Source organism: Streptomyces sp. NPDC101227, assembly GCF_044767545.1.
In the GTDB taxonomy this organism is placed as follows: domain Bacteria; phylum Actinomycetota; class Actinomycetes; order Streptomycetales; family Streptomycetaceae; genus Streptomyces.
The window spans coordinates 169,331-213,114 of sequence record NZ_JBIWOD010000016.1 but is presented as its reverse complement, the minus strand read 5'-3'; the positions used below and the strand labels follow the sequence as shown (position 1 = coordinate 213,114).

Here is a 43,784-nt window from a genome sequence, read left to right as displayed (position 1 = left end):
GTGCGGTGAAGCGTAGACACCTCCACCACACCGGAGGTCTTCGCCATTGATCAAGCCCAGCGACTGTTAACAACGCTCGTGATCAATACACCTAGGGCGCGGTCGAACGCATCCCGTAAGGGTGACGAGCGCCCCCTGCGGGGCCACAACGCGGCGTGTGCCGGGCGGTATTCCCGGGGCGCACCACGTGATCGGCGCCGTGCCGTACGGGGTAACCGCCGGGACCGCGGCCCGCACGGCGCCGCGCAGGAGCGCTGCCAGGCGCCCCGTTCTCAGGCCCCTCCGCTCACTCCCCCAGGTCCTGGCTGACCCACAGGTCCTGGATCTCCTGCCAGCAGCGTCCGGCGACGGTGATCTGCCGGGCGGGGCCGACCGGTACGGCGCGGGTGTCCACATCCGGGTCGTACCAGCGCTTGCACTCGATGTGCAGCCGCACCCGGCTGAGGGTGCCGTTGGGGTTGAAGCAGCGGGCGGTGCCGGTGCTGCCCACGACGGCGGTGCGGCACCGGGCCCGCGGCACCTCCCGGGGATCGTCGCCGGGGGCGGGCGGCACGGCCCGCGCGGCCGATGCGGTGACGCCCAGGAGGGCGGTCAGGGCGACCGTCAGAGCTGCCGTACGGCAGCGGGATGCGGGCACGCCGGGACCTCCCCACGATGCGCCGGGAACGTTGCGCCGGGCGAGCCCCGGCGTTCCTCCAGTGTGTGGCGGAGGCCGCCGCTTCTCGACTCGAAAACGCGTTCTGCCCGCCCCGGCGGACCGGGACGGGCAGTGGAGATGCGCTGCGGGCGTCAGGCGCCCATCATGTGCACGCCGCCGTCGACGTGCACGATCTCACCGGTCGTACGCGGGAAGAAGTCGGACAGCATGCCGACGACACCACGGCCGGCCGGCTCCGGGTCGGCCAGGTCCCAGCCGATCGGGGCGCGGTGGTTCCACACGTCCGCCAGCTCCTCGAAGCCGGGGATGGACTTGGCGGCCATCGACTTGATCGGGCCGGCCGAGACCAGGTTGCAGCGGATGCCCTTGGGGCCCAGGTCGCGCGCCAGGTAGCGGTTGGTGGACTCCAGCGCCGCCTTGGCCACGCCCATCCAGTCGTACTTCGGCCAGGCGATCTGCGCATCGAAGGTGAGGCCGACGACCGCGCCGCCGTGCTCCATCAGCGGCAGCAGGGCCATGGTCAGCGACTTGTAGGAGTACGCCGAGACCTGCACGGCCGTCGACACGTCCTCCCAGCCCGCCTCCAGGAAGTTGAAGGCGCCCTGGGGGCCGAAGGCGATGGAGTGGACGATGCCGTCGATGCGGGCGTCCTCGCCCTGGTGCTCGCGGATCTTGTCGGCGAGGGTGTCCAGGTGCTCCTGGTTGGTGACGTCCAGCTCGATGACCGGCGCCGGCTTCGGCAGCCGCTTGGCGATGCGCTCGACGAGCGAGAGCCGGCCGAAGCCGGTGAGGATGACCTCGGCGCCCTCGTTCTGGGCGACCTTGGCTGCCTGGAACGCGATCGACGACTCGGTCAGCACGCCCGTGACGAGAATGCGCTTGCCTGCAAGGATTCCGCTCATGCTGATCAGTGACCCATGCCCAATCCGCCGTCGACGGGAATGACGGCTCCGGTGATGTACGCGGCCTCGTCGGAGGCCAGGAAGCGGACCGAGGCGGCGATCTCCTCGGGCTGCGCATAGCGCCCGAGCGGCACCTGCTTCATGATGTTGTCCCGCTGGTCGTCGGTGAGCGCGCGGGTCATGTCGGTGTCGACAAAGCCCGGCGCGACGACGTTGACGGTGATGTTGCGGCTGCCCAGCTCCCGGGCGAGCGAGCGGGCGAAGCCCACCAGGCCGGCCTTCGAGGCGGCGTAGTTCGACTGCCCCGGGCCGCCCATCAGGCCCACCACGGAGGAGATCAGCACCACGCGTCCCTTACGGGCCCGCAGCATCGCGCGGTTGGCGCGCTTGACCACGCGGAAGGTGCCGGTGAGGTTGGTCTCGAGGACCGACGTGAAGTCCTCCTCGGACATCCGCATCAGCAGCTGGTCGCGGGTGACGCCGGCGTTGGCCACCAGCACCTCGACCGCGCCCTGCTTCTCCTCGATCTCCTTGTACGCCTGCTCGACCTGCTCGCTGTCCGTGATGTCACACTTCACGGCCAAAAATCCCGCGGGGGGCTCGCCCGAGCGGTAGGTGATGGCGACCTTGTCGCCTGCCTCGGCGAAGGCACGGGCAATGGCGAGGCCAATGCCGCGGTTGCCTCCGGTGACCAGAACCGAGCGGCTCAAAAGATCACCCTTTCCGTTTCCTGATCCGTCCTGAGTTCGCTACGAAACTATCGGTCACAGGGGCATTCCGGGGAATCGAGCCTGTACAGGGCCCCGCGCCGGTCACTGTCGGGTCCCCACAGAACCAGGGCATGATGCAGTCACCGACTACGGGGAGGACGACGTGCCCGCTGCACCCCACACCCTTGATGAGACCTTCCTGGCGCTGCCGCTGCACGCGCTGGCCGACGCCGCGCTGGCACGGGCCCGCGCCCTGGGCGCCGAACACGCCGACTTCCGCCTGGAGCGGGTGCGCAGCGCGGCCTGGCGGCTGCGGGACGCCCGTACGGCCGGGACCTCGGACACCACCGACCTCGGGTACGCGGTACGGGTGGTGCACGGCGGCGCCTGGGGTTTCGCCTCCGGGGTCGATCTGACGATGGACGCGGCGGCGCGGGTGGCCTCGCAGGCGGTGGCGATGGCGAAGCTGTCCGCCAAGGTGATCGAGGCCGCCGGAATCGATACAGCAGCGCGAAGCGCTTCCGGCGAAGGGGGGCGGTGGGCGACGGGCGGGCGGGTCGAGCTGGCGGCCGAGCCCGCGCACCCCGACCGCACCTGGATCTCCTCGTACGAGATCAACCCCTTTGACGTACCGGACGCCGACAAGACGGGGCTGCTGGCGGAGTGGAGCTCCCGGCTGCTGGCGGCGCCCGGGGTGGCGCATGCGGATGCCTCGCTGATGGCCGTCCAGGAGAACAAGTTCTACGCGGACACGGCGGGCACCAGCACGACCCAGCAGCGGGTGCGGCTGCACCCGCAGCTGACGGCGGTCGCGGTGGACGAGGCGAGCGGCGAGTTCGACTCGATGCGCACCCTCGCGCCGCCGGTCGGCCGCGGCTGGGAGTACCTGACCGGCGGCGGCTACGACTGGGACGGCGAGCTGGCGCAGATCCCGGAGCACCTCGCCGGGAAGATGCGCGCGCCGGGCGTCGAGCCGGGTGCGTACGACCTGGTGGTGGACCCGTCGAACCTCTGGCTGACCATCCATGAGTCGATCGGTCACGCGACCGAGCTGGACCGGGCGCTGGGGTACGAGGCGGCCTACGCGGGCACCTCGTTCGCCACCTTCGACCAGCTGGGGAAGCTGGCGTACGGCTCCGAGATCATGAATGTGACGGGCGACCGGACCGCCGAGCACGGCCTGGCGACGATCGGCTACGACGACGAGGGGGTGGCCGCGCAGTCCTGGGATCTGATCAAGGACGGGACCCTGGTCGGCTATCAACTCGACCGCAGAATCGCCAGGTTGACGGGATTCCCGCGCTCCAACGGCTGCGCGTTCGCGGATTCGCCGGGCCATGTGCCGGTGCAGCGGATGGCCAATGTGTCACTCCGGCCGGCGCCGGACGGGCCGTCCACGGAGGAGCTGATCGCGGGCGTGGAGCGCGGCATCTACGTCGTCGGGGACCGGTCGTGGTCGATCGATATGCAGCGGTACAACTTCCAGTTCACCGGCCAGCGTTTCTTCCGTATCGAGAACGGCCGGCTGGCCGGGCAGCTGCGCGATGTCGCCTATCAGGCCACGACCACCGACTTCTGGGGTTCGATGCGGGCGGTCGGCGGTCCCGGGACGTATGTGCTGGGCGGCGCCTTCAACTGCGGCAAGGCACAGCCGGGGCAGATCGCGGCGGTGTCGCACGGCTGCCCGTCGGCGCTGTTCGAGGGCGTGAACATCCTTAACACCACGCAGGAGGCGGGTCGATGAGTCCCCGTACGAACGGCACGAACGGTAAGCGCCGGAGCAACGCACCGCACGAGATCGTCGAGCGGGCCCTGGAGCTCTCCCGCGCGGACGGGTGTGTGGTGATCGCCGATGAGCAGTCCAGCGCCAATCTGCGCTGGGCGGGCAATGCGCTGACCACCAACGGGGTCACCCGGGGCCGGACGCTGACCGTCATCGCGACGGTGGACGGCGGGCAGGGCACCGCGTCCGGTGTGGTGTCGCGGTCGGCGGTCACCGCGGACGAGCTGGAGCCGCTGGTCCGGGCCGCGGAGGCGGCCGCCCGGGACGCGGGGCCGGCCGAGGACGCGCAGCCGCTGGTGGCCGGCCGGAAGGCGTCGGCGCACTTCACGGACGCGCCCGACGAGACTTCATCGGAGGTCTTCGCGCAGTTCGCGCCGGCCCTCGGCGAGGCGTTCCAGCAGGCCCGAGCGGGCGGCCGGGAGCTGTACGGCTTCGCGCACCACGGGGTCGTCTCGTCGTATCTGGGCACCTCGGCCGGGCTGCGGCTGCGGCACGACCAGCCCACCGGGACGCTGGAGCTGAACGCCAAGTCGCCGGACCGCGCCCGGTCGGCCTGGGCGGGGCGCGCCACCCGGGACTTCGGCGATGTCGACCCGCGGGAGATGGATGCGGAGCTGGCCCGGCGGCTGGGCTGGGCCGAGCGGCGGATCGAGCTGCCCGCCGGGCGGTACGAGACGCTGCTGCCGCCGACCGCCGTGGCCGATCTGCTGATCTACCAGCTGTGGTCGTCCTCGGCCCGGGATGCCGCGGAGGGCCGTACGGTCTTTTCCAGGCCGGGCGACGGCGCGGGGGCGGCGCGTACGCGGGTGGGCGAGCGGCTCTCCGGGCTGCCGCTGACGCTGCGCAGCGATCCGGCGGCGGCGGGGCTGGAGTGCGCGCCGTTCGTCCTGGCGCATGCGTCCGGCGACGATGCGTCCGTCTTCGACAACGGGCTGCCGCTGGCCGCCACCGACTGGGTGCGCGACGGTGTGCTGAACCGGCTGCTGACCACCCGGCACAGCGCCGGGCTGACGGGCCTGCCGTTGGCGCCGGGGATCGACAACCTCCTTCTGGAGGGGGGTGGTTCGCGTTCCCTGGAGGAGATGGTGGCGGCGAGCGGGCACGACGGTCCGGCGCTGCTGCTGACCTGCCTGTGGTACATCCGCGAGGTCGATCCGGCCACGCTGCTGCTGACCGGGCTGACCCGGGACGGGGTCTATCTGGTGGAGGGCGGCGAGGTGGTCGGCGAGGTCAACAACTTCCGCTTCAACGAGTCGCCGGTGGATCTGCTGTCGCGGGCGGTGGAGGCGGGCCGCACGGAGCGGACCCTGCCGCGTGAGTGGGGCGACTACTTCACCAGGGCCGCGATGCCCGCGCTGCGGATCCCGGACTTCAACATGAGCTCGGTGAGCCCGGGGGTGTGAGCGCGGCGCGGGCGGGGAGGCGGGGGCGGGTGCACGGGCACCGAATAGACTGGCCTCTTGCCTCCCCCCTTGGGGACCACCCTGGGGGAACCACGATCGATCAGGAACGCCATGACACGCCTCGGCGAATCCGTCGCCCGCGCCAGCACGCTGCTCTCCGCCGACCTCTCCTCGGACGCCACGGTCTCGGAGCTGCTCCAGGAGACGGGCGCCCGGCGCTATCTCGACCTGACGGACCTGTCCGCCAAGGAGCAGGCCGAGCTGATCGCGGCCCGTACGGTCGAGGTCCTGCCGGGCGTGGACAAGCTGGCCGAGCGGATCGAGGAGCGCCGGGCGGCCGGCAAGGGTCTGCACATCAAGCTGGGCATCGACCCGACGGCGACCGATGTGCACCTGGGGCATGCGGTCCCACTGATCATCCTGAGCCGGTTCCAGCGGCTGGGCCACGACGTCACGCTGATCATCGGCGACTTCACCGCCAAGATCGGTGACCCGTCGGGCCGTACGGCCGAGCGCCCGCCGCTGACCGACGAGGACATCGCGCACAACCTCGCCACCTACCGCGAACAGGTGCGCCCCTTCTTCGACTTCGAGAAGGTCAGCTTCCGGCAGAACAGCGAGTGGCTGGCGCCGTACACCTTCCCCGAGCTGCTCGGGCTGCTCGCCCATGTGCCGGCCTCGCAGCTGCTGCAGCGCGAGGACTTCCGCAACCGGCTGGCGGCCGGCTCCGGGCTGACCATGACGGAGCTGCTGTACCCCATCGCGCAGGGCCTGGACTCGGTGGCGCTGAACTGCGATGTGGAGCTGGGCGGCTCGGACCAGCTGCTCAACCTCCAGATGGCCCGGAAGCTGATGGAGCTGCGCGGGCAGACGCCGCAGCTGGTCGTGACGATGCCGCTGATCGAGGGCACGGACGGCACGGGCGCCAAGATGTCCAAGTCCAAGGGCAATTACGTCGGTCTGAGCGCGCCCGCCGACGATGTCTTCGGCAAGATCATGTCGGTGCCGGACCGGCTGATGGAGCCGTACCTCAAGGCCTGGACGGAGTGGACGGACGAGGAGATCGCGCTCGCGCTGGGGCGGATCGGTGACCGTTCGCTGCACCCGATGGACCTCAAGAAGATCCTCGCGGGTGAGGTCGTGGCGGCGCTGTACGGGCTGGAGGCGGCGATGGCGGCGCGGGCCGGGTTCATCGCGCAGTTCTCCAAGAAGTCCTTCGCCGATGTGGAGTCGCTGCCGGTCGTCGATGTCGCCGAGCACGGCGGGGAGACGGTCGCGGCGGTGCTGACGAAGGTCCTGGAGTTCACGCCGAGCGCCTCGGCGGCGCGGCGGCTGGCCAAGCAGAACGCGCTGCGGCTGGTCGTGGAGGGCGAGGGCGGCCAGGAGACGGTGGTGCTCGCCGAGGCGGAGTCGGTGCTCCCGCTGGCCGAGGTGCTGGCCGAGAAGCTGGCCGGTGCGCCGGGCACCGCGTACCTCAAGGCCGGGCGCAAGCTCGCGCAGCTCGAGGGCCGCTGAGTCGCACGCTCACGACGGCGGCCGGTGCGCGGGTGTCGCGCACCGGCCGCCGTTCCCTGTCCGCGGCGCTCAGGTGGGTTGTCTCTTGCGGCCGCGGAGGGAGGCCCACAGCCGGTCGCCCACGGCGACGATGATGACCGCGCCGATCAGCTGGAGCAGATGCCGGGTCCAGTCGATGCCCTTGGTCTCGTTGACGCCGAGGCCGGTGGCCGCCCAGTTGCCCAGGACGCTGCCCAGCATGCCGAAGATCACGGTCAGCCAGAGGGGGATCTGCTGCTTGCCCGGGATGATGGCCTTCGCGATCAGGCCCAGAATCAGGCCGAGGATGATGGCCCACAACCAACTCATGTCGCCTCCTCGTCCGGCGCGGAGCAGGCTGCCGCGCAGGTAACCGTGCCCCGCCAGTGTCGCTCCGCATGACCTACGCCGCACGCCGGAGCCGCGGCTACGGCAGGTGTTCCGGCGGACCCCTGCGTCTGGGGCATGACCCGGTCTCGAAGGCGGCCCAGTCGCGGCGTACCGTGGAATGTGCCCGGAATGCGGGGAGAATCCGGCACAACTGACCAGGTGGTGGAACGTGATGCGGAAGCAGAGCAGTGCCCAGACCTTCCGGATCACGGGGGCGCGGCAGGGACTGTCCGAGGACGTGAAGGGACGGCAGCGCCGCTATGTGATCTCGATGGCGATCCGGACCGTGGCGGTCGTGCTCGCCACCGTGCTGTGGAACGTCGAACGGCCGGTTGCCATTGCGATGCTGGTGCTGGGCATAGGGCTTCCGTACGTCGCGGTGGTCATCGCCAACGCGGGGCGGGAGAACGCTCCTTCGCTTCCCTCGACCTTTGTCGCCCCGCCCGTCCGGCCCATGCTGGGCCCCGGCGGCCAGGCCTCCGGCGGCCAGGACGGGCCGGCGGAATCCGTTCCGGAGTCACCGGAGGCCAACACTCCGGGCCCCGGGCAGCAGCGGGGCTGAGCGCACGCGTCTGCAAAGCTCAAGAAAAGCTCAGATCAATCATGCGGATCCGGTGCACCGCGCACCATTCCCCGTGACATACTGCGTACGCGCTCCGCATCCCCCGTCGGAGCGACGGACCGACGCCGGGCGGCTCCCCCCGTGGCTGCCCGGCGTCGCCATGTCCGCTTCAGGGCGCGGGACGTAGGGTTGAGGCCGTGAACTCCCCGAATCTCCCGAATCTTCTGAACGGCCCCGGCTCCGATGCGGGCGCCGCCATCTGCTCCGCCAAGGGCTGTCGTGCGGCCGCGGTGTGGGTGCTGGCCTGGAACAACCCGAAGCTGCACACCCCGGACCGCCGCAAGACCTGGCTGGCGTGCGAGGAACACCGGGAGCATCTGTCGCAGTTCCTCGGCGTGCGCGGCTTCTTGAAGGACGTGGTGACGCTGGAGGAGTGGGAGGAGGCGTCGGCCGCCGAGGACTGAGGGCGGCGGCGCTCAGCCGCCGATGGCGGACATCGGACGCTCGGGCTGCAGGAAGGACGGGTCGTCCAGACCGGAGCCCGCCTTCTTGCCCCACATCGCCTGCTTCCAGATCCGGGCGATCTCGGCGTCGGGGGCGTCCGAGCGCAGCGTGGCCCGCAGGTCCGTCTCCTCGGTGGCGAACAGACAGGTGCGGACCTGACCGTCGGCCGTCAGGCGGGTCCGGTCGCAGGCGCGGCAGAACGGGCGGGTGACGGAGGCGATGACGCCGACGCGGTGCGGTCCGCCGTCGACGATCCAGCGCTCGGCGGGCGCGGCGCCCCGCTTCTCCTCGCCTTCGGGGGTGAGCTCGAAGCGGGTGCGCAGCGAGGTCAGGATGTCACCGGCGGTGATCATGCCGTCGCGCTTCCAGCCGTGCTGGGCGTCCAGCGGCATCTGCTCGATGAAGCGGAGCTCGTAGTCGTTCTCGATCGCCCAGGCGAGCAGGTCGGGGGCCTCGTCGTCGTTGAGGCCGGGCATCAGGACGGTGTTGACCTTGACCGGGGTCAGGCCGGCCGAGCGGGCCGCGTCCAGGCCGCGCAGGACGTCGTCGTGCCGCTTGCGGCGGGTCAGGGCCTGAAAGACGTCGGGCCGCAGGGTGTCGAGGGAGACGTTGACGCGGTCGAGACCGGCGTCGCGCAGTGCGGTGGCGGTGCGCTGGAGGCCGATGCCGTTGGTGGTCAGGGACATCTGCGGGCGCGGGGTCAGCTGTGCGACGCGCTCGACGATGCCGACCAGGCCGGGGCGGAGCAGCGGCTCACCGCCGGTGAAGCGGACCTCTTCGATGCCGAGGTCGGTGACCGCGATCCTTATGAGGCGGACGATCTCGTCGTCGGTGAGCAGATTCGGCTTGGCGAGCCATTGCAGCCCCTCTTCGGGCATGCAGTACGTGCACCGCAGATTGCAGCGGTCGGTCAGCGAGACGCGCAGGTCGGTGGCCACGCGGCCGTAAGTGTCGATGAGCACAGGGCCCCCTCCCCGACGGTGGTTGATCGGTTGCCTTCGCGGTGGATCAGTACGCCTTCGAGACTACGCGATCGGATCGTCGCTGAGCAGGGCGCAGAAGCACGAGGTGGGCGGGGTGGCGTCGTAGGGATCTACGACGCCACCCCGCCCACTCGCTGTAGGGATGGCTCAGGCGGTCCGTCGGGCGGTCAGTGGGCGCCGGTTCCGGTCAGCGAACGGACCTCCAGTGCGGCGTACTTCTTGACGTCCGGTTCCTCCTTGGACAGGAGCGAGCCGAGCCAGCCGAGCAGGAAGCCCAGGGGGATGGAGATCAGGCCGGGGTTCTCCAGGGGGAAGAAGCCGAAGTCCGCGCCGGGGAACATCGAGGTCTCCTTGCCGGAGACGACCGGGGAGAAGAGGACCAGCAGGACGGAGGAGGCGAGGCCGCCGTAGATGGACCACAGGGCGCCCTGGGTGGTGAAGCGTTTCCAGAAGAGGCTGTAGAGGAGGGTGGGGAGGTTGGCGGAGGCGGCGACCGCGAAGGCGAGCGCCACCAGGCCGGCGACGTTCAGGCCCCGGGCGAAGACGCCGAGCACGATGGCGACGGCGCCGATGCCGACGGTCGCCCAGCGGGCCGCGCCGACCTCTTCCTTCTCGGTGGCCTTGCCCTTGCGGATCACGTTGACGTAGATGTCGTGGGCGAAGGACGAGGACGAGGCGAGGGTGAGGCCGGCGACCACGGCGAGGATGGTTGCGAAGGCGACGGCGGAGATGACGGCGAGCAGCACCGCGCCGCCGGTGGATCCCGCGCCGCCGCCGATGACCTCGGCGAGCTGCGGGGCGGCGGTGTTGCCCGGCTTCTCGATGTCGGCGGGCTTGATCAGGGCCGCGGCGCCGAAGCCGAGCGCGATGGTCATCAGGTAGAAGACGCCGATGATGCCGATCGCCCAGTTCACGGACTTCCGGGCGGCCTTGGCGGTGGGGACCGTGTAGAAGCGGATGAGGATGTGCGGCAGGCCCGCGGTGCCCAGGACGAGGGCGAGGCCCAGCGAGATGAAGTCGATCTTCGAGGTGGCGCTGGCGCCGTACTTGAGGCCGGGCTCCAGGAAGGCGGCGCCCTTGCCGCTGTTCTCCGCGGCGGCGCCGAGCAGGCTGGAGATGTTGAAGTGGAACTTGAGCGCCACCAGGAAGGTGATGAGCAGGGTGCCGGCGATCAGCAGCACCGCCTTGATCATCTGGACCCAGGTGGTGCCCTTCATGCCGCCGATGGTGACGTAAAGGATCATCACGATGCCGACGAGGACGACGACCAGGATCTTGCCCGCCTCGCTGGTGACGCCGAGGAGCAGGGTGACCAGGGCGCCGGCGCCCGCCATCTGGGCGAGCAGGTAGAAGATCGAGACGACGATGGTGGAGGTGCCGGCGGCGGTACGGACCGGGCGCTGGCGCATCCGGTAGGCGAGGACGTCGCCCATGGTGAACCGGCCGGAGTTGCGCAGCGGTTCGGCGACCAGGAGGAGGGCCACGAGCCAGGCGACGAGGAAGCCGATGGAGTAGAGGAAGCCGTCGTAGCCGAAGAGGGCGATGGCGCCGGCGATGCCGAGGAAGGATGCGGCGGACATGTAGTCGCCGGAGATGGCCAGGCCGTTCTGGAAGCCGCTGAACTGGCGGCCGCCGGCGTAGAAGTCCTCCGCGCCCTTGGTCTGCCGGCCGGCCCAGACGGTGATGCCGAGGGTGGCGGCGACGAAGACCGCGAAGAGGGTGATGATCAGGGTGCGGTGCTCGCCCGCGCCGCCGGCCGCGAGCTGGAGGGCGAGCGGCTGCTGAGGGTGCATCATGCGGGGTCCTCCAGGCGGGGCGTGTCCTTGCGGAGGGAGGTGCCCGCCTCGAGGGACGCGCCCTCCAGGCGGGCCTTGATGGCCTCGGCCTTGGGGTCGAGCTTGGCGGTGGCGTGGCGGGAGTACCACCAGGCGATCAGGAAGGTCGTCGCGAACTGGGCGATGCCGAGGACGAAGGCGACGTTGAGGTGCCCGACGACCTTGATGGCCATGAAGTCGCCGGCGTAGCTCGAGAGCAGCACATACGCCAGGTACCAGAGGAGGAAGGCGACGGTGAGCGGGAAGGCGAAGGAGCGGTGGGAGCGGCGCAGTGCGGCGAATTCCGCGCTCGACTGCGCCTCACGGTAGTCGGGCGGTTCCTGCATCCCCGGGTCGATGGTCGGTGCGGCGCTCACGGAGTCTCCTGTTCGTACGGGGGCTGAAGTGGATGACGTGCCTGCCACTGAGTCCGACGATAAGGCCCAGATAAGTGACTTGGATCACGCATCGTAGAGCCGTGGCAATCGATGCGACAGGGGGCTGCGGGCTGCCGTCGCGAGGAAAATCGCAGGAATGCCACCCCCGGCCGCCACCGCCGTGCGGGCACTTCGTTGAGCCGGGTGTGATTCCGCCGCCCGCACAGGCCCCGCAGCCCTCCGGTCCCCGTCGGCGCCCCTACGGCAGCGTCCGGCTGCCCGCCCCTCCCCCACCCGCCACCGCGGCGGTACGGCGGCGGTCCCCCGAGCGGCCGCGCCGCTGGTACGGCCCGCGGGTCGCGCTGCCCCCGCTGAGCATCGGCACGCTGCGGCGCGGCGTCTGACGCTCCCTCGCGTCGGGCGCCGCGCCTCGATATAGCGTGACGCGATGTCAATTCGCCATCGCTGACGGGTTTTTCCCCGGTTCCATTGATGAGCGCCGGTGATCGCCGATAGCTTCACGTCTCATTGCATCCGCCCGTGCGCAAACCCGCGTACGGGCGGTCTCACGGATGATGTGGAGTACCCATGGCTCATCCCCGATCCAGACGCGCGCGGGTCCTGGCCCTGCCGCTCGGACTGGCTCTGACGGCGTCCCTCGGCTTCCTCCCGAACGCGGCCACCGCCGCACCCCAGGACTCCGCCCCCGCCGCTGCGGCCCCGGCGAGCGGCCCGCTGCTGTCGTACGTCGTGAACGCCACGCCGGACCACGCCACGGTCGGCGCGGTGAAGAAGGCGATAGCCAAGGCCGGCGGGAAGGTGATCGTCGCCCATGAGCAGATAGGCGTGATCGTCGTCCACTCGGCCAACCCCGAGTTCGCGGAAACCCTGCGCGCGGTGCCGGGCGTGCAGTCGGCGGGGGCGTCGCGTACCGCCCCGCTCAAGGCGTCCGGCACCACCGACGTCGGCAAGCCGCAGAAGCTCGACCGGCTGCCGAAGTCGCAGCTCAAGGCGGCGGCCGCGGCGGCGAAGGCGAACGGCGAGGAGCCGCTCGAACCGCTCCAGTGGGATCTGCCCGCCATCAAGGCCGACAAGGCCGCGAAGGTGAACCCCGGCAGCAGGAACGTCACCGTCGGCATCATCGACACCGGTGTGGACGACACCCACCCGGACCTGAAGGCCAACTTCTCCGCGAAGCAGTCCGCCAACTGCGTGGGCGGCGTGGCCGATACGTCCAAGGGGGCGTGGCGCCCCTGGGACCCGGACGAGGATTACCACGGCACCCATGTCGCGGGCACCATCGCCGCGGCCCGTAACGGCGTGGGCGTGGCGGGCGTCGCCCCGGGCGTGAAGATCTCCGCCATCAAGGTGAGCGAGCCCAAGACGGCCTTCTTCTACGCCGAGAGCGTGGTGTGTGCCTTTGTCTTCGCGGCCGACCACGGCGTCGAGGTCACCAACAACAGCTATTACGTCGACCCTTGGATGTTCAACTGCAAGGATGACGCCGATCAGGCCGCGATCATTGACGCGGTCGGCCGGGCCGCGAAGTACGCGCAGGGCAAGGGCGTACTCAACGTCGCCGCGGCGGGCAACTCCAATCTGGATCTGGCGGCCGAGAAGCTCACCGACACCGGGAGCCCCAACGACTCGACCCCGGTCGAGCGCACCGTCAGCCCCAAGACCTGCTGGGACGTACCCACCCAGCTGCCGGGCACGGTGACCGTCGCCGCGACCGGAGTGCACAAGGCCAAGTCCTACTACTCCAACTTCGGCCTGGGCCAGATCGATGTGGCGGCCCCGGGCGGCGACTCGAAGCAGGTGCCCGAGCTGCCCGCCAAGAACGGCAACATCCTCTCGACCATGCCGGGCGGCGACTGGGCCTATCTGGCGGGTACGTCCATGGCGACCCCGCATGTCGCGGGCGTGGCGGCGCTGCTGAAGAGCGCCCACCCCAAGTCCAGCCCGCAGGAGATCCAGTGGCTGCTCAAGCAGCAGGCGGACAACCCCGGCTGCCCCACGGGTGAGGCCACCTGCACCGGCACCAAGCACGTCAACAGCCACTACGGCTACGGCATCGTCAACGCGCTGAACGCGGTGAAGAGCTAGGCGCTCGCCGTCTCCGGGGGCCGGGTGGTGCGCCGCCCGGCCCGTTGGGGGTCCCCCGGGCCCGCGGCCGCCCGCAGCACCCCTTCGGCCAGCGCGACCTGCGCCGCCGCATAGGTGAGCATGATCCAGAACTGCGGGGCCGGGAGCTGCGGCCAGTGGGCGATACCGCTCGCGATCAGGGTGTCGGAGAGCAGGAAGAGCAGCCCGCCGGCCGCGGCCCGCGCGCCCGCCCGCAGCGCCCCGAAGGCCATCGCGGTGAGCAGGAGGCTGTAGCCGGCGACCGGGATGCGCAGATCCGCCGGGAGGTCCGGCCACAGGAGCGCGACGGTGGCGGCCAGGACCACGGCGTAGGCGCAGCCGAAGGCCCCCGTACGGGCCCGGCCGCCCACCGGGGCGCCGTGCCGGGCGCACAGCAGCAGGTAGCAGACGTGCCCGGCGGCGAAGGACGCCATCCCGGCGAGGAAGACGGTGTCGCCGCCGACCTGGAGGAGGGTGTCGCCGCCGCAGCCGAACAGCAGCGCACCGGCGAGCAGCGGAGGACCCCCGCGGGCCAGCACGGCCGCGGCGAGCACCGGCATCAGGGCGGGTTTGGTGAGGTGCCCGAGGGTGGTGGCGCCGGCCGCCAGCGCCGCGAGGTGTACGGCGGCGAGCACGGCGAAGGCGACCAGCAGAGGCCGTACGGCGCTCGGCCAACGAGCCGTCACGCGGCGGTCTCCTCGACGGAGGCGGCGGTGCGCGGCTGGGCAGGGGGCGCCTCGGCGGGCCCGGCCGGCTGCCAGCCGGGTCCCCGGAAGATCCGCCCGGCGCGCTCGCGCCAGCTGTCGGCCGCCCGTACATCGCGTGCGATGGCGGCGTACTCGTGGGTGGCCACCCGCAGCGGGTTGTAGGTCCCGATGTTCTTGGTGAGGCCGTAGACGGGCCGCTCGGTCTCGGGGACGAACGAGCCGAACATCCGGTCCCAGATGATCAGGATTCCGCCGAAGTTACGGTCCAGATAGCCGCCCTGGGAGGCGTGGTGGACCCGGTGGTGCGAGGGCGTGTTGAGCACGAACTCGAAGGGCCGCGGCAGCTTGTCGACCCGCTCGGTGTGCACCCAGAACTGGTAGACGAGGTTGGCCCCGGAGGTGAAGGCGATCGCGGCCGGGTGCACGCCGAGGGCGACCATCGGGACGTAGAACGGCCAGACGGTCCAGGTCGTCCAGGGCTGGCGCAGCGCGGTGGTGAGGTTGAACTTCTTGCTGGAGTGGTGCACCACGTGGCAGGCCCACAGGATGCGGATGACGTGGTGGCCGCGGTGCGACCAGTAGTAGAAGAAGTCCTGGGCGAGCAGCATCAGCAGCAGCGTCCACCAGAGCACGGGCACGCGCAGCGGGGTGAGTTCGTAGACCGCCGCGTAGATCGCCACGATCGGGATCTTCCACAGGGTGTCGAACACCAGGCTGCCGAGGCCCATGCCGACGCTGGTGGCCGCGTCCTTGGCCTCATAGCCCCCGGCATCCTCGTCGGGATGCAGGCGGTAGCTCACCATCTCCACGACGGTGAGCAGGACGAAGGCCGGTACGGACCACAACACGACATCGGGCAGGTGCGGCATGCCCGCACCATAAATGTGGTGACGGGGATGCCGCTAGGGGTTGTTACCGAGAAGTATGTAAGACGGGTCGTCAGCTGGCGGGTCCCGGCTCACACGGGATTACCGTCGGTAGCCTGCCGGTCTCACCACACCCGCACCGACCCGCCCGGGGCGAACGCCGGGCTCGTCGCGTCCGGTGGGATCTTCTCGAGCGGCTCCGCGATCTCCGCGACCCGCGGGCCGACGCGGGCGGCCAGCGGGGCGAGACGGGCGAGGTCGAAGCCGTAGACGCGGGCGGCGTTGCCGGCGAGCATGGCGGCGATCTCGTCCGTGGGCAGGCCCGCGTAGGCCAGGCGCAGGGCCTCGCGGGAGTAGGGCGGGGTGCCCTCGTCGTGGGGGTAGTCGCTGCCCCACATGATCTTGTCGACGCCGATGCGGTGGCGGAGCGGGACCTCGTGGGGGCGCATGAAGCTGGCGCCCACGTAGCAGTTCTCGCGCCAGATGGCGGCCGGGGCCCGGCCCATGGTCTCGGCGAGGCCGGCGCCGAACTTGGCCTCGGCGGTGGCCGCCTTGGTCGAGGCCGCCACCAGGCGGTCGTGGTAGTAGTCCAGCATGTCCAGGACGCCGGGGATCCAGCCGGAGCCCTGTTCGGTGAGGACGAGCTTGAGGCCCGGGTGGCGGCGGAAGGCGCCGCCGAAGATGAGGTGCCACAGGGCGCGGTGCGAGAACCAGGTGGTCTCGACCATGAAGACGGCGCGGGCGGCGGGTTCGTCGCCCAGTGGCGGGGAGGCCGAGCCGCCGTGGTGGTTGACCGGGACGCCCAGCTCGGCGCAGGCCGCCCAGAGGGGGTCGTAGGCCTCGGAGTGGAGTTCGGGCAGGCCGGAGCCGGGCGGGGTGCCGGGGAGCATGATGCCGCCGGTCAGGCCCGCCTCCTTGGTGCGGTGGACTTCCCGTACGGCCTCGTCGACGTCGTTGAGGAGGATCTGGGCGACGCCCGCCCGGCGGCCGGGGGCGTCGGCGCAGAAGTCGGCGAGCCAGCGGTTGTGGGCGCGCAGGCCCGCCCAGCGCTGTCGGAATTCCTCGTCGGTGGGGGCCGGGGCCATCAGGGAGGCGGAGGGGAAGAAGGGCGGGATGGTGTTGGGGAAGATGACCTCGGCGACGATGCCGTCGGCCTCGTGCTCGGCCAGCCGCCGGGCGGAGTTCCAGTTGCGGTCGGCGGTGTCGGCGAGCAGGTCCTCGTGCGGGTTGACGTAGCTCGCGGCCCAGGCGTCGAAGGCGTCGTGGTACCGGGACTCCAGGTACGGCTTGTAGTCGAGCAGGTCGGCGCCGGCGTGGCAGTCGGCGGAGATGACGGTGTAGCGGTCCTCGGTCGTGATGTCGTCGGTCGCGATGTCCGCTGTCGTGATGTCCTCGGTCATGAGTCCGCCCCCAATACCGGGAAGTCGTGGTCGGTCAGCCAGTGGCGGCCCACTTCGCGGGAGCGGGCCCAGGAGGATTCGATCGCCAACTGGTCGGCGGGCTGGCCGAGTTCGGCGGGTGTGGGGCCGATACGGCGGGCCAGCGGGGCCAGCTTTGCGGTGTCGAAGCCGAAGGCCTCGGCGGCGGACAGCCCCAGCATGCGGCGGGTCTCGGCGACCGGGATGTCGTGGAAGGTCTTCTTCAGCCAGGCGCGGGTGTCGGGCCAGGTGCCCTCGGGGTGCGGGAAGTCGCTGCCCCACAGGATGTTGTCGACGCCGATCTCGTAGCGCTGGGCCAGTTCTCGGCGTTTGGTGTTGGTGGCGCAGACGAAGACCTGGCGGTCCAGGTACTCGTGCGGGGGGCGCTTGAGGGCGGCGAAGGGCGAGAGTTTCTTGCCGCCGTGGGCGCCCAGGTAGAGGCGGTCCATGAACCACAGCAGGTTGGGCAGCCACCAGCAGCCGGATTCGGCGATGCCGAACTTCAGGCCGGGGTGGCGTTCGAAGACGCCGGACCACAGCAGGAACCAGAGGGGGCGGGCCGGCCACCAGGTGACCTCGGAGACGTAGATGCCGAGGTGGTCGCCGTACTCGTGGCGGGGCGCGGCCCCGGAGTGGGTGAGGACCGGCATCGCGCAGTCGGCGGCCGCGGCCCAGACCGGGTCGTAACGGCGGTCGTGGTAGGGCGCGTTGCCGACCCACATGGACGGGATCATCAGCGCGCCGAGGCCGGACTCCTTGGCGCGGTGGATCTCGGCGACGACCTTGTCCGGGTCGGCCGTGATGGGCAGCAGGGCGACGCCGCAGTGCCGTTCGGGGTGTTCGGAGACGAAGTCGGCGAGCCAGCGGTTGTGCGCCTGGGCGCCCGCCATGCCGAGGTCGGGGTCGTGGTCGCCGGAGAGGCCCAGGCCCACACCGAAGGGGGCGGCGGTGCCGCTGTCGACGGCGTCCGCGTCCGGGAAGACGACCTCCGCCGCCACGCCGTCGCCGTCGAGTTCCTTCAGGCGCTGCGCGGTGTCCCAGCCGCCGCGCAGGCCTTCGGCGTTGTCGGCGAACCATTTGGCGGCGAACGCGTCGTTGCGGACGCCGAGGCGGGTGGCCTCGGCGCGCCGGGCGTCGCGCTCGCCGAGGAAATCGTCGAAGGCGCGGTGGAAGCGGGCATCGAGGTAGGGCCGGTACTCCTCGGTGGGCAGCCCGGCATGGCAGTCGGAGGAGATGATCAGGTACGGGGCCTCCTGGCCCCGGTGGTCGCGTTCCGTCATCGACGGCTCCCTAGTCCAGGATGAAGCTCTCGAGATACGAGGGGGCGGCGCGGTCGAGCATCGACCGCGACCTGGCGCGGATCTGGGCGTCGGTGTGCTCGCTGGGCGGCAGCATCCAGAAGCGGCCGGCCCGGATGCCGTCCACGACCTGCTCGGCGACGTCCTCGACCGGGGTGAAGGTGATCTCCCGGCCGGCGTCCCGCATCGCCGCCTCCCACTGGGCCAGGCTGCGGTACGGCGTACGGCGCGGCCGGGACTTGGCGTACCGCTCGGGCCGGTTGCGGTGCGACTCCCACAGGCCGGTACGGAGCATGTGCGGACCGGGGAAGAGCACCGAGGCGCCGATGGGGACGCCCTCCGCCCTGAGGTGGGCGTAGAGCGATTCGGTCATGGTCACCACGGCCGCCTTGGTGACGGCGTAGACGGAGGCGGTGGGCAGTGGCGCGACGCCGCCGTCCGTCGAGGAGGTGTTGACGACATGGCCGCCCTCGCCCGCCGCCACCATCCGCGGCAGAAAGCACTGCACGCCGTGGAAGACGCCCCAGACGTTGACGGCGAACGCCCATTTCCAGTCGTTGGGCTCGTGTTCCCACATCCGGCCCTCGGCGCCGGAGCCCACGCCCGCGTTGTTGCACAGCACATGGACCGCGCCGAAGGTGTCGTACGCGGCGTCGGCGAGGGCGGCGACCTCCTCCCGTACGCCGACGTCCACGGTGCGCGCCAGGACCTCGGCGCCGTCCGCGATCAGCTCGTCGGCGGCGGCGCGCAGCGGCTCCTCCTCCACGTCCGCGAGGACGACCCGCAGGCCCTCCGCGGCGAAGCGGCGCGCCATGGCCAGGCCGATGCCGCCGGCGGCGCCGGTGACGACCGCGACCTGCCCCGCCCGCAGCCGCATCAGACGCTCCCCTCGGGCGGCCCGTCGAGGATCTGCTGCGGGTCGTCGTAGCGCTGGTGGATGTACGGGAGCAGGGCCTGGGCGCTGACCCGCTCGGCGACCCGGCCCGCCTGGTCGCTGGTCTTCTCGCCGAGGGTGATCTCCACGAGGGTGCGGACGGGCAGGTCCGCGACGGGGTCGTACATCGACTCGCGCAGGACCACGTCCCCGGTGATCCGCTCCAGCTTGCGGACCTTCTCGTTGCGTACGCAGTGCACCAGTACGGGGTCGATGTCGAAGCCCGAACCGTCCACGGCGGGCAGGAACTTGAAGTAGAAGTCCGTCTTCCGCGCCGGTTCGGGGACCGGGAGCGGGGCGCTGACCGCGCCGCGGACCTCGACGAAGGCGATGCCGTGCCGGGCGAGCGCGGCGCGGACGACCGGGCCGTCGCGCTCGACGGTGACCTCACCCAGCTTCTTGGGCTCGCCGAAGACCTCGCGGCCGCCGATCAGGGCCCGCTCGTGGGTCATCGGCATGACGAGCGGATACCAGCCCTCGACGCCGTGGTGCGCGGCCGCGACCGCGACCGAGCCCGCGCCCAGGGGGTAGCCGGGAAGGTCGACGGCGGAGATGGTGACCCGGACCAGGGGGCGGCCGGTGGGCTTGAGAGGTGGCGGCAGAACCGCCGCGACCGCGTCCGGGTCGCTCTCCCAGACGGCCACCACGCCGGTGGACCAGATGTCGGGGAGCTTCGAGCTCGCGGTGCGTGCCGCGGCGATCTCCGTCCCGGTGCGCGCTCCGTAGCGTATGCGTGCCATGTCGTACCGCCCTTCGTCGATGGTGACTCGCGGGGGTCGTGACGTGCGGGGGTCATGCCAGGCGCCTGTGACGCTTTCGCCTGTAACACTGTTACACCGAGCGGGGCGAAGGGTAAAGAGCCTTGTGCGCCAGGGAGTTGTGGGGGTAGGTGAAGGTCATGACACGTACCGCGCTGACCAGCGAAGAGGTTCTGACGACGGCCGCCCGGCTGGTGCGGGCGCACGGCCCCGGGGCGCTGACCATGCGCCGGCTCGCCACGGAGCTGGGCACCGCCGTCACCTCCATCTACTGGCACGTCGGCAACCGCGAATCGCTGCTGGACGCCCTGGTGGAGCGCACCGTCCGGGAGATGGGCGACATCCGGCCCGCCGGGCACACCCCGCACGCCCGGATCGTCTCGGTGGCCCGCGCGCTGCGTACGGCGCTGCGCGAGCGCCCGCATCTGATCGCAATGGTGCACGAACGCGGCCTGACGGAGCGGATGTTCCTGCCCGCGCAGCAGGCCCTGGTCCACGAGGCACACGCCGCCGGGCTGCGCGGAGCGCTCGCGGCCGAGGCGGTACGGGCGGTGCAGTTCCAGGTCGTCGGCTTCGTGCTGATCGAGCGCAACCGGGAGCGGTCACCGCAGCAGCACCCCAGCGAGGGCGAGCTGTGGGACTCCCCCACGGCCGAGCACGATCCCGCGCTGGCCCGCGCGCTGGCCGGACCGGCCGACGCCGAACGGCTCTTCCTGGTCTCACTGAATGCGCTGGTGGCGTCGCTGCTGGCGCCGGGGGACGCGGGGCGGGCGGACCCGGAAAACGGCTGGCCCTCGCGATCACCCGCGTCCTAGACTCGCGGTCGCGGGGGCGGCTCCGCGGCGTGCTTCCTTCTTCATTATTTCAAATGACTCCAGCGCGCCCACTCTCCGCCCCCGCTTCGCTTTGCTCACCGGGGGGTTCGTCCGCATGTCCACGCTGCAGTCCGTGCTGATCCGCCGCGCCGGCATCGTCCATCTGCGCCGGGCGCCCACACCTCGCGCCGACCCGCGCGCCGAGGACGGGCTGCGCCTGCTGGAGTCGGATCTGCTGGACCGCGGACACGCCCTCACCGGCCCGCTGCGCGCCGCCCTCGCGGCCCTGGGGCGCGAGGGGCTGACCGCTGCCGGCACGGCCCTGCTGGCCGCCGTCGACGCCGGGCTGGGCGCCGACCGCACCCACCGCCCCCTCTTCCGCGGCTTCCCCCACCAGGTCCCCACCAACACCCACACCCTCTACGTCGACCGCGTCTTCGCGGTGCTCCTCCAGGAGCCGGCGCAGCCGTGTGTGCTGTGCGGCACGGTCGGCAGCGTCCATCCGGTCGCGCCCTGCGCCCACTTGGTGTGCCGCGCCTGCTGGGACGGCGCCAACTACGACGGCTGCCCGATCTGCCACCGCCGTATCAACGCCGCGGACCCCTTCCTCAAGCCGCACACTCCGGGGACCACCCGCCAGGGCCGGAGCGTCGCCGGGCCGCTGCGCCTCCTCACCCTGGGCACCGACCCGAAGACGGATGCCACCGCGGAACTGGCCGTACTGCTGGCCCGCCGCACTCCGCTCTCCCCGCAGGACCGTACGGACGTCAGGGTGCTCCTGGAGCACGCGCCCGCCCATCTGGAGTGGCTGCCGGACGACATCCCCCTGCGCGAGACCAAGGCCCTGGTGCTGGCCACCCTGCTGCGCGCCGAGCGGACCGCCGAGCGGATCCGGCCGCGACTGCCCGGCATGCTGACCACCGCGACCGATGTGCTGCGCCTGCTGGTCGTCTGGTCGGGCGGCGAGGCCGACCTCACCGAGCCGCCACGGCTGCGCACCCTGCCGCGGCCGCTGCGCCGCCGGCTCCTCGCCGTACTGGACGCACTGGCGCCGCACGCCGTCGCCGAGGACCTGCTGCGGCATCCGCGGCTGTGGCGGCGGGCCGCCGAGATCCTGCATCCGTACGAGCGCCACACGCACCATCCGCGGGCCGCGGTCGCCTTCGCGGTGCTGCGCGGTACGCCGCTGTCCGGCCCGCTGGGCGAGGCGCTGCGCCGCAGCGCCGAAGAGCTGCCGCACTTCACGGTGGCGGGCGACCGGATCCGGCTGTCCACCTGGGGCGAGCGGGTCGAACGGGCCCTGTCGGAGGGGGATCTGCCGCGCGCGGTGGCCGCGCTGGCCGCGCGTCCCGGCGAACTGGTGCGCCGGCTGGACCATGTGCTGCGGCTGCACAAGGAGCCGGAGCCGCTGCCCGAGCTGGTCGCGGCGCTGCGCCGGGGGCTGCCCACGGTGGGCCCCGGCCCGCTGCTGAGCGCCCTGGGCCGGCTGCGGGGCCGTCATCTGCCGGACGCCCGGCGGCGGTTGTTCTTCCCACGCGGCCGTGTCACCCACGCCGTCCCGGAGGCGCACCCCCTGCCGCCGCTGGCGGCGGCCCTCACCCGCCCCGTCGCCGCGCTCCTGGAGGAGGAGGCGCTGCGCCGCCTCGCCGCCGGGCCCCGCTACGACCTCGCGGTCCTGGACCCCGCGCTGGCCGACCTGGCCCTGCCCGCCAACGAACGCGGCAGCTCCGCGACCCTGGTGGACGTCCCGCGCGGCACCACCCTGCGGGTACCCGGCGCTCTCGTGCTGCGGCTGTTCCTGCACTGGATGCAGCCGCCCGGGACACGGGTCGACCTCGACCTGTCGGTGGCGTTCTTCGACGCCGACTGGCAACTGACCGACCTGTGCGACTACACCGCGCTGCGCGCCGAGTCCGCGGGCGCGGTGCACTCCGGAGACCTGACCTCGGCCCCGGGGCCGCACGGCGCGACCGAGTACGTCGACCTCGATCTGACGGCACCGTCGGCCGGGCGGGCGCGCTACGCCGTGGTCATCGTCTTCAGTTACAACGACATCCCGTTCGACGACCTGCCCGACGCGTTCGCCGGATTCATGGAGCTGCCCGCCGACGCCCGGCCCGGCGCCGCCTACGACCCGCGCTCCGTCCGTCAGCGCTTCGACCTGACCGGTGACTCCCGTGTCTGCGTCCCGATGCTGGTCGACCTCCAGAACGGCAGCGCGCTGTGGACCGACGTCCATCTGCCGCCGTCCGGGGGCTACCACAACGTGGACATGCACGCCGGGCCGCTCGGGGTCCTGGGCCGTCACCTCATCGAGCGGTACACCGCCCCCGGCCGGGTCACTCTGTGGGATCTCTCGGTGTGGCACGCCGCGGCCCGCACCGACGAGGTCGCGGTGCTGCACCGCGCGGCCCACGCCGCCCCGGACACCGACCGCAAGGAACCGGACAACGTACGCGAGCCGGACGGGACCGACGAGGTGTGGACGTACCGGCGGTCGGTGCACGAGTCCGACGCCTCGTTCGCGGCGCGGATCCGTACCGGCGCGGCGCCGGACGCCCGTACCCCCACGCAGGACGCGGACGCCCTGGCGGCCGAAACCGCCTCCGGACGGCGGGTACTGCTCGCCCTGGTGGACGGCACGGTCGCGCCCGACGAGGCGACCGGGACGCTCTACCGGCTCTATCCGGGGCCCGCTGACGGTGTCTCGGGGCTGCGCCGGACCGCCGCGGGTGACCTCGTCGCCGCGCTGGAAACGGGCGTGGGGACCGGCGGGGGGAAGGCGCCGGATGCACCCGTTCCGGACGACGGCGGTGCGGTGGCTGTCAGTGGCGGCCCGTATCCTCAGTGACCATGCTCGAAGACCGCATGGCAGCAGCTCACTCGATCGCGCCGAAGACCGCGCCGAAGATCGGGCAGCAGCCGGGCCCTCAGACGCCGCCGGCTGCCTGGCCGGACGGGTATCCCCAGGGGTACGCGGTGGTCGACGTGGAGACCACCGGCCTGGCCCGCGACGACCGGATCATCTCCGCCGCGGTGTATCAACTCGACGCGCAGGGCGAGGTCCAGGATCACTGGTACACCCTCGTCAATCCGCAGCGGGACCCGGGCCCGGTCTGGATCCACGGCCTCACCAGTGACGTGCTGGCCGACGCGCCGCTCTTCCCGGACATCGTCCCGGAGCTGTCCCGGCGCCTCGCGGACCGCGTGCTGGTCGCGCACAACGCCATGTTCGACTGGTCGATGATCGCCCGGGAGTACGCCCGCGCCGGGGCGGCCGCCCCGGTGCGCCGGCGGCTGTGCACCATCGCGCTCTCCAAGGAGCTGCGGCTGCCGCTGCCCAACCACAAGCTGGAGTCCCTCGCGGCCCATTACGGCGTCGTTCAGGAACGGGCCCACCACGCCCTGGACGACGCCCGGGTGCTGGCCGAGGCGTTCCGGCCCAGCCTGCACCTGGCCGCGCGGGAGAAGCTGCGGCTGCCGCTGCTGACCTGCCAGCCGCTGACGGAGTGGTCGGACTCTCCCCCGCGAGCGGGAGGTACCCCCACCGCGTCCCGGCAGCAGTCCTCCGCGGGGTCCTACCGCCCGACCTCCTGGCGGCCGTCCCGCAAGCGCCCCGCGTGCCCGTACCCCAACCCGGGGCGGTTCGTGGCGGGCGGCCGGCTCGTCCAGGGGATGCGGGTGGCGTTCTCCGGGGACACCTCCGTCGACCGCGAGCTGCTGGAGGACCGGGCGACCGAGGCCGGGCTGCATGTCGCCACGAGCATGTCCCGGCTGACCAGCCTGCTGGTGACCAACGACCCCGACGCGCAGACCTCCAAGACCGCCAAGGCCGCCCAGTTCGGCACGGTCGTGGTCGACGAAGCGGCCTTCATGCAGCTGCTGCAGAACGTCCAGGAGGCAGACCGGGAAGGTGGCGGGAAGAAGGCGTAACGGCCATAACGGGTGGAATGCGTAAAGCGGGTGTAACGGTCATAACCGTCGCCCTCCCGGTTTAGGGCCTGTCCGGGTGAAGCCCGGCCAACACACCCGTCGGCGCCTCGCCCCGTACCGGCGCCGCCCGCACCCTGTGGCGCATGGCACGTTGTGAGGTCTGCGGAAACGAATACGGCATGACGTTCGAGGTGCACGCGCAGGGCGCGGTGCACGTCTTCGACTGCTTCTCCTGCGCCATTCACCGCATGGCGCCGATCTGCGAGCACTGCCGGTGCCAGATCATCGGCCAGGGCGTCGAGGTCGAGGGGCACTGGTACTGCGGCGCCCACTGCGCCCGCTCGGAGGGGAGGGTGGGCATCGTCGACAGAGTCTGAGCCCGGCCCCGCTCGCGGCCCGCGTTCCCGGCCGCCGCACCACCGCGCGGCTCGTGGTCCCCGGCAGGCCCCCCTGGCCGGGGGCCGCCGCGCGCCAGGTACGGTCGTTGCCGTGTACCGCTTCCTGTTGTCCCGGCAGTGGGTGATCCTCACCCTCCTGGGTCTCGTGCTGATCCCCGTCATGATCAAGCTGGGCTACTGGCAGCTGCACCGCCATGAGCACAAGGTGGCGCAGAACGCGCTGATCGCCGGCAACCTGGCCGCCAGGCCGGTCCCGGTCACCGAGCTGACCGCCCCCGGGCGGACGGTCCCGCACCACGAGATGTGGCGCCGGGTCAGTGCCACCGGCACCTACGACACCGCGCACGAGGTCGTGGTCCGCCAGCGCACCGCCGCCGACGAGCAGAGCATCGGCTACTACGTCCTGACCCCCCTCCAACTCGACGGCGGCAAGGACGTCCTGGTCAACCGCGGCTGGATCTCGGCCGGCAACGACCTCACCCGCTTCCCCGACGTCCCGGCCGCGCCCCGCGGCAAGGTCACCGTCACCGGCCGGATCATGGCCGACGAGACCACGGCGGCAAGCGGCATCAAGAACACCAAGGGACTGCCGCCCCGCCAGGTCATGCTGATCAACAGCGCGGAGATGGCCAAGCGGCTGCCGCGGCCGGTGCTCGGCGGCTACATCGAGCAGACCGCGCCCGATCCGGCCGGTGGCAAGCCCGAGCTGGTGCCCGAGCCGGACCACGACAGCATCGGCCCGCACATGGCCTACGCCGTCCAGTGGTGGCTGTTCGCGGCGGCCGTCCCGGTCGGCTGGATCATCCTCGTACGCCGCGAGCGCCGCGACCGTGCGGAGGCGGCGGCGAAGGCGGCCCAGGAAGCCGAGCAGGCCAAGGAAGCCGAGGAAGCCGAGGAAGCGGCGAAGGCTCCCGGGGAGCCGGACGAGCACGGCGAACCGGAGAGCCCCGGCCGGGAGAACGAGCCGGTAGCCCGGACAGCCGCCATCACCGAGTAGCGAAGGCGCCGGGCGGGAAGGCGCCTGGAGTGCACTCACATCAGCCACACATCGAGGACTATGCGCTCATCGGCGATCTGCAGACCGCCGCTCTCGTCGGCCGCGACGGCTCCATCGACTGGCTGTGCCTGCCGCGGTTCGACTCCGGCGCCTGCTTCGCCGCCCTCCTCGGCGGCAAGGACAACGGCCACTGGGGCCTGGCCCCCACCGCCCCCGGTGCCCGCGCCGAGCGCTCCTACCGCGGCGACTCGCTCGTCCTGGACACCGTCTGGGAGACCCCCGAAGGCGCCGTACGCGTCACCGACTTCATGCCGCAGCGCGACCGCGCGCCCGACGTCGTACGGATCATCGAGGGCCTCCGCGGCAGCGTCGCGATGCGCAGCTCGCTGCGGCTGCGCTTCGACTACGGGCGGGTGGTCCCCTGGGTGCGGGCTTCCGAGGGCAGCCGGGTCGCGATCGCCGGACCGGATTCGGTGTGGCTGCGCACCCCCGGCCAAGGCGCCACCTACGGCAAGGACTTCAGCACCCGCACCGACGTCACCGTCGCCGCCGGCGAACGCGCCGCCTTCGTACTGACCTGGCACCCCTCCCATGAGCCCCGCCCCGTCCAGATCGACCCGTTCGAGGCGCTCGGGACCACCCTCGAGGACTGGCACGCGTGGTCCGCGCGCTGCCGCTACAACGGCCCGCACCGCGACGCCGTGATGCGCTCCCTGATCACCCTCAAGGCCCTCACCTACGCGCCCACCGGCGGCATCGTCGCCGCCCCCACCACCTCGCTCCCCGAGGAGCTGGGCGGCGTGCGCAACTGGGACTACCGCTACTGCTGGCTGCGCGACGCCAGCCTCACCCTGGACTCCCTGATCTCCGCCGGATATCTGGACGAGGCCAACGCCTGGCGGGACTGGCTGCTGCGCGCGGTGGCCGGCGCCCCCGACGACCTGCAGATCATGTACGGCCTGGCGGGCGAGCGGCGGCTCCCGGAGGCCGAGATCCCCTGGCTGAGCGGATACGCCGGATCGACTCCCGTACGGATCGGCAACGCCGCCGTCCAGCAGCGTCAGCTCGATGTCTACGGCGAGGTCCTGGACTCCTTCCACATCGGCCGCGAGGCGGGGATAGAGACCGAGGCGCACGCCTGGAGCATCCAGCGCGCCCTGGTGGACTACCTCGAGTCCACCTGGCGCGACCCGGACGAGGGGCTGTGGGAGATCCGCGGGCCGCGCCGGCACTTCGTCCACTCCAAGGTCATGGCCTGGGTCGCCGCGGACCGCGCCGTACGGGCGCTGGAGACCTATCCGAAGCTCGGCGGGGACCTCGACCGCTGGCGGGCGATGCGCGAAGACGTCCACCGCGAGGTCTGCGAACGGGGCTACGACGCGGAGCGCGGCACCTTCACCCAGTACTACGGTTCCGCCGAACTCGACGCCGCGACGCTGCTGATCCCCCGCGTCGGCTTCCTCCCCGGCGACGACCCGCGGGTCATCGGGACCGTCGACGCCGTACGCCGGGAGCTCTCGCACGACGGTCTGGTACGGCGTTACAGCACCGCCGGCGGCGGCAATGTCGACGGACTGCCCGGCGGCGAGGGCACCTTCCTGGTCTGCTCGTTCTGGCTCGCCGACGCCCTCGAACTGACCGGCCGCAGCAAGGAGGCACACGCCCTGTTCGAGCGGCTGCTGGCGCTGCGCAACGACACGGGGCTGCTCTCCGAGGAGTACGACCCGGCGGCCCGGCGCCAGCTCGGCAACTTCCCGCAGGCCTTCAGCCATCTCGGCCTGGTGGGGACCGCGTTCGGGCTGTTCGGGTTGGCGCCCGCGGAGGCAGACTAGGGGCCATGGATCTTGGACTTACCGACCGGACATTCATCGTCACCGGAGCCACCCGCGGCCTCGGCTTCGCCACCGCCCGCGAGCTGGTCGCTGACGGCGCCAACGTGGTGATCACCGGCCGCACCGAGGAGAGCGCCCTCGCGGCGGCCGCCTCCCTGGGCGAGCGGGCCCTGGGCGCCGCCGCCGACAACGCCGACGCCGACGCCCCCGCCCGCCTGGTGGCCGCCGCCCGCGAGCGCTTCGGCCGCCTGGACGGCGTCATGATCAGCGTCGGCGGGCCGGCCCCGGGCACGGCCGCCGACAACACCGACGAACAGTGGCAGTCCGCCTTCGAGTCGGTCTTCCTGGGCGCGGTACGCCTCGCCCGCACCGCCGCCGCCGAACTCGAGGAAGGCGGCGTCATCGGCTTCGTCCTGTCCGGCTCCGTGTACGAGCCGATCGGCGGCCTGACCATCTCCAACGGCCTGCGCCCCGGCCTCGCCGGCTTCGCCAAGTCCCTCGCCAACGAGCTCGGCCCGCGCGGCATCCGCGTCGTCGGCGTGCTGCCCGGCCGCATCGCCACCGACCGGATGACCCAGCTCGACGCCCTCTCCGGCGACCCCGAGGGCTCGCGCGCCCGCAACGCCGCGTCGATCCCGCTCGGCCGCTACGGCACCCCCGCTGAGTTCGGCCGCGCCGCGGCGTTCCTGCTCTCGCCGGCGGCGTCGTATGTCACCGGGGTGATGGTGCCGGTGGACGGCGGGGCGCGGCACGGGTTCTGACCCGCGACGGGGGTGCGGCGCGGGGCGGGGAGCACCCGGTCAGCTGACCCGCTCCGCCCGGTGCCGCACCGCCCGCAGCCGCACCTTCGCCGGCAGCCGTTCCAGCCCCGCCGAGCCGCGGGCGTGCGCCACCGCCTCGTGCGCGAAGCGCAGCACGACCGTGCCGGGGTCGGCGTGCGGGGCGAGCGACAGGACGGCGCGCACCCGCGGTTGCGTACGGCCTCCGGTCAGCAGCGCGGCGGCCCCCTCCACGCCCTCCAGCGCCTCGGTCTCGGCCACCAGCACGCCCTCCAGCGCCGGGCCGCGCAGCACGGCGCCCTCGCCGTCCCCGCTGTCGACGAGGATCTCCCCCAGCCGGTGCCGGCGGAGCTGGGCCACCAGCCACCACAGCAGGAGCAGGACGAGCACGGCCAGGACGGCGATGACGGCGGGCCACCACCAGCCCTGGTCCGTCCACCGGGTGCGGTCCTCCCGGGACAGCAGCACCTCACCGGGGCGCGTCCAGGGCCAGCCGGCGGGCAGCCCGAGGTGCCATTCGGCGGGCAGGCCGAGCCCGCCCATCAACACCGCCGCGCCGGTCCCCAGCAGCACCGCACCGGCCAGGCCCAGCAGCACCCGGTTGGTGCCCGTGCGTACCCTGCGCATCGTTTGCTCACCCCTTCTTCGGGTTCCTCGGGCGCCGTACATCGACGGTCAGATGCAGACCATGGGCCAGCCCCAGCTGTTCGAGGCCGTCGCCGAGCGCCGTGTCGAGGTCGCCGCGGACCTCGTCCAGCTCCCGGAAGTGCGCGAAGGCCCGCGCCTTGGCCCGGCGGCGGCCGACCGTCATCCGTACGGACTGCACCCCGGCGACCTCCATGGCGCGGTCGCGCAGCACCAGGGCGGCGGCCGACCGGTCCAGGCAGGCCCGGATGCCGGGGGCGGTGCGGCGCATCGGCAGCACCTTGCGCAGGCCGGGCGTGAGGGCCAGCACGATCAGCCAGATCCCGATCAGCATTGCGGCCACCGCGGCGCCCAGTAGCCAGGGGCTGTCCAGGTGACGGGTGGCCAGCTGACGGGCGAGCCAGCTACGCCAGGCCATGGCGGGGCGGCCGGCCCGCACCGCGGCCACGTCGTACAGCAGCAGGCCCAGGGCGCCGAGCAGCACCAGGGCGACCAGCGCGGCCGGTACCCGCCGGGCCGACCAGGGGCGCCGGGAGCGGCCGTCGTCGCCGTGGTGGGTATATGCCGCGGCCGATGCGGACTGCCGCAGTCCGTCCCCGCCGCCCGGCCGTTTCTCGAGCGTGGGCAGCCGTCCGGTCTCCGGCGGCTGCGCGTCGTCGTCGCTCATCGCACCCTTTCCCGGGCCCCGCCGTCCAGCAGCGGGGAGTGCAGACGCTCCACCTCCACCGCGACCTCCGGCACCTCCATGTTCGCCAACGCCCTTACCCGTTCGGCGACTTGACGACGCACCACACCGCACTGCGCGCCGATGTCGGAGGGATAGCCCAGCTCGACGGCGACCCTCACCCGGGCCTCGCCGAAGTGCCGCCGGGTGTCGCGCCGGCGGACGGCGACCGTCGCATGGGCGTCGGTGGGATCGGTGGGAGCCGTCTCACGCAGCGCCTCACGCGCCGCCTGTGCGGCGATCTTCGCCACCACCCGGTCCGCGATGATGGTCGCGCCCCGCTCCGCCGCCGGTACGGCAGAGTCCGCGGCGGCCGGAACCGTCGCCACCCGGGCTCACCGCCGCCGGCTGTCGCGGTCGCCGGTCCGCGCATGGAAGAAATCGCCGGGCTCCAGATCCCCGTCCAGGAATTTGCCCGCCACGAACCCGATGGCGCCCAGCGCCGCCACCAGGACGAACGCTCCGAACCCGCCGAAGTATCCGGCGAAGCCCAGCGCCATGCCGGTCAGAAGGCCGACCACGGCCATGCTCATCGTGCGCTCCTTCGCGCTCACTCCGGTCGGGTCCCGCTACCGCGGCCGGACCCCGTCACTGAATCCGCGGTTCCGATTGTTCCTCTTCGTCCTCCTCGTCGGGCAGCTTGACATCGCTCACCGCGATATTGACCTCGACGACTTCCAGGCTCGTCATCCGTTCGACGGCGGAGATGACGTTTTCCCGGACGGTGCGGGCGACATCGGCGATGGCGACGCCGTAGTCGACCACGATCTCCAGGTCCAGCGCGGCCTGCACCTCGCCGACCTCGGCCTTCACCCCGCGCGTCGCGGAGGACTTGCCGCCGCCGGGCACCCGCTCCCGCACGGCCCCCAGCGTTCGCGCGAAGCCGCTGCCCATGGCGTGGACGCCCACGACATCGCGGGCCGCCAGCCCGGCGATCTTCTCCACGACGCCGTCGGCGATGGTGGTGCGCCCTCGGGATGCGGGGTCACCGCCGCCCCGCTGGAGCGGCGATTTCGCACCGCCCGACATCTGCTGGCTCTCGCTCATCGCCGTTCGTCCCTTTCGGAGGTGTCGTCAGAGGGGGCGGGGGAATCGGGAGGATCTTGGGGAATCCGGGAGATCAGGGGGGTCGAGGGAACCGGACGGAAGGCCGGGCGGACATTACCGTCCGCTCCGATTTACACATTAGGTCCATTTTTTGCGGTATGGCCCGATATACGGCAGCGGAGTGCTCCATACGGCCGCGTGCGCCGACCACCGGGCCCGCCGGGCCGGACTGCGGCAGGCTGGGGACATCGTCCTGGAGAAGGGGTGAGCGGGGTGACCGTGAACCAGTTGGCGCCGGCCGTACGACAGCAGCTCGGCATCGGCCGGGTACTGCCCCTGGGCGGGCCCGCGGACGGCTCATGGATCACCGAGCAGGCGGCCACCGCGGCGCTGCGAAGGACCGTGGGCGCACCGGCCGGCGCACGGCTCGGCGCCCTGCGGCTGACGGTCGCGGAGCCCGGTACCGCGCCGGAACCGGCCGTTCCGTCGCCCTCGAGCGCGCTGCCGCCGGGCCCGCTGCGCATCATGGCGGACTTCGCCGCGCCCGGTGACCGCCCCCTCCCCGAGACCGCCGACCGACTGCGCGCGGCCCTGCTGGAGGCATCGGACCGGGAGCTGGGCCTGGTGGTGGGCCCGGTGGACCTGCGGGTCAGCGGGCTTCTGGACCCGGCCGGGACGCCCCCGCCACCCGCGCCCCCGGAGGGCCCCGCCCCGCCGGACGCCCCCAGGGAAACCCCGCAGGACTCGCCGGAGGGGCTCGCCGCCGTCGTCCTGGGCGTCCCGGGCGTCGCCCGCCTCGCCCCCGCGCTCGGCGGCCTCGCCCGCCCCGTCCGGCTCAGCGAGGGTCATGCCCTCATCCAGCTGGCGACCGCGCCCGGTCATCGCGCGCTGGACGTCGCACGGGCCGTACGGGCCGCCGTGGCGGCCGCGACACCCGCCCCGGAGACGGTCGCCGTGCTGGTCACGGCCGTCGGCGACCACGCATGAGCGCCCGGCCGGGGGACGGCCGAAGACGTCCGCGCGGCCGGGCGCCGGCATGCCGTACCGCTGCCGGGGGCTACTCCCCCAGCCCGGCGAGATCGCGCAGCCGGCGCGCCTGGGCCGCCCGCTCCGCGGTGCGCTGCTCCTCGTACGTACGGCCCGCGGCGCCGGCCAGCAGGGCCTTGGTCTCGATGACGGCGTCCCGCGGCGCGGCGACGAGCGCGGCCGCCAGGTCGGCCACCGCACCGTCGAGTTCGCCGGTGGGCACCACCAGGTTGGCCAGGCCCACCCGCTCGGCCTCGGCGGCGTGCACAAAGCGGCCGGTGGCGCAGATCTCCAGCGCGCGGGCGTAACCCACCAGCCCGACCAGGGGATGCGTACCGGTCAGGTCCGGCACCAGGCCCAGACTGGTCTCCCGCATCGCGAACTGCACGTCCTCGGCGACGACCCGCAGATCGCAGGCGAGGGCGAGCTGGAAGCCCGCGCCGATCGCGTGCCCCTGTACGGCGGCGATCGACACCAGATCCGTGCGCCGCCACCAGGTGAACGCCTCCTGGTACTCGGCAATCGTGGCGTCCAGTTCACTGTCCGCACCGCGCGCCAGATCGATGAACGACGGCTCGCCGTCGAAACCCTCCGGAGTGAACGCCTGCCGGTCGAGACCCGCGGAGAAGGACTTGCCCTCACCGCGCAGCACCACGATCCGTACGTTTCCCGGCAGCAGCGAACCCGCCTCGGCCAGCGCCCGCCACATGGCCGGCGACTGCGCATTGCGCTTGGCCTCATTGGCGAGGGTCACCGTGGCGATGGTGTCGTCCACGGTGAGCCGCACACCGTCTTTGTCGAGCAGAGTCATGGAGCGCCTCCGGGTCAGCCGACCGCACCTTCGTGCGTAAGTGACTGAACGGTAACCTCCCGGCCGACAGTTCGGCCGACCGGGGGGAGAACCGTTACTACCCGGAGTCGCGGGCGTCAGGCCGAAGCGGCCTTCTTGCCCCTGGTGGCTCCGCCTCGACCGCGCAGGATCACACCGGATTCGCTGAGCATCCGGTGCACGAATCCATAGGAGCGACCGGTTTCCTCGGCCAGCGCCCGGATACTCGCTCCGGAGTCGTACTTCTTCTTCAGGTCTGCCGCGAGCTTCTCGCGCGCGGCGCCGGTTACCCGGCTGCCCTTCTTCAGAGTCTCGGCCACCCGTGCCTCCTCGTGGGAAGTGCGCTCTGGACTCTCATGATCACCCCTCCCCGGCTTCCTGGCCACCCATTCCGCAAGGTCGGTACGACATGAATTGCCGCCGGATGCGTCGCCGACCCGCCCGGAATTACGCATTCCGCCCGTCCGGCGGGCCGCCCGCTCGCCGAATTCGCCGAAAAGCGGCAGGTCAGGGGCGCTGCCGGAAGATACGGCCGAAAAGGTGACGGCCGGGCCCGCCTGGGCCCGGCCGTGCCGTGCAGACTCGCCGATGTACGAGCCGTTCTCACACAGATGATGGATCACGCCTAGGCCGAATGATCCAGACCGCATGATCCATACGGCCGTCTCGCTACGGTCAGGCCAGCGCGACCAGGTCCGCGTAGTCCTGGCCCCACAGGTCCTCGACGCCGTCGGGCAGCAGGATGATCCGCTCCGGTTCGAGGGCGTCCACCGCGCCCTCGTCGTGCGTCACCAGGACCACCGCGCCGGTGAAGGTGTGCAGCGCGCCGAGGATCTCCTCGCGGCTGGCGGGGTCGAGGTTGTTGGTGGGCTCGTCGAGGAGCAGGACATTGGCCGAGGAGACGACCAGCGTGGCCAGGGCGAGGCGGGTCTTCTCGCCGCCGGAGAGGACGCCGGCGGGCTTGTCGACGTCGTCGCCGGAGAAGAGGAAGGAGCCCAGCGTCTTGCGGATCGCGACCAGGTCCATGTCCGGGGCGGCCGAGCGCATGTTCTCCAGGACCGTACGGTCCGGGTCCAGCGTCTCGTGCTCCTGGGCGTAGTAGCCCAGCTTGAGGCCGTGGCCGGGGCGGACCTCGCCGGTGTCCGGCTGCTCGACGCCGGCCAGCAGCCGCAGCAGCGTGGTCTTGCCGGCGCCGTTGAGGCCCAGGATCACGACCCGGGAGCCCTTGTCGATCGCCAGGTCGACGTCGGTGAAGATCTCCAGGGAGCCGTAGGACTTGGACAGGCCCTCGGCCGTCAGCGGCGTCTTGCCGCACGGCGCCGGGTCCGGGAAGCGCAGCTTGGCGACCTTGTCGGAGGCGCGCACCGCCTCCAGGCCGGCGAGCAGCTTGTCGGCGCGCTTGGCCATGTTCTGCGCGGCGACGGTCTTGGTGGCCTTCGCGCGCATCTTGTCGGCCTGGGAGTTGAGCGCCGCGGCCTTCTTCTCGGCGTTCGCCCGCTCGCGCTTGCGGCGCTTCTCGTCGGCCTCGCGCTGCTGCTGGTAGAGCTTCCAGCCCATGTTGTAGATGTCGATGCCCGCTCGGTTGGCGTCGAGGTAGAACACCTTGTTCACGACGGTCTCGACCAGGTCGACATCGTGCGAGATCACGATGAAGCCGCCGCGGTAGGTCTTGAGGTAATCGCGCAGCCAGACGATGGAGTCGGCGTCGAGGTGGTTGGTCGGCTCGTCGAGGAGCAGGACGTCGGAGTCCGAGAAGAGGATCCGGGCCAGCTCGACGCGGCGGCGCTGACCGCCGGAGAGCGTATGCAGGGGCTGGCCGAGGATGCGGTCGGGCAGGCCGAGGCTGGCGGCGATGGTCGCGGCCTCCGCCTCGGCGGCGTACCCGCCCTTGGTCAGGAACTCGGTCTCCAGGCGCTCGTACTTCTTCATCGCCTTGTCGCGGGTGGCGCCCTTGCCGTTGGCCATCCGGTCCTCGTTCTCGCGCATCTTGCGCAGCACGGAGTCCAGATCGCGGGCGGACAGGATGCGGTCGCGGGCGAGCACGTCCATGTCACCGGTGCGCGGGTCCTGCGGCAGATAGCCGACCTGGCCGGAGCGGGTGACCGTGCCGGCGGCGGGGATGCCCTCGCCGGCCAGCACCTTGGTGAGGGTGGTCTTGCCGGCGCCGTTGCGGCCGACCAGGCCGATGCGGTCGCCCTTGGCGATACGGAAGGAAGCGGACTCGATGAGGATTCGGGCGCCGGCACGCAGCTCAAGGCCGGAGGCGGTGATCACGGAAAAAACTCCAGGGCAGGAAGACGGCGGGTTGGACGGACGGTCCGAGAGCGGTCAGCGCCGTCTAATGAACCCAAAGGAGAACTGCCATACAGGCAGTCTAACGGTGTTGGGCAAGCGCTTTTCCCCTGACGTGGTATCCGCTGGTCACGGCCGGTTTCCGGGGCATTGTCAGACCCCGCTGCGAGACTGTGACACAGGTCTCGGGCAGAGGTCTCGGACACGGGTCTCGGACACGGGTCTCGGACACAGGTCTCCATACGGCGTCATGAGAGGGACGGTGAGAGCGATGACGGGTGTGACGACGGGTGCGCCCACGGTGTTTCCGGCGCTGCTCTACCGCGATGCCCGGGCGGCGATCCGTCAGCTGACGGAAGCCTTCGGGTTCGTGGCGGAGGCGGTGTACGACGGCGCGGACGGCATGGTGGCGCACGCCGAGCTGTCGTACGGGAACGGCCGGGTGATGCTGGGGTCCAAGGGGCACGGCGGGGCCTTCGACGAGGCGATGGCCGGCGCCGGTCCCTGCGCCGTGTACGTGGTGGTCGAGGACACCGACGCGCATTGTGCGCGGGCCGAGGCGGCCGGGGCGGAGATCCTGATGCCGCCCGCGGACCAGCAGTACGGCTCGCGCGACTACATGGCGCGGGACCGCGAGGGCAACATCTGGAGCTTCGGGACGTACCGGCCGGGCGCCCCGTCATGAGGCCCCCGGCCGGACTCTTACGCGCCGCCCGTGTGCACCTGGAACGCCGCGCGCCGCACGGCCTTGGCGAGCGCCGGGTCGGGGTGTGCCGCGGCCAGGGCGACCAGCACCTGCACGGTGCGGGGGTGGCCGACGGCGCGTACCTCCGCCAGCAGGCGCGGCACCGAGCCCTGGACCGCCGAGTCGAGGTGCCGGACCAGGAGTTGGGTCTCGCCGTGGTCCGCGACGGCCGCCGCGGTGTCCACCCACAGCCAGGTCGACTCCTCACGGGTGAGCACATCGGGCGCGGTCTCCGGGTCGCCGCCCTCGTGCTCGACCAGCCACAGCAGGGCGTAGGGGCGCAGCGCCGGCTCGTCGGCGGCGGCGCGGACGGCCGGTTCGGCGGGGGCGCCGACCGCGCGCAGCGCCTCGAAGGCCAGGCCACGCAGCAGCGCGTCCTCGCCGCGGGCCACGGTCAGCAGCTCCTCGACGGCGGCGCCGATCGCGCGGGCGGCGAGCCAGGCACGGTATTCCGCACGGGCCGGGCCCGGGGTGAGCCGGGCGCAGCCGCGCAGCATCGCCTCCGCGGACTGCTCGATGTGGCCCGCCGTGCTCTGCGCGGCCACACAGATCCGCTCCAGCTTGACCCACACCGACCAGTTGCCCAGCGGCGTCAGCCGGGCCTCGTCGCTGTCGTAGGACTCCTCGTACGCACCGTCCTGGGCGTCGCCCGGCGCGCCGCCCGGGGGGACCATCGCGCCCACCGTCGTCAGTGCGCCCAGCGCCCAGTTCAGGAGTGCGGCGAGCGAGGCCCCCGCGGCGTCGTTCACCGTCCCCCCGGACCCGTCGGCGTCGGCCACGTCCTGTCCGTAGGGGACCTCGCAGCGCTCGGTGCGCAGCTCGGCGACGCGCTGTTCGAGCATGTCGAGCAGGACGGGCAGCCGTACGGGCCCGGCCGACAGATACAGCAGCGAGAGCAACTGCGGTACGGCCTCGACGACTTCGGCGACGATGGCGGGACCGGCGCCGGGCGGGGCCGGGCGGGCCAGCGACCAGGCGTCGAAGAGGGCGACCCAGCCGCGCAGTGCGGCGGTGTCGTCGCGGTCCCAGGCGCGCAGCCGCCAGCCGGGGCGGGCGACGCCGCCGTGCAGTTCGATCAGGCCGGCGAGCCGGGCGCGGTCCCAGTCGGCGCGGACCTGGTGCGGTGTCAGTCCCAGGTCCCCGGCGGCGCGTTCCACGGCGGCGTCCGGCAGGGCTCCGTCGGGACCGGCCCGCAGGCCGGTACCGGCGGCGCCGGGGCCGTCGGCCCAGCGGCCGAGGCGGGCCGCGCCGGCCAGGACGGCGCGGGCCTGACGGGCCAGTTCCCCCGCGGCGGGGGTGCCGGCGGGCGGGCGGGGCGCCGGACGGGCGGCCCGGGTGCTCACCGCCCGGCGGGCGGCCGCAATCGGTTGACCGGAGACGAGTCGGAGCCGGGAGTCGCGCGGAGTACGGGACGTCACAGGAGCAGTGTTGCCGCTGACGGCCCGAAAGCCCAATCGGAACCCTTCTTGCGATCTTGCGGGGCCGCGCCGCCTCGCCGGCCCATCCCTGATGTGCGGAGTTGTCCCCCCGTATACCCGCCGGTCACCGAAGCGGCCCGGTCACATCAGCGGGGTCAGGAATCGGCGCAGGGCCTCTTCGTAGCGGGGCGGGTCGGCGTTCCACATCGCGGCGTGCGGGGCGTGCGGGACGGGCTGAAGGGTGATCAGGTCCGTCCGGCGGGCGGCGAAGGATCGCGAGGCGGCCCAGGGGGCGATGGTGTCGTCCGGGCCGTGGAAGAGGAGGGTGGGGACGGTCAGCGTGGCCGGGTCGACGGCGTCGGCGGGGCGGTGGACGGGCAGCCCGGTGATGCCTTCGGCGGCGCGGACGACCAGCGGGAGCAGGGCGCGCGGGACCCCCCGGGCGGCGGCCAGCGCGCGGACGGTGGCGTGCCGGTCGAGGACCGGCGAGTCCAGGATGAGGCCGCTGATCCGGCCGCGCAGCGCGGAGTGGCCGGCGGCGCGCAGCGCCATGGTGGCGCCGGTGGACCAGCCGTAGAGGACGACGTCGTGGGCGCCGTAGCGGACCGCGTAGCGGATGGCGGCGTCCAGGTCGCGCCATTCGGCGTCGCCGAGGTGGTTGATGCCGTCGGTGGTGGCCGGTGCGCCGAGGTCGTTGCGGTAGGCGATGTCGAGGACCGGGAGGCGGTAGCGGCGCAGGAACGGCATGACGATCATGGGGTGTTCGCGGGTGGTGCCCAGGCCGTGTGCCGTGATGACCCAGGTGTCGCGGACGCCGGGGACGAACCACGCGGGGAGGGGGCCGAGCTCGCCGGGGATGTCGACGTCGGCGCTGTCGGCGCCGAGGGCGTCGCGGGGGTTGCCGATGTGCACCTGCGGGGTCAGCCGCATCCGGAGGCCCGGCCGCAGGGTGCCGTGGGTGACGCGCGTCAGGCGGCGGACGACCGTGTCGGGGGCGTGCGGGGTGCCGTGGACGACGGGGCCGATCTCGGCGTGGCAGCCGGCGCCGGTGAGGCCGTAGACGCCGGGCCGCAGGGACTCAAAGCTGCGGGTCAGGGTGATCAGATCGTCGGTGACGGAGTGAACCGTGAGGCGGGAGTCGCCGGGCAGGGGGCGATCGGGGGGCGGTTTCAGGGCAACATCGCCGGCATACCGGCCGACCGCCACGGCGGCCGCCCCGGCGCCGAGCACGGTCATGGCTGCCACGGCCGCCGCTGTACCCCTTCGCATCTTTCCAGTGTGCAAAGGGGCGCCGGGTGCGGCCAGTGGGGCGGGAGCGGGCGGGTGACGGCGGCGGGGCGGGCGCGACGCGGGATGGGCCGCGGGCGGCGGAATCGGGGTCTCCCCTGCTCGAACGCAGTTGAGAGCTTGGGGAAGGGTCAGTCGTGGCGGCCGTAGCCGCGGAGCTTCTCCCGGGCCTCGTCGAGCTGGGCCGGCGACAGCAGGCTGGGCGTATGTCCCGGCAGGGAGCTCGCGGTGAGCCAGACCCGGCACATCCATTCCAGCTGGGCGGTGCGGTCCAGGGCCTGGTCGAGGCTGTTCCCGTAGGCCATGGTGCCGTGGTTCCGGAGGAGGCAGGCGGTGCGGTCGCGCAGCGCGTCGAGCATGTTCGCGGCGAGTTCGTCGGTGCCGTAGAGGGCGTACGGGGCGACCCGGACCGCGCCGCCGAGGGCGCCGGCCATGTAGTGGATCGGCGGGAGCTCGGGGACGAGGGTGGAGACGGCGGTGGCGTACGGCGCGTGGGTGTGGACGACGGCGGTGGCCGGGGTGGCGCGGTAGACCGCCAGGTGCATGGGGAGTTCGCTGGTGGGGCGCAGGGAGCCGATGATCTGGCGGCCGTCGAGATCGACGGCGGTGGTGTCGCCGGGGCCGAGGCGGTCGTAGGGGACGCCGGTGGGCGTGACCAGGATCAGGTCCTTGAGGCGGCAGGAGACATTGCCGGAGGTGCCGACGACCAGGCCGTCGGCGACGGTGCGGCGGGCGGTGGCGACCAGCTCGCTCCAGGCGTCGGCGATGCGGTCGGGGTGGCTCCTCGCCAGGTGGGTGGTGGGGTCGTGCGGCGGGCGGGCGGTGGGTTCGGGCATGGTGTCCTCCGGCGCGGTGGCGGCAGAACTGCCGAGGGGCGACTGCGTGCGCGCCACCGTACGGGCAGGCGGGGGCACGATACGGCAGGGGCACACATGTCCGGTATCCGCCATATGGGGCTACTGGCGTGTCTGTGGTGATTGGCCTGATATCGGCCGTCTTGCGCTGGTCGGCCGTTAGCGTCGGGCATGAGTTGCTGAGCCGGCATACCGTCACCAACTCGAAGGGGACCCATGGCCCGTGAGCCCGACCCGCACCGCACGGCATCCGACGGCCCGCCCGGCGCCCTCGGACGCGCCGCGACCCGCCGCCGCCCGCACACCCGCCGCCCCTCGCTCCCCCGCCCCCGCCCTCCCCGGCCGTCGCCGCCCCGGCCCGCGCGCCGGGCGATAGCCGAGGCCGCCGCCGGGCGCGCCGACGGGCGCCCGGGACCGCTGAAGCGGGTCGGCGGCCCAGCTCAGGAAGTTTGCCAACAGGTGATGCGGAAGTGACACCGGAGGCACCTCCGTGTGAACCATGCGGGGGTGTCACTATCGAGCCCCACGCAGTTCACTTTCCGTTCACCAACTCTCCGTACGGTCCCAGCGACACTGACCATCGAACTGATTGCCTGGGTGAATGGAACACATCACGCTTCTCATCGGGATCGTGATCGTCACGGCCTTGGTGTTCGACTTTACGAACGGCTTCCACGACACGGCCAATGCAATGGCCACCACCATCTCCACCGGGGCCTTGCGACCCAAGACCGCGGTGGCGATGTCGGCAGTCCTCAACCTCGTCGGTGCGTTCCTGTCCGTGGAGGTGGCCAAGACCATCTCCGGGGGGATCATCGACGAGAGCGCCGGCATCAGACCTGAAGTGATCTTCGCCGGTCTGGTCGGCGCGATCGTCTGGAACCTGCTGACCTGGCTCGCGGGCCTCCCCTCCAGTTCTTCCCACGCCCTCTTCGGCGGTCTGATCGGCGCGACGCTGGTGTCGGTGGGCACGGGCGGCGTGCACGGCGGCGCCGTGGTGATGAAGGTCCTCATCCCGGCGGTGGCCGCGCCGATCGTCGCGGGTCTCGCCGCGATGGCCGCGACCCGGCTCACCTACCGGCTGACCCGCCACCGCGACGAGGCGGACACCGCCAAGGGCTACCGCGCGGGCCAGATCGCCTCCGCCGCCCTGGTCTCCCTCGCGCACGGCACCAACGACGCGCAGAAGACGATGGGCGTGATAACCCTCGCGCTGATCACCGGCGGGGTGGTCGCCCCGCACGCCGACCCGCCGCTGTGGGTCATCGCCTCCGCGGGCATGGCCATCGCGCTCGGCACGTACCTGGGCGGCTGGCGGATCATCCGCACGATGGGCAAGGGCATCACCGACATCCAGCCGCCGCAGGGCTTCGCCGCCCAGACCGGCGCGGCGGCCACCATCCTGGCCTCCTCGCACCTGGGTTTCGCGCTCTCCACCACCCAGGTCTGCTCCGGTGCCGTGATGGGTTCGGGCCTGGGCCGCAAGGGCGGCGTGGTGCGCTGGTCGACGGCCGGGCGGATGGTCCTGGCCTGGGGCCTGACGCTGCCGGCGGCCGGTCTGGTCGCGGCGGGCGCCGCGTTCCTGGCCAAGCAGGGCAGCTGGGGCGTGGCGGCGGTCGCCGTCCTCGGTCTCGGTGTCTGCGGCGCGATCTGGGCCGCCTCCCGGCGCAAGCCCATCGACCACACCAATGTCAACGACGGCCCGGCCGCCGAGCCGGTGGGCGTGGTGACCGCCGCGCTGCAGACCGTCTCCCCTCCCCCGGCGGGTTCCATGACCGCGCCGGCCACCGCGCCGGACACCGAGTCGGCCACCGAGCCGGCCACCGAGCCGGACGTCTCCGACGCGCCGGCCCCGGCGGCCCCGGCGGCCGCCGCGGACGCCCCTCCGACCCCGCCCGCGGCACGCAAGAAGACCGCGGCCGCCCGCTGACGCCGACCTCCCGCACGGGACGCGGGACACGGGACACGGAAACCACGGAAACAAGGACAGGGAACACAATGAGCATCGACTGGGCAGCTCTCGGCCAGGTCTTCGGCGTCACGCTCGCGGTGACGGTCGGGATCGTGGGTCTGTTCACCGTCGGCATCGTCGGTACGTCCCGCACGCCGGGCGGGCCGGGCGACACGGCCACGGCCACCGGGCCCGGCGTCGGCGCACGGACCGGTGCGGTGGCCGCCTTCGCGCTGTGCGCGGCGGCCGTGGCGTACGGCATCTATCTGATCGTCGCCGCCTGAGAAAGCGGGCAGGGCCCCCGGCGACCGGCCGGGAGCCCTGCTCCTTCACAGCACGGCAAAGAGGCGCTCAGTGGCCGCGGGGATCCCCCCGGCCGCTGAGCGCCTCGTCCGCTTCCTTGGCCAGTTTGTCGGCGATGGACGTGCCGCCCGGGCTGCCGAGATACTCGGAGACACGGATCTGCACGACCTTGCTGAACGTCTGGTAGTGGGCGCTGCGCGGCCGGGGCTCGGCCGCCCGCAGGGCCGCGTACAGCGTCCGGGTGTACGGCGGTTCCTGGCCCGGCTGCTGCGCCGGCGAGCCGCCGGCGCCCCGCTCGCCGCGCTCGGCGTCCCCGGGCGGCAGCGGGCAGGCGGGCGCGTCCGCCCCGTGCCGGTAGGCCGAGTCACGGGTCGCGGCGAAACCGCGCTCCAGGAGGCAGCGCTCGCTGCTCGGGCTGGTCAGCGCCTGGATCAGTGCGCGGGCGCCCTCGGGGCGGGTGCTGTGCACGGAGATCGCGAGGTTCTGGCCGCCCAGGACGGATATCCGTTTGCCGTCGGAGGGGCGGGCCGGCAGCTCGGCGACGTCGAACTGTTTGCCGGGGGTGAGCTTCTCGGCGACCGAGGCGTACTCGACCGGCCAGTTGCGCATGAACAGCGCGCGCCCGTCGGCGAACCAGCGGCGGCTCTCCGTCTCGTCCATCGTCGTGACCTCGTGCGGCATGATCGCGTCGAGCCGGAGCTTGAGGTCGCCGACGCCCTGCTGGAGCGAGCCGACCTGCGCGCCCTTGGTGAAACTGGTGGCCTCCGGGTCGCCACCCGCGGCCCAGGCGGCCTCCAGGGCATTGACGGTCAGCCCTTCGTACGGCCGCAGCTGGGCGACCATGCCGTACATCCTGGGCGGCTTCTTCCCGCCCTTCGCGGCCTTGGCGGCCTTGCGGTTGTACCCGCTCGCGGCCTGGTAGGCCCAGTCCTGCAGCTCCCCCCAGTTGGCCGGGGGGCCGTCGTGCCCGAAGTCGTGCAGGATGTCGCTGCGGTAATAGAGCAGCCCCGCGTCGGTGTTGAAGGGCACGCCCCAGACCTTGTGGTCGTACTCCGTGGTCTTGACGACGGAACGGAGGAAGTCGCCGTCCAGGCTCGTGCCCCAGGGGCGGATGACGCCCGCCTCGGCGAACTCCGCGGTCCAGGTGACGTCGATGTTGAGGACGTCGTAGCCGCCGTTGCCGGACTGGCCGGCCGCCAGCAGCTGGCTGCGCTGGCCGTCGGCGGTGTCGGGGAGTTTGACGATCCGCACCGCGTGGCCGGTGCGCCGCTCGAAGGCGTGGATGAGGTCCTGGCGGACGCCGGAGCTGGAGAGGTCGCTGCCGGTGGCGAGCACGATCGCGCCCTTCTCCGTAACGGGCCCGGCCTCCGACGTACAGCCGCCGGCCGCCACCAGGGTCAGACAGGCCAGCGCGGCGGTCAGGACGGTGCGCGATGCGGTCACTGGTACCCCTTTGCTGCGGTGCCGATCGAGGCGACGAAACCGGCGAGCTGATCGGGGGCCCCGGGGCCGCCGGGCACACACTGGCCCTTGGAGGCGCCGGCCAGCCACTGGAGGGCGAAGGAGTCGCACCCGGACCAGCCCATCGCCAGCGTCAGCACCGGTACATCGGGGCCGCTCTTCAGCAGCTCGGTGAGCGTCTTCTCCACGCCCGGGGCGCGCCGCGATCCGGCACCGTCGTCCTGGTCGAGGATGAGCACGATGGCGTTGCTGGTGCCCTTGGCCTTCTTCATCGCCCGTACCGCGGCGGTCAGCGCCTCCTCCATCGCGGCTCCGTGGTCGACGAGTTCGCCGCCCGCGATCCGTTCCAGTGCGGCCTTTCCCCGGGCCGGGTCGGCGGTGCCGAGCGGGACCACCTCGCGTACGGCGTCGGGGTCGCCGGGATGCGCGCGGTCCGGGAAGGTCCACAGCCCGTACGTGTGGTGGGCGCCGACCATCTCCAGGGCCCGGCTCGCCGCGCTGCCGGCGACGGAGAGCTTGCCGCCGTCCGCCATGGAGGTGGAGGTGTCCATCAGGATCAGCAACTGGCTGGACTTCTGGGCCTTGTTGTAGCCGTCCAGCACCTTGGCGACCTGCTCCGGGTCCGCCGTGAAGGGGACGACGGGGGCGTGCGGATCGGTCTGGGCGCGGCTGTCGAGCAGCGGCGAGCCCTTCGCCGGCCGCGGCATCGCGCCGTTCTTCCCCG

The 43,784-nt window shown here is 72.3% G+C and carries 44 protein-coding genes (1 of these 44 cut by a window edge); 18 read left to right on the top strand and 26 right to left on the bottom strand.

Annotated elements, in window-relative coordinates; translation table 11 throughout:
* Window positions 1–286: 286 nt before the first annotated feature.
* The 3 genes from ACIRPT_RS31225 to fabG all read right to left on the bottom strand — a co-directional run bounded on the left by ACIRPT_RS31225 (window position 287) and on the right by fabG (window position 2,270).
* Window positions 287–637 carry a hypothetical protein gene (locus tag ACIRPT_RS31225; RefSeq protein ID WP_403833146.1) on the bottom strand — a complete coding sequence of 117 codons (351 nt, stop codon included), beginning with the start codon at window positions 635–637 and terminating at the stop codon, window positions 287–289.
* A gap of 152 nt (window positions 638–789) precedes the next feature.
* A complete protein-coding gene (fabI, locus tag ACIRPT_RS31220) occupies window positions 790–1,560 on the bottom strand; it encodes an enoyl-ACP reductase FabI (protein WP_403833144.1) in 771 nt (256 codons plus the stop codon).
* Between the two features lie 5 nt (window positions 1,561–1,565).
* Complete coding sequence (gene fabG, locus ACIRPT_RS31215) at window positions 1,566–2,270, bottom strand: 3-oxoacyl-[acyl-carrier-protein] reductase (RefSeq protein ID WP_403515703.1); 705 nt, start codon at window positions 2,268–2,270, stop codon at window positions 1,566–1,568.
* A 163-nt stretch (window positions 2,271–2,433) separates the two neighbouring features.
* Between fabG and ACIRPT_RS31210 the strand changes: the two genes are divergently transcribed.
* From ACIRPT_RS31210 to tyrS, 3 genes are all read left to right on the top strand, one after another.
* Window positions 2,434–4,014 (top strand): TldD/PmbA family protein, encoded by a 1,581-nt coding sequence (locus ACIRPT_RS31210; protein WP_403833142.1) that lies wholly within the window; start codon window positions 2,434–2,436, stop codon window positions 4,012–4,014.
* A complete protein-coding gene (locus ACIRPT_RS31205) occupies window positions 4,011–5,456 on the top strand; it encodes a metallopeptidase TldD-related protein (protein WP_403833140.1) in 1,446 nt (481 codons plus the stop codon). The genes ACIRPT_RS31210 and ACIRPT_RS31205 overlap by 4 nt, the downstream gene beginning before the upstream one ends.
* 111 nt (window positions 5,457–5,567) lie before the next feature.
* Window positions 5,568–6,971: a tyrosine--tRNA ligase gene (gene tyrS, locus ACIRPT_RS31200; protein ID WP_403833138.1), complete on the top strand. Its 1,404-nt coding sequence runs from the start codon at window positions 5,568–5,570 to the stop codon at window positions 6,969–6,971.
* A gap of 69 nt (window positions 6,972–7,040) precedes the next feature.
* Here the strand turns inward: tyrS and ACIRPT_RS31195 are convergent, their stop codons facing one another.
* On the bottom strand, window positions 7,041–7,319 hold the full coding sequence (locus ACIRPT_RS31195) for a GlsB/YeaQ/YmgE family stress response membrane protein (protein WP_403507450.1): 279 nt from the start codon (window positions 7,317–7,319) through the stop codon (window positions 7,041–7,043).
* A gap of 232 nt (window positions 7,320–7,551) precedes the next feature.
* On the opposite strand from ACIRPT_RS31195, the gene ACIRPT_RS31190 reads away from it, so the two are divergent.
* Together ACIRPT_RS31190 and ACIRPT_RS31185 are read left to right on the top strand one after the other, a co-directional pair.
* Window positions 7,552–7,941, top strand: coding sequence for a DUF3099 domain-containing protein (locus ACIRPT_RS31190; RefSeq protein ID WP_403833134.1), 390 nt, complete (start codon window positions 7,552–7,554; stop codon window positions 7,939–7,941).
* A 197-nt stretch (window positions 7,942–8,138) separates the two neighbouring features.
* Window positions 8,139–8,405 carry a hypothetical protein gene (locus ACIRPT_RS31185; RefSeq protein WP_403833131.1) on the top strand — a complete coding sequence of 89 codons (267 nt, stop codon included), beginning with the start codon at window positions 8,139–8,141 and terminating at the stop codon, window positions 8,403–8,405.
* Between the two features lie 12 nt (window positions 8,406–8,417).
* Here the strand turns inward: ACIRPT_RS31185 and moaA are convergent, their stop codons facing one another.
* The 3 genes from moaA to ACIRPT_RS31170 form a co-directional block, all read right to left on the bottom strand.
* Window positions 8,418–9,407 (bottom strand): GTP 3',8-cyclase MoaA, encoded by a 990-nt coding sequence (moaA, locus tag ACIRPT_RS31180; protein WP_403833128.1) that lies wholly within the window; start codon window positions 9,405–9,407, stop codon window positions 8,418–8,420.
* 188 nt (window positions 9,408–9,595) lie between these two features.
* Window positions 9,596–11,224, bottom strand: coding sequence for a cation acetate symporter (locus ACIRPT_RS31175; protein WP_403833126.1), 1,629 nt, complete (start codon window positions 11,222–11,224; stop codon window positions 9,596–9,598).
* Complete coding sequence (locus ACIRPT_RS31170; RefSeq protein WP_403833181.1) at window positions 11,221–11,589, bottom strand: DUF485 domain-containing protein; 369 nt, start codon at window positions 11,587–11,589, stop codon at window positions 11,221–11,223. The genes ACIRPT_RS31175 and ACIRPT_RS31170 overlap by 4 nt, the downstream gene beginning before the upstream one ends.
* A gap of 236 nt (window positions 11,590–11,825) precedes the next feature.
* On the opposite strand from ACIRPT_RS31170, the gene ACIRPT_RS31165 reads away from it, so the two are divergent.
* Window positions 11,826–12,023: a hypothetical protein gene (locus tag ACIRPT_RS31165; protein WP_403507440.1), complete on the top strand. Its 198-nt coding sequence runs from the start codon at window positions 11,826–11,828 to the stop codon at window positions 12,021–12,023.
* Between the two features lie 184 nt (window positions 12,024–12,207).
* Window positions 12,208–13,725 carry a S8 family serine peptidase gene (locus tag ACIRPT_RS31160; protein ID WP_403833123.1) on the top strand — a complete coding sequence of 506 codons (1,518 nt, stop codon included), beginning with the start codon at window positions 12,208–12,210 and terminating at the stop codon, window positions 13,723–13,725.
* Here the strand turns inward: ACIRPT_RS31160 and ACIRPT_RS31155 are convergent.
* From ACIRPT_RS31155 to ACIRPT_RS31130, 6 genes are all read right to left on the bottom strand, one after another.
* Window positions 13,722–14,429, bottom strand: coding sequence for a lysoplasmalogenase (locus ACIRPT_RS31155; protein ID WP_403833121.1), 708 nt, complete (start codon window positions 14,427–14,429; stop codon window positions 13,722–13,724). The two genes, ACIRPT_RS31160 and ACIRPT_RS31155, sit on opposite strands and share 4 nt — an antisense overlap.
* Entirely contained in the window at window positions 14,426–15,319 is an 894-nt protein-coding gene (locus ACIRPT_RS31150; RefSeq protein WP_403833118.1) for a sterol desaturase family protein, read from the bottom strand. Before ACIRPT_RS31150 ends, ACIRPT_RS31155 begins: the two co-directional genes overlap by 4 nt.
* Window positions 15,320–15,441: 122 nt before the next feature.
* Entirely contained in the window at window positions 15,442–16,716 is a 1,275-nt protein-coding gene (locus ACIRPT_RS31145; RefSeq protein ID WP_403833115.1) for an amidohydrolase family protein, read from the bottom strand.
* Window positions 16,713–18,014 (bottom strand): amidohydrolase family protein, encoded by a 1,302-nt coding sequence (locus tag ACIRPT_RS31140; RefSeq protein WP_403833113.1) that lies wholly within the window; start codon window positions 18,012–18,014, stop codon window positions 16,713–16,715. The genes ACIRPT_RS31145 and ACIRPT_RS31140 overlap by 4 nt, the downstream gene beginning before the upstream one ends.
* 10 nt (window positions 18,015–18,024) lie before the next feature.
* Window positions 18,025–18,909 carry an SDR family NAD(P)-dependent oxidoreductase gene (locus ACIRPT_RS31135; RefSeq protein ID WP_403833111.1) on the bottom strand — a complete coding sequence of 295 codons (885 nt, stop codon included), beginning with the start codon at window positions 18,907–18,909 and terminating at the stop codon, window positions 18,025–18,027.
* On the bottom strand, window positions 18,909–19,706 hold the full coding sequence (locus ACIRPT_RS31130) for an acetoacetate decarboxylase family protein (protein ID WP_403833108.1): 798 nt from the start codon (window positions 19,704–19,706) through the stop codon (window positions 18,909–18,911). Before ACIRPT_RS31130 ends, ACIRPT_RS31135 begins: the two co-directional genes overlap by 1 nt.
* A 158-nt stretch (window positions 19,707–19,864) precedes the next feature.
* Between ACIRPT_RS31130 and ACIRPT_RS31125 the strand changes: the two genes are divergently transcribed.
* The 7 genes from ACIRPT_RS31125 (at window position 19,865) to ACIRPT_RS31095 (ending at window position 28,460) form a co-directional block, all read left to right on the top strand.
* Entirely contained in the window at window positions 19,865–20,539 is a 675-nt protein-coding gene (locus ACIRPT_RS31125; RefSeq protein ID WP_403833106.1) for a TetR/AcrR family transcriptional regulator, read from the top strand.
* Between the two features lie 115 nt (window positions 20,540–20,654).
* Window positions 20,655–23,390, top strand: coding sequence for an MXAN_6230/SCO0854 family RING domain-containing protein (locus ACIRPT_RS31120; protein WP_403833104.1), 2,736 nt, complete (start codon window positions 20,655–20,657; stop codon window positions 23,388–23,390).
* Window positions 23,391–23,392: 2 nt separating this feature from the next.
* Window positions 23,393–24,472 carry a DEDDh family exonuclease gene (locus ACIRPT_RS31115; RefSeq protein ID WP_403833102.1) on the top strand — a complete coding sequence of 360 codons (1,080 nt, stop codon included), beginning with the start codon at window positions 23,393–23,395 and terminating at the stop codon, window positions 24,470–24,472.
* A 143-nt stretch (window positions 24,473–24,615) separates the two neighbouring features.
* The gene (locus ACIRPT_RS31110) at window positions 24,616–24,849 is read left to right on the top strand and encodes a hypothetical protein (RefSeq protein ID WP_403507418.1); all 234 of its coding nucleotides are present in this window, start codon (window positions 24,616–24,618) and stop codon (window positions 24,847–24,849) included.
* A gap of 112 nt (window positions 24,850–24,961) precedes the next feature.
* Window positions 24,962–25,867 carry an SURF1 family protein gene (locus ACIRPT_RS31105; RefSeq protein ID WP_403833099.1) on the top strand — a complete coding sequence of 302 codons (906 nt, stop codon included), beginning with the start codon at window positions 24,962–24,964 and terminating at the stop codon, window positions 25,865–25,867.
* A 29-nt stretch (window positions 25,868–25,896) separates the two neighbouring features.
* Window positions 25,897–27,699, top strand: coding sequence for a glycoside hydrolase family 15 protein (locus ACIRPT_RS31100; protein WP_403833097.1), 1,803 nt, complete (start codon window positions 25,897–25,899; stop codon window positions 27,697–27,699).
* Window positions 27,700–27,704: 5 nt separating this feature from the next.
* Window positions 27,705–28,460: an SDR family oxidoreductase gene (locus tag ACIRPT_RS31095; protein ID WP_403833095.1), complete on the top strand. Its 756-nt coding sequence runs from the start codon at window positions 27,705–27,707 to the stop codon at window positions 28,458–28,460.
* Window positions 28,461–28,499: 39 nt separating this feature from the next.
* On the opposite strand, the gene amaP is transcribed toward ACIRPT_RS31095, so the two are convergent.
* Genes amaP through ACIRPT_RS31070 form a run of 5 tightly spaced genes read right to left on the bottom strand, consistent with a single transcriptional unit; the run spans window position 28,500 to window position 30,894 of the window.
* Complete coding sequence (gene amaP, locus ACIRPT_RS31090) at window positions 28,500–29,105, bottom strand: alkaline shock response membrane anchor protein AmaP (RefSeq protein WP_403833093.1); 606 nt, start codon at window positions 29,103–29,105, stop codon at window positions 28,500–28,502.
* 7 nt (window positions 29,106–29,112) lie between these two features.
* Complete coding sequence (locus ACIRPT_RS31085; protein ID WP_403833090.1) at window positions 29,113–29,790, bottom strand: DUF6286 domain-containing protein; 678 nt, start codon at window positions 29,788–29,790, stop codon at window positions 29,113–29,115.
* Window positions 29,787–30,176 (bottom strand): hypothetical protein, encoded by a 390-nt coding sequence (locus ACIRPT_RS31080; protein ID WP_403833088.1) that lies wholly within the window; start codon window positions 30,174–30,176, stop codon window positions 29,787–29,789. The genes ACIRPT_RS31085 and ACIRPT_RS31080 overlap by 4 nt, the downstream gene beginning before the upstream one ends.
* Window positions 30,177–30,182: 6 nt before the next feature.
* Window positions 30,183–30,380, bottom strand: a complete 198-nt coding sequence (locus ACIRPT_RS31075) for a hypothetical protein (RefSeq protein ID WP_403507404.1) — start codon at window positions 30,378–30,380, stop codon at window positions 30,183–30,185.
* A gap of 55 nt (window positions 30,381–30,435) precedes the next feature.
* Complete coding sequence (locus ACIRPT_RS31070) at window positions 30,436–30,894, bottom strand: Asp23/Gls24 family envelope stress response protein (protein WP_403833084.1); 459 nt, start codon at window positions 30,892–30,894, stop codon at window positions 30,436–30,438.
* 273 nt (window positions 30,895–31,167) lie between these two features.
* Between ACIRPT_RS31070 and ACIRPT_RS31065 the strand changes: the two genes are divergently transcribed.
* Window positions 31,168–31,881 carry a hypothetical protein gene (locus ACIRPT_RS31065; protein ID WP_403833179.1) on the top strand — a complete coding sequence of 238 codons (714 nt, stop codon included), beginning with the start codon at window positions 31,168–31,170 and terminating at the stop codon, window positions 31,879–31,881.
* 70 nt (window positions 31,882–31,951) lie between these two features.
* On the opposite strand, the gene ACIRPT_RS31060 is transcribed toward ACIRPT_RS31065, so the two are convergent.
* The 3 genes from ACIRPT_RS31060 to abc-f form a co-directional block, all read right to left on the bottom strand.
* Window positions 31,952–32,731 (bottom strand): enoyl-CoA hydratase/isomerase family protein, encoded by a 780-nt coding sequence (locus ACIRPT_RS31060; RefSeq protein ID WP_403833082.1) that lies wholly within the window; start codon window positions 32,729–32,731, stop codon window positions 31,952–31,954.
* 116 nt (window positions 32,732–32,847) lie between these two features.
* Entirely contained in the window at window positions 32,848–33,069 is a 222-nt protein-coding gene (locus ACIRPT_RS31055; RefSeq protein WP_030366669.1) for a helix-turn-helix domain-containing protein, read from the bottom strand.
* Window positions 33,070–33,424: 355 nt separating this feature from the next.
* Window positions 33,425–35,023: a ribosomal protection-like ABC-F family protein gene (gene abc-f, locus ACIRPT_RS31050; RefSeq protein WP_403507396.1), complete on the bottom strand. Its 1,599-nt coding sequence runs from the start codon at window positions 35,021–35,023 to the stop codon at window positions 33,425–33,427.
* A 289-nt stretch (window positions 35,024–35,312) separates the two neighbouring features.
* Here abc-f and ACIRPT_RS31045 point away from each other — a divergent pair, with 289 nt between their 5' ends.
* A complete protein-coding gene (locus ACIRPT_RS31045) occupies window positions 35,313–35,726 on the top strand; it encodes a VOC family protein (RefSeq protein WP_403833080.1) in 414 nt (137 codons plus the stop codon).
* A 17-nt stretch (window positions 35,727–35,743) separates the two neighbouring features.
* Here ACIRPT_RS31045 and ACIRPT_RS31040 read toward each other — a convergent pair whose 3' ends face one another.
* From ACIRPT_RS31040 to ACIRPT_RS31030, 3 genes are all read right to left on the bottom strand, one after another.
* Entirely contained in the window at window positions 35,744–37,204 is a 1,461-nt protein-coding gene (locus ACIRPT_RS31040) for a hypothetical protein (protein WP_403833077.1), read from the bottom strand.
* 141 nt (window positions 37,205–37,345) lie between these two features.
* Window positions 37,346–38,473 (bottom strand): alpha/beta hydrolase, encoded by a 1,128-nt coding sequence (locus ACIRPT_RS31035; RefSeq protein ID WP_403833074.1) that lies wholly within the window; start codon window positions 38,471–38,473, stop codon window positions 37,346–37,348.
* Window positions 38,474–38,622: 149 nt separating this feature from the next.
* Window positions 38,623–39,327: a class II aldolase/adducin family protein gene (locus ACIRPT_RS31030; protein WP_403833072.1), complete on the bottom strand. Its 705-nt coding sequence runs from the start codon at window positions 39,325–39,327 to the stop codon at window positions 38,623–38,625.
* 619 nt (window positions 39,328–39,946) lie between these two features.
* Here ACIRPT_RS31030 and ACIRPT_RS31025 point away from each other — a divergent pair.
* Both ACIRPT_RS31025 and ACIRPT_RS31020 read left to right on the top strand, forming a co-directional pair.
* Window positions 39,947–41,275: an anion permease gene (locus ACIRPT_RS31025; RefSeq protein WP_403833069.1), complete on the top strand. Its 1,329-nt coding sequence runs from the start codon at window positions 39,947–39,949 to the stop codon at window positions 41,273–41,275.
* A 68-nt stretch (window positions 41,276–41,343) separates the two neighbouring features.
* A complete protein-coding gene (locus tag ACIRPT_RS31020; RefSeq protein ID WP_403833066.1) occupies window positions 41,344–41,580 on the top strand; it encodes a hypothetical protein in 237 nt (78 codons plus the stop codon).
* A gap of 67 nt (window positions 41,581–41,647) precedes the next feature.
* Here the strand turns inward: ACIRPT_RS31020 and ACIRPT_RS31015 are convergent, their stop codons facing one another.
* Both ACIRPT_RS31015 and ACIRPT_RS31010 read right to left on the bottom strand, forming a co-directional pair.
* Complete coding sequence (locus ACIRPT_RS31015) at window positions 41,648–43,042, bottom strand: extracellular solute-binding protein (RefSeq protein ID WP_403833063.1); 1,395 nt, start codon at window positions 43,040–43,042, stop codon at window positions 41,648–41,650.
* A protein-coding gene (locus ACIRPT_RS31010) for a caspase family protein (protein ID WP_403833061.1) crosses the window boundary here: on the bottom strand, window positions 43,039–43,784 show its final stretch. The gene runs 1,918 nt beyond the window's last position; only the last 746 of its 2,664 coding nucleotides appear in the window; its start codon lies off the right edge, out of view; its stop codon occupies window positions 43,039–43,041. The genes ACIRPT_RS31015 and ACIRPT_RS31010 overlap by 4 nt, the downstream gene beginning before the upstream one ends.

Bases quoted from the DNA above. Each gene is read 5' to 3' on its own strand.
- fabI (WP_403833144.1), bottom strand. From the start codon at position 1,560: ATGAGCGGAATCCTTGCAGGCAAGCGCATTCTCGTCACGGGCGTGCTG.
- ACIRPT_RS31205 (WP_403833140.1), top strand. From the start codon at position 4,011: ATGAGTCCCCGTACGAACGGCACGAACGGTAAGCGCCGGAGCAACGCA.
- tyrS (WP_403833138.1), top strand. From the start codon at position 5,568: ATGACACGCCTCGGCGAATCCGTCGCCCGCGCCAGCACGCTGCTCTCC.
- ACIRPT_RS31195 (WP_403507450.1), bottom strand. From the start codon at position 7,319: ATGAGTTGGTTGTGGGCCATCATCCTCGGCCTGATTCTGGGCCTGATC.
- ACIRPT_RS31190 (WP_403833134.1), top strand. From the start codon at position 7,552: ATGCGGAAGCAGAGCAGTGCCCAGACCTTCCGGATCACGGGGGCGCGG.
- ACIRPT_RS31175 (WP_403833126.1), bottom strand. From the start codon at position 11,224: ATGATGCACCCTCAGCAGCCGCTCGCCCTCCAGCTCGCGGCCGGCGGC.
- ACIRPT_RS31170 (WP_403833181.1), bottom strand. From the start codon at position 11,589: ATGCAGGAACCGCCCGACTACCGTGAGGCGCAGTCGAGCGCGGAATTC.
- ACIRPT_RS31160 (WP_403833123.1), top strand. From the start codon at position 12,208: ATGGCTCATCCCCGATCCAGACGCGCGCGGGTCCTGGCCCTGCCGCTC.
- ACIRPT_RS31150 (WP_403833118.1), bottom strand. From the start codon at position 15,319: ATGCCGCACCTGCCCGATGTCGTGTTGTGGTCCGTACCGGCCTTCGTC.
- ACIRPT_RS31145 (WP_403833115.1), bottom strand. From the start codon at position 16,716: ATGACCGAGGACATCACGACAGCGGACATCGCGACCGACGACATCACG.
- ACIRPT_RS31140 (WP_403833113.1), bottom strand. From the start codon at position 18,014: ATGACGGAACGCGACCACCGGGGCCAGGAGGCCCCGTACCTGATCATC.
- ACIRPT_RS31135 (WP_403833111.1), bottom strand. From the start codon at position 18,909: ATGCGGCTGCGGGCGGGGCAGGTCGCGGTCGTCACCGGCGCCGCCGGC.
- ACIRPT_RS31130 (WP_403833108.1), bottom strand. From the start codon at position 19,706: ATGGCACGCATACGCTACGGAGCGCGCACCGGGACGGAGATCGCCGCG.
- ACIRPT_RS31125 (WP_403833106.1), top strand. From the start codon at position 19,865: ATGACACGTACCGCGCTGACCAGCGAAGAGGTTCTGACGACGGCCGCC.
- ACIRPT_RS31120 (WP_403833104.1), top strand. From the start codon at position 20,655: ATGTCCACGCTGCAGTCCGTGCTGATCCGCCGCGCCGGCATCGTCCAT.
- ACIRPT_RS31115 (WP_403833102.1), top strand. From the start codon at position 23,393: ATGCTCGAAGACCGCATGGCAGCAGCTCACTCGATCGCGCCGAAGACC.
- ACIRPT_RS31110 (WP_403507418.1), top strand. From the start codon at position 24,616: ATGGCACGTTGTGAGGTCTGCGGAAACGAATACGGCATGACGTTCGAG.
- ACIRPT_RS31095 (WP_403833095.1), top strand. From the start codon at position 27,705: ATGGATCTTGGACTTACCGACCGGACATTCATCGTCACCGGAGCCACC.
- amaP (WP_403833093.1), bottom strand. From the start codon at position 29,105: ATGCGCAGGGTACGCACGGGCACCAACCGGGTGCTGCTGGGCCTGGCC.
- ACIRPT_RS31085 (WP_403833090.1), bottom strand. From the start codon at position 29,790: ATGAGCGACGACGACGCGCAGCCGCCGGAGACCGGACGGCTGCCCACG.
- ACIRPT_RS31075 (WP_403507404.1), bottom strand. From the start codon at position 30,380: ATGAGCATGGCCGTGGTCGGCCTTCTGACCGGCATGGCGCTGGGCTTC.
- ACIRPT_RS31070 (WP_403833084.1), bottom strand. From the start codon at position 30,894: ATGAGCGAGAGCCAGCAGATGTCGGGCGGTGCGAAATCGCCGCTCCAG.
- ACIRPT_RS31060 (WP_403833082.1), bottom strand. From the start codon at position 32,731: ATGACTCTGCTCGACAAAGACGGTGTGCGGCTCACCGTGGACGACACC.
- ACIRPT_RS31045 (WP_403833080.1), top strand. From the start codon at position 35,313: ATGACGGGTGTGACGACGGGTGCGCCCACGGTGTTTCCGGCGCTGCTC.
- ACIRPT_RS31035 (WP_403833074.1), bottom strand. From the start codon at position 38,473: ATGCGAAGGGGTACAGCGGCGGCCGTGGCAGCCATGACCGTGCTCGGC.
- ACIRPT_RS31030 (WP_403833072.1), bottom strand. From the start codon at position 39,327: ATGCCCGAACCCACCGCCCGCCCGCCGCACGACCCCACCACCCACCTG.
- ACIRPT_RS31025 (WP_403833069.1), top strand. From the start codon at position 39,947: ATGGAACACATCACGCTTCTCATCGGGATCGTGATCGTCACGGCCTTG.
- ACIRPT_RS31020 (WP_403833066.1), top strand. From the start codon at position 41,344: ATGAGCATCGACTGGGCAGCTCTCGGCCAGGTCTTCGGCGTCACGCTC.